Genomic DNA, 55,190 nt, shown 5'->3' on the forward strand with positions numbered 1-55,190 from the left:
GAACGGTCGGGGTATCCGAGAACATTATCGAGGCGACGTGGCAGGCGCTCGTTGATAGTATCGAATACAAACTTCTGGAACAAGAAGGCGGGTTTCGAAAGCCATAGGCAACTTTATTCTTGACAGGTCCCGTAACCTCACGTAACTTAAGCAAAACTCACCGCATCGTGAGAAGAGCATCGGAGCGAGAACGCGGCGGGTTGCAGTGGTCGCGTAGGGGGGTGGCATGAGAAAGGCGGATATCGCAGAGGAAATTTTCAAACAAGTCGGTATCTCAAAGAATGAAGCCTCGGATATCGTGGAATTTGTGCTGAATCTGTTGAAGTCCGTCTTGCAGAAGGGAGAATCGGTCAAGATCGCGGGGTTTGGAAATTTTGTGGTGCGCAGCAAAGGCGCGCGCAAGGGACGCAACCCTCGAACTGGAGAAGAAATTGGGATTACTCCCCGTCGAGTTGTTACATTTCGGCCAAGCCAGGTGTTCAAAAAGTACGTCAACTCGTAAGTCTGCTTCACTCACATCATCGACCGCACCGTGAGGCCGGTCATGGGAACTGAGCCCAGGCTGGGGAGCAAGGTATTCTATAAAATCGGTGAAGTGAGTCAATTGACGAAGCTTCCCGCCTATGTGCTCCGTTTCTGGGAATCTCAATTCACGTTTTTGAGACCCAAAAAGAGTCGAGGGAACCAACGCCTCTATGTGCAACGAGATGTCGAAACCGTGTTGCAAATCAAACGCATGCTCTATGAGGAGGGTCATACCCTCGAGGGTGTCAAGCGCTATTGGGTGCGCCGCGGGCGGGCCGCGTCCCGTCGGCTGCGCCCGAGGGAAGTTGCCAAGAAGTTGAGGGGGGATCTTCAAGTTATTTTGAAAATCATCGACTCACATTCAGCTTGAACGAAGGAACGTTTCAACCGAAGACTGTCACGTGCTCATCGACCGAGAGACGTATCTGGGAGACACAAATGTCGGGGCGTAGCGCAGCCCGGTAGCGCACTCGCTTGGGGTGCGAGTGGTCGTGGGTTCAAATCCCGCCGCCCCGACCAGTTTGCCTCGTCTCGGCCGAAGAGTGTTTGAAACGTGAGTATCACTAATCGCTTTAATTCCGACAGCGGAGCTGCCTTGCGCAGCTCTTTTTTATTGAACGCCGACTATGCGCATCCTCGTCACCAATGACGATGGGATTCACTCGCCGGGGATCACGGCGCTGGCGAAGGCGCTGGCGGCGATTGGTGAGGTCTGGATTGTGGCTCCCGATCGCGAGCGTACGGCTGTCGGGCATGGCGTGACATTACACAAGCCCCTGCGTATTCACCAGGTTGGTCCGCGGACGTATGCCGTGAACGGCACGCCGGTGGATTGCGTGAATCTTGCGCTGCTTAAAGTCATGCCCAAGCCACCTGCCATCGTCGTGTCCGGTATCAATAAAGGAGTGAATCTCGGTGATGATGTGATGTACTCGGGCACCGTATCCGCGGCGATGGAAGGAACCATTCTCGGCGTCCCCTCCGTAGCGGTCTCTCAAGAAGGATTGGACGCCTTTCGCTTTGACGTCGGGGCGGCCTATGCCGTCCGCGTAGTCAGGCTGGTTCTGGCCCAGGGGCTTCCTGAAGAGACGCTGTTGAACGTCAATATTCCGAACCGTTTTCGTCATGGAATCAAGGGGGTACGGGTCACTTGCCTGAGCCGAAGGCGGTTTCACAATCCGATCATCGAAAAGCTTGATCCGCACGGACGCAAATATTATTGGATCGCGGGCGAACGGATTTCATGGAGTCGCAGTAAGGATGCTGATCACGAGGCAATCGAAGAAGGCTTTGTCTCTATCACGCCGGTCCGCTTGGACAGCACGCACCACGGAGCGCTGGATCATTTCCGCGCCTGGGAGCCGATCATGAACCGGGGGATCAGGAAAGCTCAACCGCCCCGTCGCCGATCGAGCCGCACCGGACAGATAGAGGCGTGATGGGAGGATTGATCGAAGCCATCATCGGCGAGTTGAGCCGGTTTGTCATCGCCTGTATTTCCCGATTTGGCTATGGGGGCATCGTTTTTACGATGGCCGTCGAAAGTGCCTGCATTCCGCTTCCCAGTGAAATCATCATGCCGTTTTCCGGCTATCTGGTCATGACCGGTCAGTTCACCATGCTCGGAGTCACGCTGGCCGGCGCCGTGGGCAATGTGCTCGGGTCGATTGTTGCGTATTACGCGGGTGTTTGGGGGGGGCGGCCATTTGCGGAGCGTTATGGGCCGTATTTTCTGGTCTCGCACCATGATTTGGATATCGCCGACCGTTGGTTCGCCAAATATGGAGAAGCCGCGGTCTTTTTCAGCAGAATGCTCCCGGTGGTCCGGACATTCATCTCGCTTCCCGCCGGCATTGCGAAGATGAATTTCCCCCGGTTCGTCCTCTTCACCTTTGTGGGCGCGCTGCCCTGGTGCTATCTGCTGGCCTATATCGGCCTTCGCATGGGCGAACAGTGGGAGCATCTGCGGGATTATTTCCATCAATTTGACATCGTCATCGGCCTGGTTTTGGCCGCAGCCATCGGATACTTCCTCTGGTCGCACTGGCCCGCCAGACGTACGAGCCCAGGGTCATAAGCGCCATGCTCAAGCTGTTCAATACGCTGACCGGACGGCAAGAACTGTTCGCGCCGATTGAACCGAACAAAGTACGCATGTATGTCTGTGGCGTGACCGTCTATGACTATTGCCACATCGGCCATGCGCGGAGTGCATTGGTCTTTGACGTGCTTCGGCGTTACTTGGAATATAGCGGCTATGCCGTGACATTCGTGAAGAACTTCACGGACGTGGACGACAAGATCATTAAGCGGGCGAACGAACAGGGGGTGTCCTGCGAGGCGGTGACAGCCAAGTATATTCAGGCGTATCACGAGGACATGGGGAAGCTGGGTATTCGAGCCGCGACGGAAGAGCCGAAGGCCACGGAACATATTGACGACATCGTTCAACTCACGGAACGATTAGTGGCCAAGGGCTTAGCGTACGCCGTGGATGGGGACGTGTACTTTGAAGTGGCGAAATATCCGGATTACGGACGCCTCTCGAAACGACGGCTTGAGGAGTTGCAAGCCGGAGCGCGCGTGGATGTGGATGAACGGAAGCATCACCCGATGGACTTCGCCCTTTGGAAAAGCAGTAAGCCGGGCGAGCCGGCATGGGAGAGCCCATGGGGGGCGGGACGGCCGGGTTGGCATATCGAATGTTCCGCCATGTCGATTCGGCACTTGGGTGAAACCTTCGACATCCATGGCGGCGGGATGGACCTGATTTTTCCGCATCATGAGAACGAGATCGCGCAATCCTGCGGCGCCACGGGAAAGGAGTTCGCCCGCTATTGGGTGCACAACGGATTTGTACAGATCAATAAAGAAAAGATGTCGAAGTCGCTGGGGAACTTCTTCACGATCCGTGAGATCTTTGAGAAGTCGGAATGGTCGGAGGAGGTGACGGGTGAGATTCTCCGATATTTTCTCCTTTCGACTCATTATCACGGACCGCTCGATTTTTCCGATCAAGCATTGAAAGAGGCGAAGAACGCGTTGAATGGGTTCTATGACCTCTTTGGACGGTTAGCTGAGCCGGGTGGAAATGAGATGACGAATCCGAGCCTCGATGCGGCAATAAATCGCTGCAGGGCCGAGTTCAGCGCTGCCATGGATGACGACTTGAATACGCCTGTGGCGATTGCAGCCTTACAGCGATTGCGAAGCGATGCGAATAAATTGCTTGGCCAAAGCCTTTCCGCTGAAGGGCGCCGAAGAGTTAGAGAGGAATTTTGGTCGCTTGGCAGCAACCTAGGGCTGTTTCAGTTGGACCGGTGGCAATTCGGTAGTGCCGTATCAGAAGCTTTCCCGCTCAACATTGATGAAACTACGACCGACAGATCTGTTCTTAATGAGACGGACATCGACAGGATGTTAATAGAGCGCAGAGAGGCTCGGAGTCGAAAAGACTTTAGACGGGCAGATGAAATCCGTCAGTCGCTCGCAGCCCAAGGCATCATCATCGAGGACAAGCCCGATGGCACCAGCCGGTGGAAGCGCTGACGCACAGGATATGATCTACGGCATCCATGCCGTACGCGAAGCGCTGAAGGCTGGCAAACGACCCTTGCAACGCCTGCTGGTTCTTCGAACTGACAAACAGTTTGCCGATCTGGTGCAACTGGCGCGATCGCGCCGGGTTCCGATTCATGTGCAACCCTTGGCGTCCTTCGACCGACTGGTTCCCAACGGGAAGCACCAAGGTGTGGTGGCATTCATCTCGGCAAAGGCCTATCAGACAGAGGAATCGATTCTCGCACGCGCCATTCAGCGGCAGGAGGCGCCGCTGGTGGTCATCTTGGACGGCGTCGAGGATCCTCACAATCTCGGTGCCGTGCTGCGGACAGCGGAGGGTGCGGGTGCCCACGGTGTGTTTATTCCTGAACGACGAGCCGTCGGTCTTACGTCGGTGGTCGCCAAAGCTTCCGCCGGGGCCATCGATCATATTCCGGTGGCCCGCGTGACGAACACAAGCCGATTACTTGAATCGTTGAAAGCGGTCGGAGTCTGGATTTACGGGGTGACGCCCTCGGCGAACAAGCTCTTCACGGATGTCGACCTCCGTGGACCGATTGGATTAGTCTTGGGAAGTGAGGGAGCGGGAATCAGACCCGGTGTCCTGCAACATTGCGACGAATGTGTCCGTATTCCCCTTCGAGGACAAGTTCAATCGTTGAATGTCTCCGCTGCGGCGGCCATCGTCCTATTTGAGGCGGTGCGTCAACGCTGGCCTATTCAGAGGGCCGACGTTACCGGATCCTGAGCACACCGCCCTGAATGGCGGTTTTCAGCAATTGAGCCGTATTCGATACTCGCATTTTCTTCATCATATTGGCGCGGTGGGCCTCGACGGTTTTGACGCTGATTTTCAGCCGTTGACCGATTTCCTTGTTCTTAAAGCCCGCCCAGATCAATTCCAGAATTTCCTGTTCGCGTGAGGTCAGTGACTCGGGACGCTTCGTGCGCGGAGGCGGTTCAAGATCCGCCAGCGATTTTCGAGGTCGGGACTTTCCGGTTGTCTTCGCCATGGCAGTTAGCTCTCCATATTGATAGGTCTGTACATCAGGTATACTAATAAACACTCGCGAGACGTATCACGTTTAACACCCTCCACCTTAGTTATTATGGAATGGGCGTGTCAGAATGTAAAGAAAGGCACTTCGGCCCTAGTAGGGTTACCGGGTAGGGAAATAACTCTCAGCAATAATGCAATGAGGAGCACGCATTGTCGATGTTTCTGATCGCCGGGCTGTTCGGCGCCCTCATCGGGAGCTTTCTCAATGTGTGTATCTACCGCCTACCTCGGCAGGAATCAATCGCATGGCCGGGTTCTCATTGTCCGCGATGCGCGCACCCCATTGCCTGGTACGATAACATTCCTATTTTGAGCTTCCTCGCATTGGCCGGGCGCTGTCGGCATTGCGCCGTGGGTATTCCGTTCCGCTATCCATTGATCGAGATTCTCAACGCGTTAGGGTACGTGGGACTGCTCTGGGTTTTCGGTCCCAGCTGGACCGCAGCGGCGTACGGCCTGCTCTATTCAGCTCTCCTCGTGGTCGCCGGGACAGACCTGTCCCATAAAATCATCCCGAATGCCGTGACGTTTCCCGGCATCATTATCGGCTTCCTTTGTGCCGCCACCATCTTACCCGTTGGTGCTCCGGATAGTGTGCTGGGAATCCTCGTGGGCGGAGGCATTCTGTGGGTGCTTGCATGGGCGAGCCCCTACGTCTTCGGAAAAGAGGGAATGGGAGGAGGAGACATTAAGCTTTTGGGCATGATCGGGGCGTTCCTGGGATGGAAGCCAGCCGTGATGACCATCATGGTAGGCTCGTTCCTAGGGTCGGTGGTCGCGGTTGCTCTGATTGCGGCCAAGGTGATTAAAAGGGAAGATTACATTCCCTTCGGGCCATTTCTCGTGTGTGGTGCGCTGGTGGCGCTGTTCTTTGGGCAATCCATCCTCGACTGGTATCAAGGGCTGATAGCCGGATAATTGGCTCTCATGGCCGATTCCCACCCTTTCGTACTGTATCTCTTCAGCAAAGAACTGTATCTCTTGAGGTACTTCTATCCGGAGCCCTGTCTTTTCTTGTAGGCCGCCTCAGTTCCCGATCTCCAAGGCCTTTCTTATCCTCACGTCACTAATTCAACAGCTTAGGGGATTGCACCATCACGTATCAGACGGAGCACCATCCAGGAAAGCATCAATTATGAGTGGCACGAGTCTTGTCATAGCGTCGGACCATCCGCGTGATATTGACCCGGTGAGGAAGGTATGAAGCAAGACGGTAAGACCCTAACGGAACTCATGGTGGTTGTGGCGATCATCGGGCTGGTGGCCATGATGGCCGTTCCCAACTACTCAGTCTTCAACTCGCGTTCCCAAATCCGTTGCACAAGTGAGGAGATCGCGTCAGAACTGCGCCTTGCCCGGCAACTGGCGATGACCTATCGAGATAGAGTTCGCATCATCGTCGACCCTGAACAGCAGATCCTTGTAACTCAGTTCGTCAATAGGGCCGCCACGCGCCACGCGTATTACTATGGAGGAAAGGGAATCGTGATCGAAGAGCCTACCACCGGCCCAGAAATCCTCTTCCATCCAAGCGGACGTTCTGCCAGTGCCACGACGATTCACATTCATAGCTTTGACGGACAGACTCAGCAACTCACCGTGAGCATCACGGGGAGGGTATCGGTCTTATGAAACGGACAATGACAACCGATGGCTTCAGTCTCATTGAGGTGATGGTGGCCATGGTGATCACAGGTATCGCTCTGATGGGTGCCCTTGGCGCAGTTGAGATGTCGTCGAGGCACATCCAACAGGGCGGTCTGAACAGTAAGGCTGCCGAGTTCGCCCAGGCAAGATTGGAAGCGAAGCGTTCCATCCACTGGCGGTCCCTCCTTGAAGAGGACCATGATCGGAATGGTGTTCCGGAAACCTTCATGACCGATGATGGGCAAGGCGCGGACGGGACTGCGGGGGATGGAATCTATACTGCTATGTCGGAGCATGATGGAGTGACAGTCGTGTGGACGATAGAAGCAGACCCCCCAGGACCGGTCCACTCCGCGGCCATGGTGATGATCCGAGCGATCGCGTCTTATCCCGGCTACAATGGACACAGAAAAGAAGTGCAACTGGCGACTATTCGAGCCAATCCAAACTTTGTGGGGCCACGATGAAGCAAATACATCTGAACGGATCCGATCAGGAGGGGAGACATTCCATCGCCATGAGGTTTGGACAGCGTGGTGTGTGTTTGACCGAGTTGATGATCGGCCTGACGGCAGGAGCGATCGTGTTAGCGGCGGCGTTGAATGCATTCAATATCGTGCAGGCTCACGTCAGCAAACAGCAACACAACCTGAAACACCAGCAAGATTTCCGGTTGGGGTTAGAGGTATTCGAACAAGAAGTGCGATTGGCAGCAGCGGATTCGATTGAAACGGCCACTCCCGAGGAATTTCGGTTCCGCGCGAATATCAGTGCCCATCGAACCATCACGACCGCCGCGGTTCAGCCGGGTCAATCGGTCCTTGCGGTGCAGGATGGTAGCGGTTGGGGAGAGGGAAAGACGATCATCATGTGTAGCCGCCAGGTCTGTGAAACACATCGACTCTCCCGCGCAGGACAACAGCATCAGTTGACCTTGATGGAACCTGTCGCTTCGCCAATCCCTGCAGGTGCCTCCGTAGAGGTGAATAATCGGATAGCCTATTACGCGAAACGAGATGAATCCGGAACGGTACGGCTGATGCGAATGGTCGACGGAGGAGCGAATACTCTCATCGGAGATCTGGGAGAACTACGATTGTCGTATTGGGACGAGCATGGTCATGTGACGCAGCAGCTCTCGTTCATGAAGCGAGTCGTGCTCGAAATCAAGTCCAGTCAACCCCCGCAGAAGATGATGCGGGAGGTAAGTTTTCGATCATAGGAGGACAACATGTCGTGTGTGACTAAAAATGATCATCAGGAAGGAGTTGCACTCTTGGGGGCGATGGTGATCGCGATCATCCTCTCGCTGATGGGCATGACGCTTCTCAATCTTGCCGGACAAGAAGTTGTCAGTGCCGGGCTTGGAAACCAGGCGGCAGTTTCCCAGCAACTTGCGGACGCGGCTGGTGAATTAGTGATGGCTTGGTTTCACAGCCCTCGCGTCGCCGCAGGCAGACCTCAGTTTTCGTTCCTTCGTGAAAAAAGAAATCACGATCGGGATGGAGCGCCATCGTTTTTCGATGAATCCGGGCGGTCGCAATTCATCGGCACGGTGGATCACCCGGATGTTCGGTTACACGCCGACAATCCATCGGATAACAAACTCTTAAACGACGCAGAGATCGGGATGTTTCGCACAATGGCACACTTAGGACAGGTGGAAGAACTCAAGATCTATGCACCTTCCAAACCCGGCCTCTTGTGCACCGTCGATGCCACAGTGACAACGCATACCCATCCACCGGTGAAGCAATCGCTCCAAATGCAGTTGGCGGCATTGGACGTGCCGCCACTGAGAGCGGCCGTGCAAGTGGGCCGGCATCTTGGTCGTATCGAACGAGGGAGCGAATCGCCGGTCTCTGTGCATTGGGGTGAGTTAAAGGTGGGAGGTGATCTAGTTGTCGCACAGGCGGGCGCAATCCCAGTGAAGAGCGCGGTTGCAGCCGTAACAGGGCGCACCTATGAGGAAATGACTCAGCAAGAGGATCAGTGGATGGAAGCCTGGATAGGAGGAACTGTTCAAATCACTCAATCACCATCGGGGCAGGTCCCTATGTTGCCCCACAATCTTCACGTGGGTCAGAATCCGATTCCGGGAGTTCGCCTCGATCAGTGGACCTATGACCACCTGAAACGAGTGGCAAAACGATTCGGTCGCTATTTCGCGATTGATCGAGAGGGCCGTCTATATCCAAACGGCACGATAGAGTCGGGACGCGGTATCTCCCCAGACGAGGTCTTTCGGTCACAGGAAGAGGGCGATCAGCGTGGCCTGATATTCATCGATACACTCGATCAAACGGCTCCCCGCCCAGACAACCTCGGGGTGGTGAGATTGCAAGCTCCCTATTTTGAAGGCACGGCGGTCGTGCACGGTCACGTTGTGCTGGCTCCCAGTGGGTCAGGGCGGTCGATTCAGGCGTTGAGTCCTCCACAAGCCACTCAGGGGCACAATGGGTTTCGGACACCCATTCAACTCTCCGGCGTGCATTTCAATGGAGCGCTCTACGCAAGTGGTGACATTACGATAGCTGGAGGAGTCAGGCTCTATGGCGCAGTGACCGCACTCGGAACCATTGCTCCTGCCGGGTCCGGAAGCAGATTGGAGGTGTGGTATGACCACGATTTCAGCCACGGATTGTACCGCGGATTGCCCGTGGTCTATCGCGCTCCCGGCACATGGATGGCTCGATATTGAACGAACACCAGGATCAAAGATCTCGAAGTGTGACGAGACACATGAAAGCAAGTTCTTATTGTCGATGGAAAAGGATGGAACAGAATGATCACTCAAGACGTTGAAAAACATCACAAACGGCAGGTCCTTTCGGTTGTCAATCTGAAGAAGCCTTCGATGGCTAAACAATCACGCAAGATGACGATGGGGCGTAGTCTCTTGGACTGTATCGCCTATCGTGGGCTTATCAAGCAAACGGACCTCGATGCTGCCATAGAAGAGTCGCTATCGCGGGAAATGGATTTAGAAACCCTTCTGCTCGATAAGTATTGCGTGCCCAAGACGGCACTCGGGTCTGCGCTCAGCGAGTTCTATCAATGCCCACATGTCACCTATGATGAGCGAACCGTCATCGATCCGGATCTCTTGAAAGACCTGAGTTTGGACTATCTCCGAAAAAGCGTTTGGATTCCACTGAAGCGACAAGGGAATGTCATCGACATTGTCATCAATGACCCGCATGATCTGGAAAAAGGTCTCGATATTCGGCGCGCGTTCCCTGGTACGACAATACGCTTTTCCGTTGGGCTTCGGCGGGATATCGAACAATATCTCCTGGTCGCAACTGGCCGGGCCAACGGAGGATCCATCACGGAGATTCTCGGAGAGCTGGTTGATGAAGCGGGCGTCGAACGACACGGTGAGGCCGAGTCGGGAGAGATCGATGAAAATGATTCGGCCATTGTGCGCCTCGCAAACCAGGTGATCGCCGAAGCCTATAGATTGGGAGCTTCTGATGTTCATATTGAACCCTATTCGGATCGCAAGGAGACGGCGGTCCGGTTTCGCGTCGATGGCACATGTTTCACCTATATGCGGATTCCCGCGGTCTACCGGCGTGCGATCGTCTCGCGGCTAAAAATTATGGCCAACTTAGATATCGCGGAACGGCGTAAACCTCAAGATGGAAAGATACGGTACAAGTTGGCGAAGAACCGCGAGATCGAATTGCGTGTTGCTACTTTGCCGACTGCGGGAAACAATGAGGATGTGGTGTTACGGCTACTGACTGCCAAGGAAACGATGCCATTGGAGGCTATGGACTTTTCACCGGACGTTCTACAGATCGTTAAGGAGCTGTCCGAACGTCCGCATGGAATTGTTCTTTGTGTGGGACCGACCGGATCAGGGAAGACCACTACACTCCATGCTGTTATGAAACACATCAATACCGATGAGCGAAAAATCTGGACTGCGGAGGACCCAATCGAGATCACACAGGAAGGTTTGAGGCAGGTTCAGGTGCATCCTAAGATCGGATTTACCTTTGCCGCTGCGATGCGCGCATTCCTTCGTGCCGACCCGGACGTGATCATGATCGGGGAGATGCGGGACAAAGAAACGGCCGATATCGCTATAGAGGCGTCGCTCACCGGCCATTTGGTGATGAGCACGCTCCATACCAACAGTGCAGTCGAAACTATCACTCGATTGCTGGACATGGGTTGCGACTCGTTCAACTTTGCCGATGCGATGTTAGGAGTACTGGCCATGCGGCTCTGTAAGCGCATTTGTTCTAGCTGTAAAGAAGCATACCGTCCGACTCGGCAAGAGTATGATGAACTTGTCCAAGGCTATGGTGCGCGATACTGGGACAAGCTTGGAGTGGCTTACACGGAAGATTTAATCCTGTATCGTGGACGTGGGTGCGAGATCTGCAATCACAGCGGATTTAAAGGTCGAGTAGCGCTGCACGAACTCCTCGTTGGTTCAGAAGAAATAAAGAACTTGATCCAGGCGAGAGCCAGGACTGCTGAGATTCTCAGCGTGGCGATGCGGGATGGTATGGTCACCTTGCTGCAGAATGGTATCCAGAAGGTACTGTTGGGACTGACAACATATCGGCAAGTCCGAGCCGTTGCAATTAAGTAGCTTAGAACCTATCTCAAAATAGTTGACGACCTGAAGATTCATCCCTATAAGTCCGGTCATGCTTCGTCTGCGTGACGACCAATGGGAACGGATTCGAGAGCACTTCCCTGAAGAGCACCTCCCGGACAGCCGCCCCGGCCGGAAACCTGTGCCGACCCGAGCGGTCTTGGAAGCTGTGCTCTGGATTCTGAACACCGGCGCCCAATGGCACTTCCTGCCGCAGTGCTATCCCCACTACAAGACCGTCCATCGGCGGTTCCAACAGTGGTGTCAACGCGAGGTGCTGCGGGAGGTGCTCACGCAGTTGGCCAACACGTTGCGTGAGGAAGGCGCGCTCGACGAACGTGAGAGCTTCATCGATGCGACGTTTGCCGCCGCGAAAGGGGGCGGCGACGCGGTCGGCCTGACCAAACGTGGCAAGGGCGTGAAAATCCTGGCGATCGTGGATCGTCATGGATTGCCCCTCTCCGTCAGTACGCATGCGGCGAATCATCATGAAGTCACCTTGGTCCAACTCAGTTTCGACTTCTACATGCTGGAGGCGAAACCCGAGCATTTCATTGGTGATCGGGCGTATGACAGCGATGGGCTCGATGACGACCTCAAGCACCACGGCGTCCACATGATTGCGCCCCATCGCTCAACCCGGAAACTGAAGACCCAAGATGGCCGGCATCTACGCCGGTACGAACGGCGCTGGCTCGTCGAGCGCTTCTTTGCCTGGCTCCAGTGGAAACGGCGACTCCTCATCCGCTGGGAGTACTATGCCACCAATTTCCTCGGGTTCGTCCAGCTCGCCTGCATCACGATGCTCCTCAAGCAATTTTGAGATAAGTTCTAGTCAGAGAGTCAGCGACCGATAGAAACTGTCAGGAAATCAGGTCAACACCCGGGTGAAAGCTCGTAGGTTCATCAGCATACCGGGTTGAATGCGGATAAATTCCAATCCGCATCGACGCTCGTAAACCCCACGAACTGCAGCCAGTTCAATGTGAATCGACGCCTCGCCGCTTAAGAGGTCTACTTCCAGTGAAACGTAGGTCGAAATCGACGGAAGGTTCTCCGCAGTGACGGCACATCCTTGGGCCGAAAGATTCAAAACAGTTCCCTGCGACATACCTTCATCGTTTGACAATCGGCAGGGAAGCTGAACGGCAAACCGCTGGATCTTGCGAGACTCTTTTTTCATCGCCCACTTTTATTTGGTCACTACCCACGCTTTGTACTGCAGGTACCCTAGTGGCGACAGTTCATTCTGTCAACACGGGATCGCTGCACCAAACAGTGCAACGTCTCTAACGAAAATTGTCGTGCACGAGTGCGAAAACCGGCTGCGTCGCTTCTAAATTAAAGAAACAAGAATGTAATTAAATCAATCAGTTAAACTAATTCCAGGCTTTCTTTTGAACGGCATGCCCCTTGCTCGATCAGAGGGTGCCATGGTGCAACCAACAATAAACCGAGGATGGTTAGAGCAGAGCGGATATTCGCTTCTGGAACTCATGATCGTTGTCGCGATCATCGGAGTCATTGCAGGCCTAGGAGGGATTAATTTCGGTGTGTGGAAATCTCGCGCAGATTTGAAGGAAGCCGTTCAGCTTATCAGGAATGAATTAGCAGTGGCTCGCATGACGTCGATGAGCCGCAACGTGTCCGTCACCACGACTATCACGGTCGTTCCCACGATGGTTACTGCGGTGACCACCAATACGAATACAGGCGCTCAACTTTCTTCCGTATCAAGCACTATTACCCGCATAAATGGCATCACGAATCAAACTGGAGGTGGTCCTGGTCTGCCTCCTGTCTTTACAGCAGCTCCGAATGCCACGGTTCAATTCAACTCTATGGGATACCGAGTAGGAGGCGCCGTGCCAGGATCGCAAAACCAAGTGATAGGTCTTGTCAACGACTTGGGAACGACGTATGCCATCCGAATCAACCCGCGTGGTGTTGTGGACTGGTGTCCCAGTCAATTCTGTATCGGGACTCGTTAGCAGGAAATGATGAAGAAGATATCGCAAGCAGAATCCGGGTTTACCTTGCTGGAAGGCATGATCGCCACTGCTATATTGGCTGCTGGCGTGATTGCTATGACGGCGATGCAAGGAATTGCCATTACACGCAACGTCGATTCGACCGAACTTACGATAGCGACGAATCTGGCCTCGGAAATACTGGAACGGATTCAATACAACCGCCGTAACGTCACAGCCTATGCCAATATGGACACTGCCAATCCTTGTGTCCTTCCTGCTTTACAGGTCATGGCTCAGGGCGATTGTGTCCAGTGGCGGGCAATGATGATAAACCAAGGGGCCTCTGGGATCAGTCAGGCGTCAGTACTAACTGGTGTGCGAGGCGTGGTGACAGTCAATCCTATCGTAACGAATCCACCTCTGAATCAGAGCAGAGTGAATGTCGTCATAACGTGGACTGGGCGAAATATGGGCACGACTGCAGCGGCTCCACGGAGAGTCATGTTGGATACCACTATAGCACCGGAGTGAAGGGATAGTTGGCGGAGAATGAAAACATCTGCGCTTCATAGAAGTAACCAGTACGGACTCACGCTCGTCGAATTGATGTTTGCCGCTACTATCGCGGTGGGTGTCGTCGCTGCCGGACTTGCAGTAGTAAGTTCATTTGAAAAATCCAACGCCACCACGGGGCAAACGGGGGAAACTCAGCAAAATGTTCGGAACGCCATGGAAATGATTGCCAGAGATATCAGACAAGCGGGATTTGGGTCGATCGGGGCAGTCGGTAACTGCCCAACCGCAATAGTTCCTCAGGATAACAATGTTGCCGGACCTGACGCAGGACCGGATCGTATCAGCCTGATCGTGCCCTTGGGAAACCCGGTGGGAACTGTGACAAGGCCACCGTGGTTACTACAGGGCGCGGTCGGCCCAGGTTTTAATGCGGTGACACTTGCTTCTGTTCAGGCCGTAACAGACATGACGACTGAGTGGGGTAACGGCGGTTTACTTGGAGCCACGATTAGCGTTGCTGGGAGCGCCACAGCCTCAGTAACCGGAGTAGGCGGATCTACGATAGCCATCACGCCGATTCCGGCTCCAGTGGCCTTTGGTGCGAACACGCCGGTATACCTGCTGCAGTGCATCACCTATCAGATCATTCCGCCGCCAGATATCAATAACCTATGTGACGGTCGCTTTCCCTGTTTGGTTCGAGGAGTGGGGACAGGTGGACTAAATTGCGATACCCCCAATAGTCGCTGCATCTCCATTGCAGACGAAATCGAAGATATCCAATTTGCCTATGCCTGCGACGGATGCAACTTGGGGCTTAATGGCGGGATTCCGGACGGGATCATTGACGATCAGGCGGGGAGCCAAGCAGGGTTCGATCAAATGGACTTCATCAGCAATAATGGTTGGGCTCTTGGCCAGATGACGCCGGACAAGATCAGTTTGGTTCAAGTGAACATCGTCGGACGTGAACGATTCGTCGATCAAGGATTTGGAGAAGGAATCGTGGCCAATCGAATAGTTCAGGCTCAGCCATTACAAATTTCTGACCACAACCATGTCGCTGGGCTGTTTGCCGCCGGCGATCTTGCAGGACTCAATCCGCCATATGCTTCGACCAGACGACGCATGTTCACCCGAACGATAGAGGTGCGAAATCCTGGGCGATAGCCATGTGAAGGAGAATTAGCGTGGGCACAACAAGCTCGAAAATACAACGGCGCAAACTTCTGGGGAATGAACAGGGGTTTGCCCTTTTTGGTGTCTTCCTCACCATCCTCATGATGACTGCCCTTGGAGTCGCGGCTATGACGATGACAGGTCTCGAGAATCGGATGGCGGGATCGGCCAATACCACCGACTCAGCAGCGGCGGCAGCGGAGTCCTGCATTGGAACTGGGACCAACGTGATTCTTCAAACCTTACAGGAGCGGCAAGTTCCAGCGGCTTATGTCGGGGCTACCGCTGTGATTCCCTCAAATGCGGAAAACCCCGGTATGCCACCCACTCTCACACAAGAGATCATGGGACAAGCAGATAATAATCCTGACTTCTCCATGGGAACTGGTGCATCCCCCGATATTCAGATGACCGCTGGACCATTTGCGATCGTCGGTGACATTGATCGGCTCTATATCAAACAGAAATCCGGCGGCTCATTGCAGTTTGCTGCAGGATATGAGGGGGCCTCACAGGGGGCCTCCGGCGGTGGTGCAGAGGCCTTTTATCAAATCGAATGTACGGCAACGCTCATGGCCACTGGGGCCACAAGTCGGATTCGAGCGATCTATGCCTGTGTCAGTGCAGCTGGGGAAAGTTGCCAGCGGAAGATTTAACGGAGGCGTCGATGTTGTACGATTGGTCACATAGAAGCTTCCAAGTAATGAAACGGTACGTATGGATAAGTTGGCTTCCAATGCTATTTTTCATCGGCACGGCAGGAGCTGCTCATTTTGTGACCGTCCCACAGGTCCTGGCTGACGAAGACAAGAATCCCTATCCCAACTTTAAAGCCGGCCAGATGACGGGCATCCAAGGGGCTGAGATTCAAATCGACAACACGAGTTATCCCATGATCCCATCCATGGCTATCACGGATCAGTACGACAATCCTGTGAGCTTGAAAGATATCTCCCAAGGGGCGAGGGTGCTTTTCCATCTCGATCATAAGGGACGTGTTGATCGGCTCGTTGTGTGGATTCCGAGCTAAGCGGGCGAACCGAGCCAGTTCTACGAAGCTTGAGTGTAAGGAGGGTATCATCATGAATGGTCGTACCATTGCCACCTCTATGCACGTCGCCCTTATTGCAGGGATCCTCTGGTGGAGCGGATCTTCTGTATCCGCTCAGACCTTGTCACAATATACAAGCGAACCACCGTTCCTGACGGAAGCCGTCGCGCCGAACATCCTGCTATTGATGGATAACTCTGGAAGTATGGATAATTCGGCTTACCACAATGCGAATGAAGCTTACAATCCAGCCAAAACATACTACGGTTATTTTGATCCCATGCTGTGCTACAAATTTGCGTCAAATCGATTTCAAATCGGGACTCCAAGGGCAGCGACGGCTCCAACCTGTGGCGCTACCTATCCCTGGGACGGGAACTTTCTCAACTATATGACAATGTCCCGCATGGAGGTTGCGAAGTGGGTGATGATGGGCGGTAAGTGTGCCCCCCGAGCTATCAATGGTACTTGTTATCCCGGTGGGAAGCTTAATTTTGAATCGAGCGATCGGTTCACGGCTTTGACTGCCAGTGCGGATGGTGTCACGTCCTACACAGGGACAAGATGTTTCGATCGGGCCGGCAACGACCTCATCGTGTATGGTGGAGCGGCTTGTAGCGGAGGCAGTACGTCTCATTCACTTACTGTCGACATTGCCTCAGAACCTGCCGGTGTTATCCAGCAAGTAGGGGATAAGGCGCGATTCGGATTGATGCAGTTCAAAGGAGCAGGCGACGGGGGGAAGGTTCTCGCTGATGTCGGTGCCGGTTTGACGAGCATGGTGAATGCTATCGAAAATACCTCGGCCTCTACATGGACGCCCTTGGGGGAATCGCTCTATGAAGCGACGCGATACTTCGCCCAGATCCCTCCAGCCTATAACAACTCAGATTATTCCTATAATGTTCAAAATAAAGACCCGTACTACTACACCTCTCCATGGTCAGACACGCCTCAATATGTCAAATGCTGTAAAAGCTTCGTGATGATTTTTACAGACGGGCAACCGACTCAGGACTTAAACATCCCTTCAACCATCATGGATAAAGCGCATACAGCAGCTGCCCATGCGCCAGTCGGGTTCATTGGACATTGTACAGGTGCTGCTGGTTGTACTGTAGATCATAACTCCCCTCCCCATAGCGGTCATGGCGGAGGGATGACCAACCATTCGGCGAACGGCCAAGTTGATCATCACGACAATTGTTCAGCGTACTACGGTGGAGTTGCCATATCCAATGATGTCTGTTGGAGCAATGGGTCCCATTATCTTGATGATGTGGCTTACTATGCCCACACGACTGACCTTCGGAACGGCAGCCTTCCTGGCATCAATCTCAATGGATCAGATGCAACGGGAAAAGACCTCCCAGGTGTTCAGAACCTGACGGTCTATACGTTTTATGCATTCGGTAACGGGTCGAGGCTTCTTCAGGACGCCGCCAAGATGGGAGGCTTTGAAGATCGCAACAACAATCTGGCATTTGACGCTGGCGATGTGTGGGATCAGTACAACAACTATTCCGGAGGATTAGGAGCCGATGGTATTCCGGATACCTATTTTGAATCGTCGAACGCCGATGACATGCGAGACCGATTTGTCGCTGCCATCAATAGTATTCTCCGTCGGAGCCAGTCAGGTACATCGATATCGGTATTGGCCACGTCTGGGACAGGAGAAGGAGCGCTCTATCAATCCTTTTTTTACCCCAGCACGGCTGAGTCAACGACCAATATCGATGTTCGATGGACCGGATTTACTCAGGGCTTGTGGGTCGATAAGTTCGGAAATATCCGAGAAGATACACAGGAAGATAATCGGTTAACGTTAGCGGATGACTACATCATCAATACAATCATTGATCCGACGACCGGAGATGTCGGCGTCCAACGGTTTGTTGACAGTGATGCTGATGGAAAAGCCGACGATCCGACCGCACCGCTTCCAACCATTCCCTTAAGAGAGGTGAAGGGGATTTGGGAGGCAGGGAAACAACTGGCAAAAATGGACCATGCCAATCGCCGAATCTTGACATGGGTCGATGTGAACAATGACGGAGTGGTTGACACGGGGAAGGATACGAAAGGCCAGACAGACGGGACTCACACCGCGGCCTCAGGGGAAGTGATCCCATTCACGACCGCCAGCGCGGCTCTGTTAAAAGAGTACTTGAGGGCTGATTCCGATTCACCGGCGGCTAATCCCTTTAAGTCTGTCGATATCATTCAGTTCATTCGAGGCTGTTACGACACCAACCCTGGTGGGCCTTGTCCGAAGTCGGCTCAGCTGCGGGATCGTCGTTTAACAGTGTCCGGGGTGGGACTATCCGTATGGAAATTGGGAGACCCTGTCCATTCCACTCCCACCATCGTGTCGCAGCCACGGGAATCCTATGATTTCATCTATGGTGATCCAGGCTACTTGAACTTCTTTAAACGGTGGAAGAACCGACGACACGTCGCTTATGTGGGTGCGAATGATGGCATGCTCCATGCTTTTAACGGAGGATTCTATAACCGAGGTGACGATCCTAGTACGCCATTAAAGGAACATGGGTGGTTTTCCAATGCAACAACGAGTGATGGTCGAGGGCAAGAGCTCGGAGATGAACTTTGGGGCTTTATCCCCTATCAACTCTTGCCCCATCTCCGCTGGTTAGCACAGGCGGACTATACCCATGTGTACTATGTGGATCTCAAACCGAAAGTGACGGATGTTCGTATCTTTACTCCCGAACCGGCATGCGCCGCTGATCCCTTGGCGCCCACCTGTATCCATCCGAACGGATGGGGCACCATCCTCATCGGAGGATTCCGCATGGGTGGAAGCTGTGGAATGTGCGGTGCCGGTGGTGCTCCACCTATGACGGTGAACATCGGAGGAACCAACCGAACGTTCTACACGGCTTATTTTGCTCTCGATATTACTGACCCGGATGCGGAGCCCAAGCTGCTCTGGTCGTTCAGTGATTCCAGCATGGGCCTTTCCACCAGTTATCCTACGGTCGTGAGGATGAATCCGCCTGGTCAGAAAACCTGTCCGCTGACTGGTCTCTGCAATGATGTGTGGATGGCTGTATTCGGATCCGGCATGACAGGGTATGATGGCCGAATTAACCAGACAGGAAAATTCTATGCGGTCGATATTAAGACGGGCCCTAAGACCGGCACGGGAGTCAGCGCGACCAATGTATTCCAGACGTTTCCGATCAAGAGTTCATCGGGAGGTGACCTGGACACCTTCCTCGGTGATTTGGTCAGTGTTGATCGTGACTTGGACTACCGTGCTGATGCTGTCTATGGCGGGTCAGTCATCAACGATGGAAGCCTCCCCTGGAGGGGGCGGATGTACCGCTTGACCACCGGTGGATGTCTCGCCGGGCCTTGTTCTGCTTCGACATGGGGATACAATCAGTCGGGGAGCCACGTGCCCACTGAGGTCCTGGATGACTTTTCACCCTATCCGTCTGGGACCGTGATACAAGCAGGGCCAATGGTTGCGGCTCCAGGTCTTACGGTTGATGACGCAAACAACTTGTGGGTATTTTTTGGTACAGGGCGGTTCTTTGGCAATGCTGATAAGAGCAATTCCGATGCACAGCGGTTGTACGGTGTTAAAGATTCTGTGCTGAGTTATCTTTGTGTAGAATCAGGCATATCGGGTTGTAAGGCGGCGCAACTCGTGAACGTTTCCGATGTCCAGGTGTGTGTAGTTTGTGCAACGGGGACGAATCAAGTCACATCAACGGCACTCTCTGGTGTCGCTAAGGTTCAAGGAACTAGTCCAACCACGACCTTGCAAGGTTTGGTGCAAAGTAAAGATGGTTGGTTTACAGACCTCGTGACGACTCGAGAGAGGTCTCTAACATCACCGACCGTACTCGGCGGAATTGTGTTCTACCCGACCTATGTGCCGCAAGACGATCTCTGTACATCGGCCGGTGATGGGTACCTCTATGGACTGTTCTATCAAACCGGCAGTGCCATGAGCGCTCCAGTTCTGGGGACTTCTGCATCGGGGAGCAGTACGATGGCGAATACAAAAGTGGCCATCGGTCAAGGTACTGGGCTGCTTTCTCAAATGGCAGTTCACATTGGCGCTCAGGGATCTGGGGCTGGCGGTTCACAGGGAATTGGGGGCGGTGGAGCTGGCGGAGGTGGCGGTGGGTGCCAGACAGGTATTACGGGAATCATGCAATCAAGTGCGGGACTAACCAACAAGATTTGCACGAATCCCGGAAGTGTCACTAGCCGGTATGTCGCTTGGATTAACCTACGTGAGTGAACGAGTGCAAGATAGAGGGACACTAGTCTTCTGTAACCATTGCGGCCGCTCTCCTCAAAAACGTTTGAGGAGAGCGGCTGCATGGGCGCGTTCTTGGGAATACTCTCGGAGATGGCTAGAGTCGGCCTGGGTTCTCTTGGTGATTCTGGGGTCTTTAGCCTCCGGATGCACAGCGAGATCCAGTGAAGCTCCAAAGGTTAATCAACCTCCCGTAATTCATTCGATTAGCCTGGGTCCGACACCTTTCGAACGGCGATCAGATCTTATCGCACAGGTAAATACTCATGACCCTGATAATGATATGGTCCAGGTTTGGTATAACTGGTATCTCAACGATCGGCTAGTGGAAAGTGAAAAGCGTCCCACTTTTCCCGCCGCATTACTGAAGAGAGGTGACCGAGTCCTTTTGGAGGCGGTGCCGTATGATGGAAAGCTGGCTGGGGTTACGCTAAGGTCTGAAACCGTTACAGTGGATAATACCCCCCCATCCATTACTCGAGTCGGTGTTGATCTGAAATCGGACGAACGAGGGGATCGACTTCAAGCTTTTGTGGAGGCTTCAGATCTTGATCATGACATCCCACAATTTCTGTATCGCTGGACCAAGAATGGATATGTCATCAAGGAAAGTGAAGAAGATTTTCTGGAGCTGACCGAGGTAAAACCGCGTGATCTCGTTGTAGCTGAGGTAAGGCCGCGAGACAAACAGAGCGCTGGTAAGATTGTACGGTCCGATCCATACACGGTTGGGAACAGCGCCCCCAAAATTGTCTCGTCTCCCCCAACGTCATTGGGTCAAAATGGATACGAATATGCGGTGAAAGTTCTCGACCCGGAATCGGATTCGGTGAACTTCCGACTCGCGGTGGCCCCTACTGGTATGGCTATCGATCAAACGACGGGCAATATTGCTTGGGATATCGCACATGTGAAACCAGGAGTCCACCGAGTGAAGATTCTCGCCACGGATGAACAGGGAGGATTTTCTTTTCAGGAGTTCGAGCTTACCGTCGCAGCTTCTGAATCTTCTAAACCGGATCCTTGATCTGCGATGTGTTCGGTATTTCTTGTGCTTGTCTCGGCTTTTCCGACTCTGTTACAATCCAACCATAAGAGATTAGGAGGGAGACTCCACCAAACTCGTGCGTAAACTCAAACTACGAGAAGGCACCAATACTGCCGTCCTGTTCGGTCACCATGACCGCCATCTCAAGTTGATTGAAGACGAGTTGGGTGTCCGACTCTCCGCCCGAGGGGAAGAGCTTACACTCGATGGGTTTCCCGAGGCCGTTCGTCAAGCGGAACGCATCCTCATCGAACTCGCCTCCCTGACCAACCAAGGGATATCGCTCCAAGCCGAAGATGTCACGCATGCACTCAGTGCATTGCGTCGAACTCCCGAGGCCTCGCTCAAGGACGTGCTCGGTGAATCGGCCATGATCGTTACAAAGAAGCGGTTTGTCGGTCCCAAGTCGCCTACACAGAAGGCGTACATTGAAGCAATTCAACAGCACGATATCGTCATCGCCATCGGACCAGCTGGGACGGGAAAGACCTATCTCGCTATGGCGATGGCCGTCAGTGCGTTGATGAACAAAGAGGTGAGCCGTATCATTCTTGCTCGGCCGGCAGTGGAGGCAGGAGAGAAACTCGGTTTCCTTCCGGGCGATATCTACGAAAAGGTGAATCCCTATCTGCGGCCCCTCTATGATGCATTATTTGACATGATGGATATGGAACGGGCAAATCGCTTGATTGAGCGGGGAGATATTGAGATCGCACCGTTGGCCTTCATGCGTGGGAGAACGCTGAACGATTCCTTTGTCATCTTAGATGAAGCCCAAAATGCCACGGCAGAGCAGATGAAGATGTTTCTCACCCGCTTGGGGTTCCACTCGAAAGTTGTCGTGACCGGCGACATCACGCAAGTCGATTTACCGAGCGATCGAATGTCCGGCCTCATTCAGGTGAAAGAGATCCTTCGTAATATTGATGGGATTGGATTCGTATATTTTGATGAAAAGGATGTGGTCCGACATCGACTGGTTCAAGAAATCATCAAGGCTTATGATCGTCATCAGCCGGCAAACACCACCGATTCGCGGCGCGCTCAAGGACAGACTACATCTCACCAACGCCCGTCATCCAATCATCGCAAGTCACCTGCTGCAGGCTCGTCGCCGAATGATCTAACCAGCAGTTCTCATTGATGGCGGTCTACCTTCGCGTGCGTCTCACGCGACATGTTGTTCAGCAAACCATACTGGTCCATCTAGCCGAGCAGGTTCTCTCAGCAGTGGAAGAGTCTGGATCCGAATTGAGTCTAGAACTGACGGGCGACAGGCGTATGCGACGACTGAACCGTGAGTATCGTAAGAAAGACCGACCTACTGATGTGCTGGCTTTCCCTATTCGTGAGGCCGTTATGCCTCCAGGGGTACGTCCTGTAACTCGGATGCTCGGGGATGTCGTGATTTCGTTGCCAACCGCCTCACGCCAAGCAAAGGAAGCAGGACGATCAATCGACGAAGAGCTGGCGACGCTGTTGGTGCATGGCGTGCTCCACCTCTGCGGATACGATCATGAGCGTTCCCCCCGAGAAGCAGCGCGAATGAAGCGTCGGGAACGGGCTCTGCTTGATCTGATTTCTCCCGTGCCTCGCCTGGTCACTTTTCGAAAAAGACGGCAAACAAAAGGGCATTGACCATGGGATGGTTTCAGCGACTGAGCGATGGTCTCGGCAAAACGCGCCATATCGTGCAACAGTCTTTGGATCAATTTCTCGGGCGTACACCGAACGAAGAACTTCTGGAAGATTTGGAGGCGGCGCTGCTCACGGCCGATCTGGGGGCCCGCGTCGTCGATCGCTTAATACAGCGGGTCAAAGAAGAGACGCGTGGAGCGGAAGCAAAAACCACGGAAGGGCTTCAAGTTGTCCTCAGTCGGACACTCTATGGCATTTTAAAAACCGTATCGGGTCCGACAATCGATGAGCTGGTCAGCGAAAGCCCAAAACCCTGTGTCGCTCTCGTTGTCGGAGTCAATGGCGTAGGAAAGACGACCACCATCGCCAAGATCGCGCAGCGGATGACGCAGGCCGGGCGCCGACCGCTTCTTGTCGCGGGAGATACCTTTCGCGCGGCCGCTATTGATCAGCTCCAAGTTTGGGGGGATCGGGTCGGAGCGGAGGTCATTTGCCACCGACATGGTGCCGATCCCGCTGCAGTGGCCTTCGACGGTATCGTTGCCGCCAAAGCCAGAGCGGTGGACATGGTGCTCGTGGATACAGCCGGCCGCTTACACACCAAGTCCAATCTGATGGAGGAGCTGCGAAAAATCAAACGCGTAATCGCGCAAGAGTTGGCTGGTGCACCTCATGAAGTGTTGTTGGTCTTGGATGCCACAGTCGGACAGAATGCCCTGACGCAGGCTCGTCAATTTCATGAAGCCGTTGGCGTTACAGGACTTGCCCTGACAAAGCTTGATGGCACTGCGAGAGGGGGAATCGTGGTAGCAATTGCCGAAGAACTGAAACTCCCTGTGCGCCTCATCGGTGTGGGAGAAGGAGCCGATGATCTCCAGGACTTCAATGCCGAGGCGTTTGTCGCGGCTTTGTTTGGACAAGCGACTTCCCGTTCATAAACCACGCATTGTCTTCTCATCGCGCACGCATCGTGCTAGTCTCTACCAAGTTAGGCGTCTCAGAATTGAGGGGCGGCATCGATGATCAAGGTCTTGATTGTGGACGACGATCAGATGAATTGTGATCTGTTGCAGAGTGTGTTGACCCGCCATGGGTATCACGTCATCTCCACGACTAGTGGGCGGGAAGGTCTGGATTTATTCCGAACGCACAATCCACGAGTCACCCTATTGGACCTCCGGATGTCGGAGATGGACGGGTTGACGGTCTTAAAAGAAATCAGAGCCCTCGACCCTCATGCGCCTGTAATTGTCCTAGGCGGCGGAGCAACCGAAATGGAGGAGAATCAAGCACGCGCTTTGCGAGCGACGGATTTTATCCGAAAAGGATTGTCGTTGGATGTTTTGGTTGAAGCCGTGAGCCGAGTCTCACAGCAACCCGTACCGTCAATGACCGCGCAACCTTCGCTCGGCAACGGGAATGTCATCGAGCAGATCGATGAATCGGTCTTGGTGGTCGACGACGAGCCGCTCCTGTGCGATCTCCTTGTCCGATTTCTGAGTCTGCGGGGATATCGCGCATCTGGCGTCCTAGAAGGCCGCGAGGCTTTGCGAATAGTCGAAGAGAAACCTCCCGATGCGATTGTGCTCGACTTGATTATGGCCGGAATGCCGGGGCTCGAAGTCCTGCGTTCCCTACGTGACAAGGGGTATCCAGGGGGCATCATCATTATGACCGGAAGTCACAATGAAGAGTTGCTTCAGAAAGCTTGGGACCTAGACCCTCAGGAGATCCTGATAAAGCCCGTCGATCTTGAGCGTCTCTTGACGGCAATCCAGCTTGTACTCGTCTGCCGCGAGTGTTAAAACGCTTCCTGATGTCTATCAGGAACCGGCTGCTTCCCTTTTGCTTCATCGGCCTACTGTCGACAGCCGTCGCACAAGCGTGGACTGTGTCAGTCCTGCCTGCTCAAGAGCAGATCTCTAACCTTCACCACATCCTCTCAGTGGAGTTGATCCCCGCCACGCATGAGCTAAAGGCAACCGATCAGATCGAACTGGAGGTTGAGCCCCAAGTTACGTCGGTCATATTTACGCTCGCTCATACGTTGCACGTCGAGTCCATCACGATGCGAGGGCATTCTGTCCCAAGTGGCCAGAGAACCTCGGAGAAAGACGTTCTGTTCACGAGCGTGCGCCCATCTGAGCGCGAGGGCCAGCGTGTCATCGTCTTCCTTCCAAAGGAGCATGAACGAAGGGTGACATTGGTCATGAGTTATCGCGGCCAAATCAATGATCCCCCTCGGGAGCCGCGCCACTTGAGGTTCGTCACTCCCAGTGAGACCGCAGGGCATATCGGTTTGGAAGGCGTGTACTTGAGCGGGGAAAGCCAATGGTATCCCGATGTCATTGGTTCCTTCAGTACCTATCGCGTGATCGCACACGTTCCACAGGACTGGACGGTCGTGACGTCAGGACGTAAGGAAAGCGAGACCGTGGGCGAGGGAAAGATGACCTCAACCTGGGTCGTGCAAGACCAGTCTGAAGCGTTCACACTCGTTGCCAACAAGTTTGTGACGGCTTCACGGGCATGGAAAAGCTCGACAGGACAACGGGTCGAGCTCCAGACTCATTTCTTGCCCGAGAATGCCGGTTTGGCAAATGAGTATCTCGATGCGACCGCACGGTATCTCGACACGTACGTCGGGATTCTCGGTGACTATCCCTTCGACAAATTTGCGGTAGTGGAGAATTTTTTCCCGAGCGGTCTCGGCTTGCCGTCGTTCACTCTACTCGGCAGCGGCAGCATCAAACGGCATTACATCCAACCCTATGCTTTGGGCCACGAGATCGTTCATTCATGGATCGGCAACTCGGTCTTCAACCGCGACGACTCCGGTAATTGGGTCGAAGGGATGACGACCTACTTGGCGAACTACTACTGGCATGAGGTGGTGCAGGATGCTGCGCAAGCCGGCGAGCAACGGCGTATGATGCTCGACGGCTATAATCTCTATGTGAGGCCTGAAACGGACTACGCGGTTTCACAGTTCCGGAGGAAGCATGACGAGAAGGATAACGCCATCGGATACCACAAATCGGCTTTCGTGTTTCATCTTCTTCGGCAAGAACTCGGAGATGAGCTGTTCTGGCGCGGCTTGAAGACTTTCGTCGAGGGCTATCGCAATCGTCCCGCGGACTGGAGATCTATCGAGGAAGTCTTTTCTCGTGAAAGCGGTCGGGACTTGCGGTGGTTTTTCGCGCAATGGGTCGAACAGCCCGGGGCTCCAATTTTGTCCTTGCGCGGGGCTCACGCTCGTCGCATGAGAGGAGAAGACGGCCGAGAGGCGTGGCGGCTGACCGTGCAGATTGAACAGGGTGAAAAACCGTTTCGGATGACGGTCCCTATCCGTATCACGACGGAGGGGTCCACGGACATCAAGTCGATCGTCCTCTCCTCCGCGCAAACGACCGTTGCCCAAATTACCCTGTCCAATCAACCATTGCGCGTGGAGATCGATCCTCACCTCATGGCTTTTCGCCGGCTGACAAGGCGCCAGCTACCGCCGATGCTGAACGGCTATGTAACAGATCCACACAAGACAGTGGTCCGAGCGTTCTCTGATCCAGCTTCACCGTTGCAACAGATTGTGTCTCGTATCGCCGACCATGAATTAGCGGGATCACATAGAACGACGGTCACGTCCCTTAAAGAGAATGCACTCCCCCGGAATGGATCGATCTTGATATTGGCGGAAGCAGACCAATGGCAAGCAGTTCACGCAATGGTGCGCGAGTCATGCGGTGACCGCGTTGTTCTTGGAGACGGACAAGTCCAGATCGATGGTCAAGCCTATGAGGGACCCAAGATGGCGGTGCTTTTTTCCTGCCATCGGGTGAATGTGCCGGGCAGCGTCATCACGGTTTTGTACGGGGTGACTCCCGGCGCAGTCGAGAAAGTGTCCCACTTCCTCTTTTATTATGGGTGGCATAGCTACGTCATTTTTCACGATGGAGCAGTCATGAAACGTGAAGTATGGCCAGGTTCCCACGATGATGTGATGGAGGTCCAGATTGATGCAACCTCGTAAGACCGGCAATGTCTTTCTATGGGGAATCTGTGCACTGATGAGTCTGCCACCGGTTGCTCTGGCGGGTGATCAGCCGAAGGAGTCCGTGGCTTCGTCTCGTTCATCGGAACGGCATCTGGCCAATATCCGCCAGTTGACCTTTGGGCGCCAGAACGCGGAGGCTTATTTTTCGTTCAACGGCACCAAGCTGATTTTTCAATCGACGAACGACTGGTTGAAGGGTCAGCCGGGCTCTCTGCGAAAACCAGCCGAGTCAGGACTGGGATGTTATCAAATGTACGTGATGGATGTAGAGAGCGAGACCGTGCAGTTGGTCAGTACCGGAAAGGGCGCGACGACATGCGGGTATTTTTTCCCCGGTGACAGGCGAGTGTTGTATTCATCCACGCACGCCGCCGGGCGAGATTGTCCGCCAAAGCCGAAACGAGACGGGGCTTATCGATGGGCACTCGATGATTACGATGTCTACGCCGTGAATCTCGATGGAGAGGACCTCCAGAGGTTGACGACGTCATCAGGGTATGATGCTGAGGCCACCATTTCACCCGATGGGAAGACCATCGTCTGGACTTCGGTGAAAGATGGAGATCTTGACCTTTATGCCATGGACCTGGACGGCTCGAACGTCCGTCGCCTGACGGACGAGGTTGGGTACGACGGAGGGGCGTTTTTTTCTCCGGACAGCAAGAGAATAGTCTATCGAGCGGCCCATCCGACGGACCCCTCCGAAGTGATCAAATACAAGGATCTGTTGGCCCAGCGGCTGGTCGAACCAGGCCAGCTTGAGATTTTTGTGATGAATTCGGACGGGTCGGACAAGAAACAGGTGACGACGACCGGCGCATCGAATTTTTCTCCTTATTTTCATCCTGACGGAAAACGTATCATCTTTTCGTCCAATATCGAAACGAGAGGAGAAGGGGGGCGTCCCAGTTTCCATCTGTACTTGGTTCGCGACGATGGGACGGGGTTAGAGCGTCTCACCATGGAAGGACACTTCAATAGTTTCCCGATGTTTTCTCCGGACGGCAAACGGCTCGTCTGGGTTTCGGATCGCAATGCCAAAGAGCCGGGCGAATTCAACGTGTTCCTCGCCGACTGGGTCCCCTAGGCACGGCAATCAGCAATGAGCGATTGGTGAGCAGGCCCGGACATCCAATTAGCCTCGTTACTGATTTGAAGAGCGCTTCTTCACAAGCATCCCGGAACACGGCTTCGTCAATTGCCGCGGTCGGTTGTTCCTGCGCGGCCTTGGCCATCAGCTTTTGCGGTGTGGCCGAGTACGACCTGCCGATCACTAAGTATGTGCGGTCGGTGACGATTCACCTGCCCTGGGACCAACTCACTGTTCCGTGGATGGCGTTCGTCAGCAACACGGGAGACTGGATCGGCCAGGGATGGCGGCTTGCGATCGTAAGCATCCTCCTGCTCGTGGCGGCCTGGGCCTTTGAAAAGCCGACTATCAAGATAGTGGCCATTCAGTCGCTGATCGCCCATGGCATCGCCGCGTTACTCGCCAATGGGTTGAAACACCTCATCGGAAGGCCTCGGCCGAAGTTCGTTCATTCCGGTGATTGGCAGATCACCTTTTCCTTGGCATCGGGATTGGATTCTTTTCCGTCGGGGCATAGCACGGCGAGCTTTGCCGTCGCGACGGTGCTGGCGAAACGATTTCCCCTCTTCGCGCCGCTCTGTATCGCGCTGGCACTGTTCGTCGCACTCGGCCGTGTCCTGCGAGGTTCACATTTTCCAACCGATGTGCTTGGAGGGGCCGTGATCGGTACCCTGAGCGGTTTCGTCGCGATGGCTCCCTTAAAACATTGGCGCACGTCATTGGAGGACGGACTACGGTATGCAGCGATGGGAGCGTCGGCGCTCTTTGCCTTGCTCTGGGTGCTGTCCCGCCAAATGGAGGATGGGATGGTGGGCTTCCTGTACCTGGCATTAGGAACCAGTGCGGTAGCCGGCGGTTTGTGGATCAGGAGAACTCGCTGGATGCACAGAGAAGGGACTCGATGGGGCAGGGACTCCAATGTCTCGGCATTGTTGATTGTCTATGGCCTCGCGGCCATGACCACCTCGCCGCTTGTGCTCTCAGCGGTGGGATTCGCCTGCATGGCATTCTGGCTCAACGCGATAGGCCGAAACGATGATGTCGCTGAACAATTGCCTGCTTGGTCCGTGATACGGGAAAGTGCCCTGATCGGAGTTTTGGCCTTTGCCATGCTGATTCTTGTCGAGGCAAGGGCCGTGCTGCCCTTTCCGTGATCATCAATACACTCATCACCGCATGGAATTTCTCTCCAAAGTCGTTTGTCAGCCGAGATAACTTCCCAAAGACCGCCTAAAAGTACAGTCGACTGACGGTCAGTGGCCAAGAATCTTGGGCTGGATTGGGGCATCACCCTTTGCTCCCAGGGACGGGGTGATCATCGGTTCATTGCTTAATAAGATGTAGCCATAACGTTTGAGAATCGGGTGAAATTCAGCCGCTTCTTTCGGCAAGTCATTCTGAAAGTACTCCGGGAGGAGGATCAGGGATCTGCCTTCTTTGCCGAGAGCCGTACGCAACCGGTCGATTTCCCCAGCCGGGATAAACGTGACGGTTCGCCTGGCGTAGAATGCGATGGATGGTCTGGTCGAACCGAATGCGATCAGTTGATCGGTCGGATTCAGGTTTAGCCCGGCTGCATAGGCCAGTTCCTGCGGCGGCGCTATCGCATATCGGTTGAGTCCTGGAACGACCGCCAGGATGGCGACAAGAAAGACACTTGCCAGCGCGCCTCCGGCCACTCCGAAGGCGATGCCCCGCCGGTTGTCGTTCAATCCGAAATAGCCGATCAGTCCCATAGCAACTATGACGATCGTCGCACCGACATAGGGACCGATACCCAGATCGAATTGAGTGGCGAGCGGAAACTCTTTGACCATCTTCCCGGAAAACTTGATGAACAGAGAAGGTGCGCTCGCAAACGCGACCGCCAAGAGATAGCCGAGCCCCATCATCAAATGAATCGACCCGCGCAGACCAGGTGTCGAAGAATCTTTTAGGCCTTGGGACCAAAACGAAGCGGTCAGAATGGCACAGGCAGGAAACAGCGGGCCGATATAGTGAGGCAGTCGGGTTGAGGACAGGCTAAAGAATATGAATACCCCGACGACGCAGAACCCCGCGAACCACTCCAACTCTTTACCGGACCCTAACGGAGTTCCTGATTCAGGTGGTTCGAGAGGGTTGCGCATTGCGCGGCATTCCCGCCAGCTCCGATAAGCACGATAGAGCCCCGCCGGCAGAAATGCGCTCCAAGGGTAAAAGCCAAGCAACAGAACTGGAAAATAAAACCACCAGCCTACTCCGTGTCCCTCCATCGGGGCCAGGAATCGTCCCACCGTATGGATCTTTGCCTCGGATGAATAGGCATCCCCGTGAATGAAGAACATGGCGGCATACCAGGGACCTGCGAGGGTCAGGAAAAGCACTAGACCGGCGATCGGTGCGCCGCGCTGCCGAAAAACCGGCCATTGACGCGTGGCAGCGAGGTACAAGAAAGCTGTGATCAACGGAACGGCGAACCCAACCGGTCCTTTCGTTAAGGTCGCCAAGGCCATGCCGGCATAAAACCCCCACATCCAATGGCGCCCTCGTCCTGGTTCGTGAAGGCCGAGCCAAAATCCGTAGAGGGACAGAGTGGTGAAGAAAATCAAGACACTATCGGTAATCGCCATGCGCCCGAGCGCGAGGATCTCGATATTCAACAGCAACATCAGCGCCGCATACAGACCGACGGTCGGGCCGCGCAGCCGGGTGAGAAACAGATAGTGCATGACGATTAACCCGACCCCGAAGAAGGCCGACGGCGCCCGGGCCGCAAACTCATTGACTCCAAACACGTGGTACGACATCGTCATCAGCCAATAGAGGAAGACCGGCTTGGCGACGCGCAGCTCTCCGTTGAAGGTCGGGGTGACCAAATCGCCGGAGGCAAACATTTCTCGACCGGCTTCGGCATTGCGGCCTTCGTCGCGATCGGTCAGACCCATACTGCCGAGCCCAGTGAAAAACAGCAGACCGGAGAGGAGCAGAAGGAGCAGCAACTGTATCGGTCGAGGAGACATGTGATCCATGATGGATGTAGCGGTCACCGGCAGGTGATCGAAAGCGCCGAACGGCGGTTGGTGTCTCCGTCTCTCATGCTTGCGGCCGAGGCTGGTTCTTGGTGTGATCGGCGCGGTGAATGAGGACTAGGTTGCGCAAATACACGACCGCGCCGAGTCCTTGCCCAGAGATAAACACCGGGTCCATGCGGTAAATCGCGTAAGCAAGCGTAATCAACCCTCCGATGAGACTCATGTACCAGAAGGAGATAGGGACGCGGCTCTCGGCGCTCCGCTCGGAAGCGATCCATTGAACCAGCCAACGGCCAAAAAAAAGTCCTTGGCCAAGAAAGCCGATGCCAAGCCAGATGGTCTCAGTAGACATGAAGTATCGGGGAGGAAGCCGCCGTCATACGTATGGATTGTGAGGTGGACCGTCTGGATCGCATCGTCTCACATCACTTGTCACGGAATTTGTAGCGCAACACACGATTCTGCATCCATCGAACCGCGATCAGATCGTACAGCGACTTGAACAGACGGTTCCCCATGCCGTATTTGGACACGCCATGAATGCGGGGATAGTGTCGGACCGGCACCTCGGTCACCGTAAATCCATGCATCAAGGCCAGCGCCGGGAAAAACCGATGCATGCCCTCAAAGAGCCGGATGCGTTCCAGCACGGCGCGCCGGAAAACCTTGAGCGGGCATCCCGTATCATGGACACCGTCATGAGTGAAAAAGTTTCGCACGGGGTTCGCGATCCGGGAGGAGATCATCTTTACGAATCCGTCCTGTCGTTGTTGCCTCCATCCGCAGACCAGGTCGTGAGACGCGGTATAAGGCAGCAGCTTCAAGATATCTTCGCTGTCTTGCTGAAGATCGCCGTCAATCTGGATGATGATCTCGCCCAAAGATTGCCGAAAGCCCGCATCAAGCGCGCAGGTCTTGCCGTAATTGCGGTCGAAGTGAAATACCCGCACCTGCGCATGCTCGCGAGCCAAGCGATCGAGCTCGTCGCTGCTGCCGTCGCTGCTCCCATCGTCAACGAAGAGAATTTCATATGGGCGCGAGCGCGACAGCTCGTGGGAATCCATGACTTTCAAGAGACTTGCAATGAGAGGAGACAAGTTCTCCCGTTCATCCTTGATGGGGATGATGACCGAGGCCCAAGGATTGGAATCGGGACTGGATGGCGGTGTCATGATACGTAAAAGACTCGAGCAGCGGCCGGAGCTTATGTTGAAAACTGGCGCATTCTAACGGAAGGCGGGGAGAGGGTCAAACGCGTGTCGGAGGCTTGGGCTGTCGTCAATCGGACTATTGCGGACTATTGGCCGGAAGCCACGATCGTGAATCGCATCGTGCCCATGAGGCTCATCTCGTTGATTTGCTCCCCCGCGTGGATCTCGACTTTGTATCGGCCCGGTTTCCATCCTCCCGGCGGCGCTGAGAGTGTGAGATATCCGCTGTCATCTTCCAGCGCGATGTACATGGCATCCTCGCTGACGACCGTCCCCGGTGTGACATCGGCCACCTGTTCGGGCGTGCAGCGGCCGAACACGGTGAAGGCTTGATAATGTTGGTGCAGTGAGAACACGATGAAAATGGCGGGTACATCCGCGCGAAATCGCTCCATCGGTTTGATCGGCACGATTTCGTGACTCCGCCGAAAACCGAGTTGTTCTTCAAAATATTCAGCCACGGTAATCGACCGGAACATCCCTTTCGGCGGAGCATCGAAATCATAGGCATTCACGTCCTCCGTGCGATTTTGAAATTCAGAGATCGGCACGTTCTCGGCGAGAGGGAGCTCTTCGCCGGCCGCCGCTGTGCAGAACAGGAGAGCGGTCGCCATCACAAGGCCGGTCAGATGGGAGGCGCCGACCATCATTGCTGTCTGCTACACCCGTTGTGGGAAGGCTGTCAAGAACACGATGCATAAGCAGCCCATTGCGGGATTTTCCGGCCATCTGTTAGGATTTCAGCCGCGGTCCAGTCCGATTCATTCAGATTGATCGGGGACAGAACGATATGGTTCCAGATGCCGACGCCCTTCCCCAGCTCATCGGGGAGTATAGGCCACTCGATCAGTGGCAGGTCCATCTCAACCGGCTCTTCTATGGGTTGCGAGGGGACAAGCTCCGATCGTATTATCAAACGTTCGCCTCGGCCGACTTTCGGCTCGCCCATGCGTTGGCGGCCGATTATTTCGAGCGTGTCACCACACGCGAGAAGGCCGGAAGTCGTCAATCGACTGACTCCCCACGCGTGACCCCTCCCACCTCTCCCCTTACCGTGCTCGAGTTGGGGTCCGGCAACGGCAACCTTGCGGCTTGTTTCCTCAGTCATCTCAAGGTGCTCGACCAAGAGGGCGCGGTCTATCCGCGTGTGCGGTATGTCATGGTTGATTGGGAGGAGTCGATCTTGGCCGGGGCTCTGACCCATCCAAACTTGGCTGTGCATCGGGATCATGTGGACACCCATTGTGGATCGATCGAGCAGGTGAAAGGAGTCGACGATGGGACGGTCGATCGGATCATCTGTAACGAGCTGTGGAACGATCTGCCGACGAAATTGTTGGCGAAACATGGCGGCGAGGTCGAGGAGGAGTATCTTCGTCCCAACCTGAGCGAGTCGCTCCATGTCACAATTCAAGATTGGTCGGGATTCGTTCGGTCCTTCCAGGCCCAGGATCTGGACGTGCTCAAGACGTTTCCACCGTTTCTCGATGAGCTGGTTTGGGAAAAAGAGTATCGCAAGGTCGAATGGAAGGACCTGCCGTACCGTAAGACCATCGTTGACTTCCTCCAGGCCATCGACCAGGAAGTCTTGGTGCCAGTCAACGTCGGTGCCTTCGCGACCCTGAAAGAGGCCAAGCGGCTTCTCGCTCCGGACGCGATCGGCTTCAGTGCCTTCGATGCCGGGACCGCCGACATGAACGTCTTGAACGATCCCGAGAAGCCCTGCTACGGCCAGTTCGGCGGGCAATATAGTTTCATGATCAACTTCGCGCTGGTGGAAGCTGTGGCCAAACATCTGGGACTGAAACAGACGATGCTTGAATCTCAGCGGGAATTCATGGGTCGGTCGTTGAATACCAACGTCATGACGCTCATGGATCTGTTGGCGACGCATCCGTCTGCCGGGCCCAAACTGCAAACGTGGGAGCAAGATCGGCTTGTGCTCCAAACCATACGAGCACTCAACGAAACGTTCGAGAGTCCCTATCGCCGCCGGCTCGAATTTCCGCTCGCCGCCGCTATTCCGCCGCAAGAGCGAGATAACTTGGGGACAATCCTGCGCTCGCTGAAAGAGAACGGCATTCCAGACACTGTGGCGTATCTCACCGAGGAAGAGCTCATGAGTGCGCAACAGAATTTGGCCACCATCGGTTACGATGGGGATACCGTAAAAATGGCGTTGAGCGCTCCCCCCAGCCCCATCGAATACTGTCACTTCACCTGTCGCTAGGAGGATGCAATCCTAGGCTGCTCGCCGATCGACATGCCTATAGATCCACACGTTTCCACGTCTGATTTCCAGCCGGTCTGCAGCCAATTCATCCTTGGCGAGAGGCGGGGTTTCGGTCTCCGAGGGTTTCAATTCGGGCTTAGCCTCCGTCGCTTTCCAACTTGCGATCTGCCATTCCGCCGCCTTGGTATCGACATCCACTGCGCCGCATCGATTCAAAATGTCGGCGATTTCCCCCATGCGACTCTCATCGACTCTCACGCTTACAACCGTCCCGCCCCGCTGCACCCCTTCCTGATACATGGCCTGGTTCGATGGGCCAAAGCCAAGAGTCTGGGAAAAGCTTTCCCAAAAGCCTTTTGTCGACGTGTCTGTTCCTCCGGTGAGCTGAAAGCCCGCTTTGTCATAGACCTGCACATCAACGGAAGGAATGTTGAGAGCCATGATGTCGGTTCTTGCCTGTTCCGCTTGAGCCGGACTGTCGAATAACCCCATGATTGTACAAGTCATTGTTCATCTCCTTTCTTGTTGATGCCATCCCATGATGCATCATGATGCATTATGGGATCGACACTCATGCCTGAAACGGGTTGCTGTCATGTGGCACGCGACTCGATGGTGTCGCCTTTGCTTTCACACTGATGTTTGATCGATTGCAATGCGTGCTCCAACCCTTCCTGGATAGTGCGATGGCGATCTCCGCTCTGCTGATCGTACTTGTCCGCGATATCCGGCCGAGGATCGAACGAGAGGTGCACGGTGACCGCCGCCGTCGTGTCATCCCCGTCGCCTTTCACCTCTAACCACCCATGGTACCGGTTTTCACCGTCGGAGCCCCACTCGATGCGTCGACGAGCGGTGGCGACACGATAATAGCCGTCTGAATCGTAGGGACGTCCGGCGGTCTCACCTTGTACGCGGACCCGCCCGCTCCCTTGCGGCATGGCATTCGTCACCGTGGGGAGATATCGGGGTAAGTTGTCGACGTGCGAGACAAAACTGAAGACCTGTTGCGGGGGTGAATTGACAGTGATCGTATGCTCATACTGGCTCATGGAAACCTCCCTTAAGCCGGTTCGTATATAAAAACATACCGGACTCATGAGAATCGGATCACTCGGGAGAGCCCTTATCAAAAGTCACCCCAGGGAACAGTCAGCTCGCCGGTTGCTGAAAAGGCTCAATCAGATTCTTGATGTTGCAGACGCCTTCCGCCGGATCCTCGTTCCGAATTTTGTGGTGCTGTTCTTCCTCTATGCATGGTTCCTCTCGCGTTCACGCTCCATGTCGAGCTCACACCGCCGTGAAAGCCAGGGAACTCGCTGGTAGTCCGCACAAGAAAAGTATGGTCTAACTAATGGCTCATCGGATCGGGAAGATTCATGATGAGATTGCGCGGGCGCACAGTCGTCATTACCGGAGCATCGAGCGGAATCGGCCGGGCGACGGCGCTTGCCTTCGCCCATTGCGGGTGCCGTCTGGCCTTGTCCGCCCGGAGAGAAGATGTGTTGAAAGAGGTGGCCGAACGGTGTGCCCAAGCCGGAGGCAAAGCCATTGCCGTGCCGACGGATGTGATCGATTCAGAAGCCGTTCACGATTTGGCTCGGAGGGCAGAGCATGCCTTCGGCGGCATCGATGTATGGGTCAATAATGCAGGAACCGGGGTGTTCGGTCCCTACACCGAGGTCCCATTCGCGTTTCATCGGAGAACCATCGAGGTCGATCTCTTGGGAGCCATGCACGGAGCCTATGCAGTGTTGCCGCTGTTCATGCGTCAGGGATACGGGACTCTGATCAACAACATCTCAATCGGTGCCTGGTGTCCAACACCGTACACGGCGGCCTATACCGCGAGTAAGTTCGGACTGCGCGGATTTACCGCGAGCCTGCGCCAAGAACTGATGGAATGGCCCGATATTCACGTCTGCAGCGTCTTCCCTTCCATGATCGATACACCGGGCTTCGACCATGGAGCCAATTTCTCCGGTCACCGCATCGGCACGGGACCATTCATCTATGCCCCGGAGGAGGTGGCGGACGTGATCGTCGGTCTTGCCGTCAACCCGCAGGATGAAGTGGCAGTCGGGTGGCCCGCACGCGCCGCCCAGATCGCCTATACCGTCGCGCGTCGCCCGACCGAGTGGGTGGTAGCGACTGCGATGCGACTGTTGCTACGCCGCACAGGGCCGGCCCATCCCTCTGAGGGCGCATTGATGCATCCTCTTCCTAAGGGGACGACGGCAAGCGGAGGCTGGCGCAGGCGATATGCCGTACCGTCCGCGACCATCATGACCCGCATCGGCCTAGCTGCCATAGTCGGGACCGCACTGCTGCTCGGTGTGGGATCGGCAAACAGGAGATCGTGAACAGCCAATGACGATCATGGCGGAACCAGCGAACTCGTCCGGATCTACTGGTCATCATCGGAGGTGTCATGTCTGATAGCACGGTCAAAAAAATCGATTCCCATCATTCCCCGAACGGAAAAATGGGGCAAAAGTATCTGGCCTCCGGGAAAGCCGTCTCCATGCGACTCTGGGAGGAGCTGCAACCGGGAAGTCCGAAGGAGCCGCGGGCGCGGGACTACGAGACCGTCGGCTATGCCATCAAAGGACGCGCCGAACTCGATATCGAAGGCCAGACGGTCTTGCTGGAACCGGGCGATTCGTGGGTCGTGCCGAAAGGAAGTCGCCATTCCTTCACGATCGTCGAACCATTCACCGCTGTGGAAGCGACCGCTCCTCCGGCTGAGGTACACGGAAGAGACGAATAGCGCCGAGTCGCCCTCTATTGATGGCCAGCGGTCATTAGCCCGTCGGAGTCAGCGGAGCGAGCAACAGGGAACTCAGGGGACTGGCGAGAAGGGGAGCAAGCATGAGTCCGAATTGAGGAAAATGGTCTTGTAGCGACAGGAAGAGCCCGTGTTCCTTGAGCCATTCTTCCGGCTTGGCCACGACCGGCTGGGAAGAATTTCCGCACAACAGAGCCTGAGCTCGCTTCGCCAGGATGAGGGCCGCCGGCAGGTAGGTGGAGACGAGCATCAGCGTAAAGGTCACGCCCCAAAAGAGCGTAATGGCCAGGGCGGCTCCGAGCACGGATTCATGTGCAGCCGGATCGGCAATCAGCGCGGCAGGCCATCGCAGCCAGGCCCCCATATGCAAGACCCCCGAAACCAGAATCGCCGAGGCTGCAGCCAGCACTTCCTTTAATCGCGTCAACTGCATCGCATAAAACTCGGGATCCGGCCGCCTCCCCGTCGGTGGCGGGGCCAGCGTGCTGCAAGCAGCCAGCAGCGCCACCACCGGCACCACCATCGCCTGCACATTCACGATGGACACGACAATCATGGCATAGCGCAAGAGGTCCGGGCTGATCCGCTGCGGTCCGGCCTGGCGCAGATTATCGTAGCTGAAGCTGAAGACGGCTCGATAGAGCGCATGGGTTTCATCGAGAGCCCAGATAAAAGTCAGTCCGATGGAAGCAAACACGATCCCCACTGCCGTGACGACCATGAGTCGCGCTCGCGGATGAGATTGATAAATGATCATCCCGCACACGATGACGGCATAGAGTCCGGCCACCAGCGCCACCACGACGGTGGTGAGCCAGATGTACCGGGATTTGACCTCCACGAGAAAGTGAGTGGGATCGAAGGATTCCTTCGATGCTTCTGACGCTCGGTGCATCAGCCGGCTCGTGAGATTGTGAAAATTGTCGACCGTGATATTGGAACTGAACTCGAACAGACCGGCGGCGAGTAACAGAATGATCAGCGCGGGCAGGATGAGCAGCAAAAAGCGATAGTCGGAAGCGGGTGAGGCAATCGGGGACGTCATGATTCAGGTTGAAGCCATGCGGACGTAATCAAGTGGCAAAACGAGGTTGGAATCCTAGCATAATTATTCCATGGGGACGAGACAGGAAAGATGGCGGGGCGCCGAATGTGCTCGAGTCTCCCCGCAAGGGAATAGGCGTTCTCCACGAGGATTCGTCAATCGCCCCCGGCACAGCACATCGCCGCGGAGTGTCCTATGAGCACGATGACGTGAACTTGAAAGGGGTCTGAAGCGATGTGCCTTGGGGAGCCGGCTCAACTAGCAATGTTGAAAGCGGGTTCGTCGCGACTTGACTTCGGTATGGTAAGCCAATAGGATGCTTGTACAAATCGTTCCAAGAGGAAAACTAGGGTTCCGGCTTCCTTCCTGCAAGAAGGAGCGACTGGTCCAAGAGTTTTCGGCCTCGCATAACGAGGCTCCACGGAGGGATAAAAACCCGGGAGATCATGTACGCAGGTACATGGCCTCTTGGGAACTCAACCTTCCGGCAGGAGGTTTCGTTATGCATCTCCATCCCACGGTTCTTCCCGTACCGGATCAACCGGACCTCCTGCCGAGTCAGAGAGGTCTGGCATGTTGAATCAAGAAGGTCGGGATACGGTTCTTTCCGTCAGCTCTACGAATACTACCGGGACACTCCGCCGCAGCCTCAGTCTCTGGAACAGCTTGACCATCGGGTTCGCCACGGTTTCACCGGTGGCGGGGCTCTACGCCATCATCGGCGTACAGACGGTGGTCACGGGCGGCGGTTGGTTCGCGGCGCTGGCGCTTTGTTTGGTGATGCAGTTGCTGGTGGCAACCGTGTATGCGGAGCTCTCTTCGCAGATTCCGATCGCGGGGGGCGCGTACAAATGGGCCAGGCAGCTCGGAGGCGCCACCACCGGCACGTATGCCGGCGCCATCTACGTCAGTTCCACGATCGCGATGCTCACCACGACCGCCTACACGGGAGGGGTCTGGTTGGCGATTTTTTTCGGATCTGCAAGTGAGACTGGAGTCGCCCTCGTGATCTGGGGCGCGGTATTCATGCTGGTCTGCACCGTTCTCAATCTTATTCACGTCTCGGTCTTCAAATTTCTCATCTCTCTGGGAGTCTATGCGGAAATCGTCGGCTCGTTCGGAGTCGCGCTGCTGCTGTTCTTCTTTTTCCGGCAGCACGGATTCTCCGAACTGTTCGCCCATCTGGGGACCGGAACCGCCCCCAGCCAGACTGCCGCCTTTTTAGCCGCGCTCGCGATTTCCGGATGGGCGTTCATCGGCTTCGACGCCTGCTCCACCATCGCCGAAGAAACGCACGATCCCAAACGGATGGTGCCCCGTGCGATTTTTTTCTCTCTCTGCATGGTGGGGAGCGTGGTGCTCTTCAACTCCGCGGCGCTGACTCTGAGCTTTAACCGCGATACGTTGCAACAGACAAGCGCCGCGTCCGACCCGGTCACGCCGGTGATCGTCCAAAACTTGGGAGCTTGGGCGGAAACGCCGTTTTTGGCCATCGTCATGGTCGCATTCCTGGCGTGCGGATCATCCATGGTCCAGTACACCTCCCGTATCGTGTTTTCCATGGCCCGCGAAGGCAGTATGCCGACCGTCCTCAGTCGGGTCACCGCGGCCGGCGCGCCACGGAACGCCGTACTCTTCACGGTGCTGCTGGCGACGCTTGGCCTACTCTTCGGGCTCAACGATGAAGCGGTCGCCACGGTCCTGGCGTTCGGCACGGGCGGGCTGTACGCCATGTTTGCGATGACCACGGGGGTCGGACTCTATACGCGTCTCACCGGTCGGTGGGATCCCTCGTTAGGACAACTAAAGCTGGGGGCCTTGGGATTACTGATCAATACGGCGGCGTTTCTATGGTCGGTGTTCGAATTCATCAATATCGCGTGGCCACGTCCCTATGCCACCTCGCCCAATGCCCCCTGGTGGCAACTCTGGGCCGTGCCACTGGTTCTCGGAAGCATCCTCGGGATCACCACGCTCTATCTCCTGGTCGTGAGCTCGACAAGGAGCGACGTCTCATTGAGTCCGGGAGAGTCCGCCCCAACTCGAGAATGAACGCCAGGCCGTTCGGTAGTCTCGTACCGCAAGAAGGGTGTCACAGGAGTCAGGAATCCATTCATCGATTAGAAAGGAGCCATCATGGCGAAAAAGAGAACGTACCAAGGTAAGGTTCCCTTGCATGACAAATATGGGCCGGAAGCGAAATATGCGGTCGAAGCTGAAGCGCTCCTGCCGACCACGAAATATGAAGAAGAAATCGCCCGCGGGCTTGAATTGGGTCTGCCTGGGGCCGACTCCATCAAGGATCGTCGCATTCCCACGTTCAGCCGGGGAGAACTGCCGCACTTCGCCGGCATCAACACCTTTATCAAAGCGCCCTATGTCGAGGACGTCCGCAAGTGCGGCGAGTACGACGTCGCCATCCTCGGGGCGCCCTTCGACGGTGGGACCACCTATCGAGCGGGCACCCGGTTCGGCCCCCAAGGCATCCGCAAGATCTCAGCGCTCTATGGGACCTACAGTTTCGAGCTTGGCGTGGATCTCCGGGAATCCGTGTCCATCTGCGATCTGGGCGATGTATTTACGATTCCCGGCAACATCGAGAAGACCTTCGACCAAGTCAGCAAAGGGGTCGGCCATGTCTACGCGAACGGGGCCTTCCCCGTGGTACTGGGCGGGGACCATTCCCTAGGATTTGCCACCGTGCGGGGCGTGGCCCAAAATATGAACGGTAAGAAGCTTGGCATCATTCACTTCGACCGGCATGTGGACACGCAGGAGACCGATCTCGATGAACGCATGCACACCACGCCCTGGTTTCACGCGACGAATATCCCCAACGTACCGGCGAAAAATCTCGTGCAGATCGGCATCGGCGGTTGGCAAGCGCCCCGACCTGGGGTGAAGTCCGGCCGTGAACGTCAAACCACGATCATGACCGTGACCGACTGCGTGGAAATGGGCATCGAGAATGCCGCGAAGCAGGCGCTCGAAGTGGCGTTTGATGGGGTGGATGCGGTGTGGTTGAGCTTTGATGTGGACTGCTTGGACGCCGCCTTCGTGCCGGGCACCGGATGGCCGGAACCGGGCGGATTTCTGCCACGCGAAGTGCTGAAGTTTCTCCAGATCATCGCCGATACGAAACCGCTGGCAGGCATGGAAATCGTCGAATGTTCGCCGCCCTACGACGCGGCGGAGATCACCAGTCTCATGGCCACGCGGGTCATCTGCGACGTCTTGGCCTGCCAGGTACGATCCGGCAACCTGGCCAACCGGAAGAAACGGTGAGCAGCACTGATCGTGAGATGACGAAACAGCTACGTGGGGTCGTGCCTATCTGCAAGCCCCTTTAGCGTTTCTCGGTGAATAGCTTTTGTTGAGATAGTGATTGAATAACCAGCTTGTCATGCCGTGGAGATTTCAGCTCGGCCAGAGATCCAGGTGGCGACTCAGATGCGTTTCAAATCTGACGAGTGAGGGACGTTTCCGTCGAGTCAAGGATATCCGGCTCATCCATGAACCGCAGCATGTTGGCGCGTGCCGCACGGCGGAGGGCCAGCGCCGCCTGGAAATCTCGGCCCCCGGGCTCAAGCGGCGGACAGATTGTGATCGAAAGCCGGCCGTACCGTGGCAGCCAGTTGCGGTCCGGCAGTACTGAGCGAGTGCCACGGAGGACCAGCGGGAGGAGAGGTGTTTGGTTACGAACTGCGATGGAGAAGGCGCCTAACCGAAACGGCAAGAGACCGGGAGGACGGCGAAACGTCCCTTCCGGAAAGAACACGAGGCTTTCTCCTGTCCGTAGCAGACGCGCGAGCCGTTCGGCGTCCTCGACGCTCTTTTCGAATGCGAAGCGTTCGACGAATTCCGCGCCGATTTTCTCGAGAAACGTGCGCAAGACCCACACTCGCGTGAGTTCGCCCTTGACGATGAATCGTGGGCGGCCGGGCAACCACGCGAACAGAAGCAGGCCGTCAAGGTAGCTGGCGTGATTGGACACCAGAATCTGGGGCGAGTCCGGTCTCATGTACTCCAAACCGTCGACGCGCGGGCGGAGACCGCAGGCGCGAAACAGCGCTCTCGCCGCCGCTTGTGCCACTCCGTGCGCCGCTCGTCCCGCCGGCAGCGCCGCCACGAGCAGCCAGGTGATCGTGCCCCAGATCGCAAAGACACCGACCGCGTAGAGGCCGAACAACCATCTGGCGAACGAACGCAACGTGTGCCGCGTTCGGATGCCGAGACCAGGGCCTCGGAACTGCGCCAGCTGCCCCCAACCGCTGCGCGGCTCGATCCCGATGACGCCCCGTTCATATCGGTCGCGCATGGCGGCGCGGCGGATCTTTCCACTGGAAGTTTTCAGCACCTCATGGGGCGACGCCAGCACGATGTCATCCGGCGGTGAGCCCACCACTTCGGTCGCCAACGCCGTGATCTGGTCTCTCAGTCGGTCGCGTATCGCAGGATCACGCTCCTTGGTTTCCGCGACCACGATCAAACGCTCTCCGACGCCGTGCGTCTCACGGCTGCCGAACACCGCCACACAGCCGCAGCGCATACCGGGTAGATTGCCGACCGCTAACTCCAAATCGTATGGGTACAGATTGCGGCCGCCGCGGATGATGAGATCCTTGGCACGACCCGTAATAAACACCTCTCCGTTCGCGACATAGGCCAGATCGAAGGAATCCAGCCACTCTCCCTTCCTGATCTGTGCCGTCTCTTCAGGATTGCGGTGATAGCCTGCCGTTGCGGAGGGGCCTGTAAACTGAAGATGCCCTTGCCTGCGATCCGGCAGCGCCTTCCCCTCTTCGTCCACAATGCGGATCCGGTGACCCGGAAGAGGAAATCCGCAAGACACATAACGCAAGACGTCGTGCTCGTCGGTCGAGGCGGGAACGGCCAGCCCTTCCGAGCGGAAGGGGTCAGGCTTGATACGGTCGATCACCGGCTCTCGGCTGGGCGGCGGAAACGTCAATCCGACCGTGGATTCGGCCAGGCCATACGCCGGAAACATTGCGTCCTTGCGGAAGCCATAGCGCGAGAATCGAGAGGTGAATCGCTCGATTGTCTCCGGACTGACCGGCTCGGCTCCGTTGAGGGCCACGCGCCACGAACTCAGATCCAGCCCTTCGATCTCCTGGTCGCTGATCCGTGTGGCGCACAATTCGTAGGCGAAGTTTGGAGCGGCCGACAGCGTGCCGCCATGGCGGTGGATGGCCTTCAGCCAGCGCGACGGTTTGCTGAGGAATCTCAAGGGCGACATGATCGCCAACGTGTACCCGCAGCACAGCGCCCCCAGCCAGGCCCCGATCAGTCCCATGTCGTGATACAGCGGCAGCCAACTCACGAAGACGTCGTCGGGCGTCACGTGAAGCGCGGAGCTCATCGCCCGGATGTTGGCCAGCAGATTGGCATGGGTCAGCACCACGCCTTTGGGATTCCCCGTGCTGCCCGAGGTGTATTGGAGAAACGCCGTGTCTTGCGTCGCGACGTACGGGCTGGAGAAGGTGTCGGGATCGCCATGCAGATCCAAGGTCGTGGCCACGCGTTGAATGGAAGGCACCTTCGCCTGGAGCACATGTGCCACGCGCTTCGCATCGGGGATGGTGATCAAGGCCACCACTTCGGCATTAGTCAGGATACCCTGCTGCCGGAGCAAGTGGTCGCTGAGCTGGTTTAGCCTCGTCGGTGGATAGATCGGCACAGGAATGCCGCCGGCCAGTTGGATTCCGGCAAAGGCGCAGAAAAACTCTCGGCCGGTCGGGAGCATCAGCGCTGCGGTATGACCAGGTTTGAAACCTGAGCGGCGCAGGCCTACCGCAAGAGCCCGGGCATCTCTATACAATGTTCGGTAGGAAATCGGCTCGATCGTCTCGCTTTCCGCATGCAAGTGGATATGGATGCGATCTCCGTGATGGGCGGCTTGCCAGGCGAGCGCGTCGGGGAGGGTCTGTATCCCCGCAGGAATCGCAGCGCCGGCTTCCAGGGCTTGGCGGAGGCTGGGTTCAACAGCCGGCGCGGCCCTGGTGCCCGCGCCCTTGAGAATCATGCTCAGAAAATCGCCAGGGGTCTGTGCCTCGGCGAGCAACGACTCGGGAAGATCGATGTGGAACTCCCGTTCCACACGGGCAAACAATTCGACGCGCGACAAACTGTCGAGTCCCAACTCCCGGTCGAGAATGCTGTCCAAGCTGACCGCATGTGCAGCGGTGCTGCCGGGATGGACTTCCATCACCAGCTTGCGCACGACGTCCAGTAGACGCTGGATATGGTCCTGATCGGCTGGTGTGGCGATGTCCGCGATGTTGGCCACGGGATCCCTTTTGATACCGCTCCCTACGATAAGCCTCTAGAGAGTCGGACTCAAGTGCGCAGGAGATGGTAGAGCGCGGTCGTTTGCGGTGACATGCGAGGCGCATCGAACCGGCAGCACGCTAGAGACGCCAGAGACGAAACGCTGGCGGGGAAGGAAATCGTCGAGTGCTCGCCGCACTACGACACGGCGGAAATCACCAGCCTCATGTCCACGCGCGTCATCTGCGACGTCCTGGCATGCCAAGTGCGGTCCGGCAACCTGGCCAACAGGAAGAAACGTTGGGATGCATTGATTTCGGGATGACGAAACTGCCAATCGAAGGGCTTGCATCCGTGCAAGCCCTTTCAGGCGCCTGCTTCTACGAACAGCATCGCTATGTGTGTTAACGGACAAACGGATTGTCATGCTGCGTATCTTTATCCCAGAAGACGGAGGTGCTGCCGCTTCGGGATGAGATTTCTAGGAGGGCACGTCATTCCTACGATTTCGTAAAACCATGAAATGGTAAGAATAGCGGAGGCACTTTGTCACGGAAAGCTGAGGTAGGAGCTATACTGGTGTGTCTAAGCATGTCGTATCGAGCCTCAACTCGCCGAGAGTGATATCGACCTCCGGAAGTTTTGCTAGATCTGCATATCTATCCAAGAAGTAATACCACTTGTTCGCGTGGGTTTTATTCTCGAACCACGCTGAAGGTGCAGCGAGTAAAACCGCCCGACGGATATCCTGTTTCTTGGGCAAAGGAGACTGTCTTGTTGTACAGAGAAGATGAAGAAAGTATCGAACGATCTGCGATAGCGGCCTGTCATAGTTAAGATCCTCAGTGTATTTCACCTCGATGTATATTCGATTTTCATTAGAGGCGATGGACCGCAGCACCAGATCCGGAACCATCCCACCGGCTACATCGATCATTAATGTGGGAACGGGATTCCAGTCGCTTCTATCCTGAAAGATCTTATAGTCTCGTTCACTCACAAGATCGTAGAGACAACTGGCGTCACTGGTTCCCGAAATAATGCGAATATCTCGCAATAAGCTGCGATCAAGTAAAGCTCTTTCGAGTTTGGCAGCGAGGGCATCTTCAAGATTCTTTTCGACCAAAGTGAATCTCACTTTCGCATCTAGAGCGTAGCAATAACTTAGGTAGTTTACAGTGCAGAGCCGGGCGAGTCTATAACTCGGTGCTTCATGCATTCCACTTCACACCTATTGGCGATCAGAGAAGCCAAATCGATGATGTGTGCTTTCCGATGAGCGTGGCATCGTAGGGTAATTCGTCCGCGCATTCTTTACCCCGATCTTCCCAAAGCATTCGCGACCCTCAAATCCCACAGTCCACGGCCCGGTAACAAGCGACGACGCTGTCGTCAAATGGCATGCCAAATGACGACTCTCCCGACACCTGCCTGCGCGCCGGGATCTCCTTCTCTTTCACGGCACTTACTATGAATTCACGCTTTACCAAGCCCAGATAGAGTGATACGATGGATCTACATTGTATCACCAACGGGGAGACGGAGATGATTAAGAAATTGACCAAGCACGGCAACAGTCTGGCTCTTGTCATTGATCGAGGCGTGCTCGATCTGTTGGACATCGACGAGGAGACGCCGCTCAACATTAAAACAGATGGGAAGTGCCTCATCGTAGCGCCCGCGCAGGACACTGTTCGCCAAAAGAAGTTCCGTGCAGCGCTGAGCGAGGGAAATCGACGGTACGGAAAGATGTTGAAACGGCTAGCATAGCTCATGGCTGAGCCGCGATTTCTCTCAGTGGAGGACGTCATCGATATCCATGCCGACCAGATTGAACGATATGGAGGAAGCCTGGGCGTTCGGGATGTTGAGCTGCTGCGGTCTGCGATCGGAATGCTGGAGGCGGGTTTCGGAACCAATATCTGCATGCCGACCCCTGTGAAATGGCCGCTGCTTATCTGTACCACATCGTTCAGAATCATCCATTCATCAATGGTAACAAGCGAACGGGAGCCATGGCCGCGTTCGTGTTCTTGAAGCTCAACGGAGCTACGTTAGACGCAGATGAATCTGCCTTCGAATTACTCGTCTTGAAGGCGGCTCAGGGACAAACCAACAAATCAGCCATCGCGGAGTTCTTCCGCAAACATTTCCATCAGTAATTTCGGTGTCATAACTTGGTGAAGATAATCTAGCCGCGGCCCAGTTCACGGCGTTGCTGGTTTGACTCATCCAGCCTCCATTTATATACTTACGTTTCACCTGGAGGACGATCGAGATGAAAATTCTGATAGGTCTGCTCGCCGTAGTCGTCTTGATCGTTGGGATTCTGCTCTCCCTGCCGTTCCTGATCGACCTCAATAAGTATCAGGACCAGTACAAGCCGCATATCGAAGACGCGTTGAATCGCAAAGTTCAGCTGCAAGACATTCGGTTAACCGTCTGGCCGAGAATCGGCGCCCGTGTGGCGGGGTTCGCAGTGTTGGATGATCCGGCTTTTAGTTCCGGTCCATTTGCGTCGCTTGCGTCCTTGGATGTGGGTGTGAAACTCATGCCCCTGTTGAGCGGCAAGGTGGAGGTTGAGGAGATCACGCTTCACCAGCCGGTCATCACCGTCATCAAGAACCAGAAGGGTGTCCTCAATGTGGCAACCATCGGCCGTACCGGTGTACCGGCGCCTGAGAAGCCTTCACGTGCTCCGATCCCCTCGACAGAAGGACCGCTCAAAATCCTCGCGATGTTAGCCGTGGACCGCGTGTCGGTTGACGGCGGGAAGTTGACCTATCGCGACCTGTCGGCCGCCACTCCCACTGAATACACACTGCAAGACCTGGAGTTGCTCCTGCGAGACGTGCGACTGGGGCAAACCCCCAACCTCCATTTCGCTTCGCTGGTGCAGCCCTTCAACATGCCGGTGAAACTCGACGGTTCGTTTGGTCCGCTGAAAGAGACGATGGACATCGATGCCGTCAATTTCCAACTCGGCGTGGGAAAGACCGACTTCACCATTACAGGCAATGCCGCCGGAAACGACGCTGACCTCAACATCACTTCACCGGTGATCAATACGGCGAACCTTCCGGTTACGCTGCCATTGAAGAAGCCGGTCGATATCAAGGATGTTCAGATCGCTGCCGAGGTGAGGGGGCAGGAAGCCAAGTTGAGTTCGTTGTCATTTCAGCTGTTCGACGGCCACGTCAAGGGCCAGGGCAAAATGATCGCTGGATCCGATGCACCGCCTTTTAAAGGGGGTGTCACGGTTCAAGGACTGCAGCTCGGTCCGGCGTTGAATGCGGTCGCCGAAACACCCGTCTCCGTCAGCGGCACGGCCGGGGCCGATCTTTCGCTGCTCGGCAGGGGCTTCTTGATGCCGGACCTGACGAAGGCATTGGAGGGCACCGGTCATGTGGCGGTGAAGGATGGGAAGATCGAAGGGGTGAATCTTCTTCAAGAAGTGGCCTCAGCCCTCAAGGTGGCCGGCATTTCCCTTGGCGACGCGAAGGCCACGGCCTTTTCGACGATCGAGACCGATCTCGCCATCAATCAAGGGGTGATCAACGTGCAACGGCTCTTAATGGATAGCCATGATTTCCAGGCGACCGGCGGCGGTACCATCGGATTCGGATTCGATCAAAGACTGAACCTGATCGTAAATCTCAACCTGTCGCAGGATGTGAGCCAAAAGATTGCCGCTGCATCGCCGGTCGTGAAAATTGCCGTGAAAGACGGCCGATTGAGCCTGCCGCTCACGATCACAGGAACAGCGCAAGCCCCATCGTACGGAGTGGATGTGAAGGGCCTTACCGGCAAAGTGCAAGAGCAGGTCAAGAAGAAGGTCGAAGAAGCCGTGGGTGGACTCCTCAAGGGCACGACCAAGCCGGAGGACCTCGAGAAACAAGGGAAAGAGCTGCTCAAAGGATTGTTCGGTCGATAGGGGATGGCGCAGCCGATCGCGGAGTCAGTTCTCATCAGGAGACGGTTCCTATGAACGTCGTGGACACGCTCACGCAATATGCCGTGCAGTACGGGCTGCAAGCGGCGGTCGCTCTGGGTATTTTGGTGGCCGGGATGATGGCATCCCGGGGGGCCGGGAATTTCGCCCAACAGGCGCTCGAAAAGCAGACGCTTGAGCCACCGGTCCGGTTGCTCCTGGTCCGCATCGTCAAAATCGTGGTGATGCTCTTCACCGCGATGATCGCGCTTCAGACGCTGGGTGTTCCCATTGCTCCGCTCATTGCAGGAGTCGGCGTCGCAGGCGTAGGCATCGGACTCGCCTTGCAGGGTGTCTTAAGCAATGTCATGGCCGGCCTATCGATCATCTTCAGCAAACCCTACAAGGTCGGCGAACATATCTCGCTCCTCGGCGTGCACGGGGACGTCGTGGTTATCGATATCTTTACGACGACGCTGATGCATGCGGATCGGTCCCGCGTCATCATTCCCAATCGCAAAATCGTCGGAGAGATTCTGCATAACTTCGGCACCATCCGCCAGATGCGTTTGACCATTCCCGTATCACCGAATGCGGATCTCGATGACGCCCTTGCGCAAGTCCGGGACGTTCTCGATCGGCATCCATCGGTCATGAAAGAGCCCGTTCCTTCAATCGGAGTGGCCTCACTTGGAGAGTCGTCCTTGGCGGTGGCTCTTGCAATACAGCCGTGGACGGCTGTGGCGGATTACAGCGCGACTCAGGGAGAATTGAACAAATTAATTCTTCAACGATTTCAAGAGCGAGGGATCGAGCTGCCCTCGGCGAGTCTTACCGTCCGCATGGTGAACGATCGCTAGCCGTCGTATTCGTCTATGTCGTCTCTCCCAACTTGTACCTAGCCGTACATGGCACGGCCGTATTGCACCGTTACTCCAAACACAGCCTAGGTTCCAATACTACTTGCCGAAGGAGAACACATGAGACGATTTGTGCTGTCGGTCGCGCTCCTTGGTCTGATCATGACGAACCAGACCTTTGCCGAGGAGGGATCGCCTGCGACACTCTCGACACCGGTTCGTGATGTGGTGACCTTGAAAGACGGCAGTGTGATTTATGGCGAAGTGATAGAGATGACCGGCGGCCTCCTTCATCTTAAAAACTCCATGGTGAGCGACATTATCAAGATCAAGTGGGAAGAGATCAGTAAACTGACCGTTTCGCATCCCATTCCCTTTCATTTGAAGGACGGCTCCGTTCTGATGGGGACGGTGGAAGAGAGCGATCCGGACATGATCAAGCTGAAGGCCGGTCCGACCGGAAGCATCATGACCGTGCCGATGAACGTGGTCACGCAAGTAAACCCCGTCGTCCAACCTCCGGTCGTGTATACAGGCAGTATCAATGCGGGGTATTCGCAGACAGCGGGAAACGCGTCTCTCAAAAACGTCAGTGTGATCGGAGACTTTGTGGCACGCAGTGAGCAGTTGCGGCTGAGCATGCTGGGCCGCTACGTCTATGGAGACAATAACGGCTCTCTCATCACTCGGAATGCCCGAGGAACCATCAAGTTGGACTTCTTCATGACGAAACGGCTGTTCTGGTTCGCATCGTCCTACTTCGAGAACGATTTTTTCCAAGACCTGAAACTGCGTACGGCAATCTCGAGCGGGCCCGGCTACCAATGGATCGAGCGGGGAGATCACGGCGGAATCTTCAAGGACATGACGCTCTATGTCGAAGCCGGGCCTGCCTATTTCAACGAAGATTTTCGTGTTGCGGCGGACAGATCGAGTTTCCGCGGACGCGTATCGACCAAATGGAACTGGCCGCTGTTCGACGATCGGCTCACGATCTATCATTACCACGAAATCTTCCCGTCCTTGCAAAACTTCTCGGACTTTTTCTTCACGATGGATAACGGGATTCGGCTCAAAATCTTCGAGGGGCTGGCGAGCGGATTCCAAGTGACGACGCGCTACCTCAATCAACCGCCGCCGGGCGTCGTCAATACCGACAATCTGTACTTGCTGACGCTGGGCTATGCGTTTGATACCACCCGCAAGCGATAGCTTGTGGTATCGGACTGAGCCGCGTTCTCAGAGGAGGGGGACTATGCTGAAAGAATTCAAAGAGTTCGCCATGAAGGGGAATGTCCTCGACATGGCGATCGGCGTCATTATCGGCGGGGCGTTCGGCAAAATCGTGTCGTCACTCGTCAGTGACGTGCTGATGCCGCCGCTCGGATTGCTGATGGGTAAAGTGGATTTTTCCAGCCTGTTCATCGATCTGTCCAAGACTTCACCGCCGTCGCTCGCCGCGGCGAAAGCCGCGGGGGCTCCGACGCTCAACTATGGAGTCTTCTTGCAAAGCGTGTTCGATTTTATCATCATCGCATTCGTGATTTTTATGCTGGTGAAGCAAGTCAATCGATTCAAGAAGGAAGCTCCTCCACCGGCGCCGCCGGCGCCGCCGGAACCAACCAACGAGGAGAAATTGTTGAGGGAGATCCGCGATCTACTCAAGAATCGTCAATAAGATCGGCATCACAACCAGACCGGAGCGTTGCGGGGCGATGCCGCGCAACTGAGAGGGAAGGGGATATCATGCGAACGCTCAAAACCACTATGGCCCTGATGGGGCTGGTTGCCCTAGTAGGGTGTTCTTCGTCCGCCAAGCACCCTGGTTCATATATCAAGCAGCCGGAAGTGTGCATCGACAAGAAATGGTACGGCTATCACCTGGGAAGCGGGTGCCCTTCAACCGCGAAGGCAGTGGCATCCGACCCAACGGCTGACCGCCTTGCAGCGCTGGAACGAGAGCGGCAACGGCTGGCGGAGGAATTAGAAGCGGCGCGGAGGCAAAACGGAGCATTGAGCGACCGTGTGAGCGAGTTGGAGCGACAGCTGGCCGATCGCGATCGTGAGATTGCCGCACTTCGTTCCGGAGCCGGTGATACGGCAGCCCTTTCGAGTCAGCTTTCGGCGGCACAAAACACCCTCAGTGAGTCACAAGGAGACAAGGATCGGCTCGCCGCTGAGCTGGCCGCCGCAAGGCAACACATCGAGGACCATGACCGGCTGGCGGCGGAATCGGAGGCGCAACTCGCGGCGGCCAGGCAACGGATCGCGGATCTGGAAGGACAGCTGGATCAGAACAAGGGTAGCTTGGCAAAGGCCGAACGGGACCTCCTCAAGGCACTACGGCCTGAAATCTCGAAAGGAACGGTGTCGGTCAATCAAGCCGGCGATGCGCTCACGATCAATCTGGCGTCGAGTCTCTTGTTTGACTCGGGGCAAGACCAGTTAAAGGCAGGCGGATCGGATGCCTTGAAGCGAGTAGGCGGTGTTCTCAAAGACTTCACCGAAAAACAGGTGCATGTCGCCGGGTATACCGACAATGTCGCGATCAAAGGGGCGTTGAAAAAGAAGTTCCCGTCCAATAAAGAACTCTCGGATGCGCGGGCCGAGAGCGCGGCGCAGGCGTTGCGGGACGGGGGAGTGAGCGGCAATTTGTCGGCTGCCGGTCATGGGGAGACGAACCCTGTCGCGAGCAACAACACGGCGGAAGGGCGAGCTAAGAATCGCCGCGTGGAAGTCATCGTCCGGTAGCAGCAAGAAACGTATCCCTTGTCCTGAAAATCGAAGGGGGCTCTTCTCCGAACGAGAAGAGCCCCTTCGCATCAGACCCGCACCGGTGCACCTCATAATCCAAGTTCAGTGAGTGAGGGATGGGTGCGCGGGCGCCTGCCTAGCGGCCAGTGGTACTTCCGCTCAGATTCTTCGATGGGAAGATCGTTGATGCTGGCGATGCGCCGACGCATGAGGCCATTGTCGTCGAATTCCCAATTCTCGTTCCCGTATGACCGAAACCAGTTGGCCGAGTCATCGTGCCACTCATACGCAAATCGAACGGCGATGCGGTTACCGTGGAACGCCCACAGTTCTTTGATGAGGCGATAGTCCAGCTCCTTGTTCCACTTGCGCGTTAAGAACTGAACAATGGCCTCCCGACCGGTCAGAAATTCTGAACGATTTCTCCAGACACTGTCATGCCTGTAGGCCAACGATACTTTTTCGGGGTCGCGCGTATTCCAAGCATCCTCTGCCATGCGTACTTTCTGGGTCGCGGACTCGGCATCGAATGGAGGAAATGGACGCCTAGGCTGTTCGAGACCGTTCATGATGTTGACCTCCGTACGTTGGTCCTTCCCCCATGCCGGCAGACCGGCAAGGGGGCATTTGTAGCGCTGTCACCCTTGGCCGCCAGACTGAAGATTGCGGCCAAGGAACTCGCGAATCAGCTTCGCGATCTCGTGGCCGTGCGTCTCCAAGGCAAAGTGGCCGGTATCGAAGAGATGTACCTGTGTATTTGGAATGTCGCGCTGGTAGGGCGAGGCACCAGCCGCGACAAAAATGGCGTCATTCTTACCCCATAGGACCAGCGTCGCCGGCTTGTGTTCACGGAAATAGGCCTGCCACTGGGGATACAGCGGGATATTCGTGCGATAGTCGTAGAACAGGTCGAGCTGGATCTCCGAGTTGCCGGGACGGTCGAGCAGCGCTTGATCCATCGTCCAGGTGTCGGGACTGACTAGTGAGGCATCCTTCACGCCGTTCGTGTACTGCCACTTCGTGGCCGCCAGTGAGGTCAGCCATCGGATCGCTTCACGCTCGGTTGATCCCCCTGTGCCCCAATAGGCCCTGATGGGGTCCCAGAACTTTTCGAGTCCTTCGTCGTAAGCATTGCCGTTCTGCACGATAAGCGCGAGCACGCGTTCCGGATTTTTCGCCGCCAGCCGGAAGCCAACCGGCGCCCCATAATCCATCACATACAAGGCATAACGATTCACGCCAAGTTGATGGATCAGCTTGTCCACCACCTGCGCGTAGTTCTCGAAGGTGTAGGCGAACTTTGATCGGTCGGGAGTTCCGCTCTGGCCGAAACCAGGGTAGTCGGGCGCGATGACACGATACTTGTCGGCCAATTGAGGGATGAGATTCCGGAACATGTGCGACGATGTCGGGAAGCCGTGAAGCAGCAACAGAACGGGAGCGTCTTTCGGCCCAGCCTCTCGATAGAACATGTCCACGCCATCAACCTTGACGGCCTGGTACGTCACGCGGGTCGGACTTGCTTTGTCAGTCGTCTGCGCCGATACAGCGACCTCCGTTGTCAGCAGCATCAGACTCAACAACACAAACGGCATGATTCGTCGGCGCAGAGTCGTCTGCGGATAAGGATGTAACCGCCCTTCGATATTCATGATGTTCTCCTCCCTGTAATCGATCATTGTTGCTGCCGATGTAAAAATCATTGTGAGAGCGAATGGCCGCGGCCATCCGCTCCCGCGCGACATCACCGGTGATCAGCTATGGTAGTAACGCTCCTTGACGATCTTGCCGCCCTCCCAGTCAGTCTTGACGGCTTGTTCGAGGCTGATGGTTTCCCCATTCTTCAATTTCAAGGTCAGCACTGCATCATAGAAACTGGTGTTTCCCGCAACGGCCACGGCACCGATGGCATAGCTGACAAATGCCGCCACTCCAATCGTCTCTCTGAACTTGTTCAGTCTTTCGATGGAGGCTTGTTTGCCCACGATGGGGGGCTGATTGCCTTCCTGTGTAACGACCGAATCCGCAAAGTAGATCTTCTGACCTTCGGTCATTTGACCCTGCTTCAAAATGCCCAACATTTCTTGCAATGTTTCGCTCACCTGCTTGCTCATGATGATTTCTCCCTCTATGCCTTGCGGCGTGAAATAATGCTGTGACTCATTGGCGGAAGCCCTCACGATTTCTTCCTAGATAGTTGGGTCTCGAGTTCGGCAATTCTGGCCTTCAATGGGCCAACCAGTTCCTCTACCTCTTCGAGCGAGTACCGTGGTGTGATGTACTTCGGGCAGTTCCAGTCGAAGGACACCACGTCGATGAAGACAATTCGCTCGACTCGTGCTTTCATGTTGGGATTTGCGAGTTGTGCCGCAAGGTCTGGATGCGAACGAGCATCCTCGACTCTGGCATGGCCCAGGATTTTCAGTCTGACCCGATTCGGGTAGTCCATCAAAAACAGGGACACACGATCGTCTATGGACAGATTGCCTGTGCTCAAGAGTTGCCGGTTCCCTTGATAGTCCGCAAACACCAAGGTCGAGGGATTGAGCAAGCGCAGAAATCCCTTGGGCCCTCCGCGATGCTGAACATAGGGTCAGCCGGTTTCGCCCACGGTTCCCATGTAGAAGCTCTCTCTGGCGACTATAAACTCTGCCTCCCCATCACCCAGGAGATCACGTTCAGGAGCATCCGTGATGTTTGCCGCATGCCCATAGTATTGTTGCTGCGCGCGACGTACCGACTCGGTCATCATCGTTTCGAGATATTTCATCGCCATCGGCTTGTCCTCCGTCGAATCGGCCTG

Annotated in this window: 52 protein-coding genes, 1 tRNA gene and 4 pseudogenes (1 of these 57 only partly in view); 42 read left to right on the top strand and 15 right to left on the bottom strand. The window is 55.6% G+C overall.

The genetic code is table 11. From position 1 onward, the window contains the following. The 8 genes from A4E19_02615 to A4E19_02650 form a co-directional block, all read left to right on the top strand. Positions 1–107 carry the final stretch of a citramalate synthase gene (locus A4E19_02615; GenBank protein OQW33762.1) on the top strand. The gene continues 1,474 nt to the left of window position 1, outside the view, so the window shows 107 of its 1,581 coding nt (coding positions 1,475–1,581); its start codon lies beyond the left edge, outside the window; the stop codon is at positions 105–107. A gap of 119 nt (positions 108–226) precedes the next feature. Then, entirely contained in the window at positions 227–502 is a 276-nt protein-coding gene (ihfA, locus tag A4E19_02620; GenBank protein ID OQW33763.1) for an integration host factor subunit alpha, read from the top strand. Between the two features lie 42 nt (positions 503–544). Beyond that, positions 545–895 carry a MerR family transcriptional regulator gene (locus tag A4E19_02625; GenBank protein OQW33764.1) on the top strand — a complete coding sequence of 117 codons (351 nt, stop codon included), beginning with the start codon at positions 545–547 and terminating at the stop codon, positions 893–895. Between the two features lie 72 nt (positions 896–967). Further along, positions 968–1,044: transfer RNA gene (locus tag A4E19_02630), tRNA-Pro, on the top strand. Positions 1,045–1,151: 107 nt separating this feature from the next. Next, positions 1,152–1,964: a 5'/3'-nucleotidase SurE gene (locus tag A4E19_02635; protein OQW33765.1), complete on the top strand. Its 813-nt coding sequence runs from the start codon at positions 1,152–1,154 to the stop codon at positions 1,962–1,964. 8 nt (positions 1,965–1,972) lie between these two features. After that, positions 1,973–2,602 carry an alkaline phosphatase gene (locus A4E19_02640; protein OQW33809.1) on the top strand — a complete coding sequence of 210 codons (630 nt, stop codon included), beginning with the start codon at positions 1,973–1,975 and terminating at the stop codon, positions 2,600–2,602. 5 nt (positions 2,603–2,607) lie between these two features. Next, entirely contained in the window at positions 2,608–4,074 is a 1,467-nt protein-coding gene (gene cysS / locus A4E19_02645) for a cysteine--tRNA ligase (protein OQW33766.1), read from the top strand. A 10-nt stretch (positions 4,075–4,084) separates the two neighbouring features. Beyond that, positions 4,085–4,834, top strand: a complete 750-nt coding sequence (locus tag A4E19_02650; protein ID OQW33810.1) for a 23S rRNA (guanosine(2251)-2'-O)-methyltransferase RlmB — start codon at positions 4,085–4,087, stop codon at positions 4,832–4,834. On the opposite strand, the gene A4E19_02655 is transcribed toward A4E19_02650, so the two are convergent. Further along, the gene (locus tag A4E19_02655; GenBank protein ID OQW33767.1) at positions 4,821–5,099 is read right to left on the bottom strand and encodes a hypothetical protein; all 279 of its coding nucleotides are present in this window, start codon (positions 5,097–5,099) and stop codon (positions 4,821–4,823) included. The two genes, A4E19_02650 and A4E19_02655, sit on opposite strands and share 14 nt — an antisense overlap. Before the next feature lie 203 nt (positions 5,100–5,302). Here A4E19_02655 and A4E19_02660 point away from each other — a divergent pair, with 203 nt between their 5' ends. The 7 genes from A4E19_02660 to A4E19_02690 all read left to right on the top strand — a co-directional run bounded on the left by A4E19_02660 (position 5,303) and on the right by A4E19_02690 (position 12,234). Next, the gene (locus tag A4E19_02660) at positions 5,303–6,064 is read left to right on the top strand and encodes a hypothetical protein (GenBank protein OQW33768.1); all 762 of its coding nucleotides are present in this window, start codon (positions 5,303–5,305) and stop codon (positions 6,062–6,064) included. Between the two features lie 282 nt (positions 6,065–6,346). Continuing rightward, complete coding sequence (locus A4E19_02665; protein ID OQW33769.1) at positions 6,347–6,778, top strand: hypothetical protein; 432 nt, start codon at positions 6,347–6,349, stop codon at positions 6,776–6,778. Next, the gene (locus tag A4E19_02670; protein OQW33770.1) at positions 6,775–7,260 is read left to right on the top strand and encodes a hypothetical protein; all 486 of its coding nucleotides are present in this window, start codon (positions 6,775–6,777) and stop codon (positions 7,258–7,260) included. Before A4E19_02665 ends, A4E19_02670 begins: the two co-directional genes overlap by 4 nt. After that, a complete protein-coding gene (locus A4E19_02675; protein OQW33771.1) occupies positions 7,257–8,015 on the top strand; it encodes a hypothetical protein in 759 nt (252 codons plus the stop codon). The genes A4E19_02670 and A4E19_02675 overlap by 4 nt, the downstream gene beginning before the upstream one ends. Positions 8,016–8,024: 9 nt before the next feature. Then, on the top strand, positions 8,025–9,494 hold the full coding sequence (locus tag A4E19_02680) for a hypothetical protein (GenBank protein ID OQW33772.1): 1,470 nt from the start codon (positions 8,025–8,027) through the stop codon (positions 9,492–9,494). Between the two features lie 84 nt (positions 9,495–9,578). After that, complete coding sequence (locus A4E19_02685) at positions 9,579–11,405, top strand: hypothetical protein (protein ID OQW33773.1); 1,827 nt, start codon at positions 9,579–9,581, stop codon at positions 11,403–11,405. A 433-nt stretch (positions 11,406–11,838) separates the two neighbouring features. Next, positions 11,839–12,234 (top strand): transposase, encoded by a 396-nt coding sequence (locus A4E19_02690; GenBank protein OQW33811.1) that lies wholly within the window; start codon positions 11,839–11,841, stop codon positions 12,232–12,234. A 48-nt stretch (positions 12,235–12,282) separates the two neighbouring features. On the opposite strand, the gene A4E19_02695 is transcribed toward A4E19_02690, so the two are convergent. Beyond that, positions 12,283–12,594 (bottom strand): hypothetical protein, encoded by a 312-nt coding sequence (locus A4E19_02695; protein ID OQW33774.1) that lies wholly within the window; start codon positions 12,592–12,594, stop codon positions 12,283–12,285. A 250-nt stretch (positions 12,595–12,844) separates the two neighbouring features. Here A4E19_02695 and A4E19_02700 point away from each other — a divergent pair, with 250 nt between their 5' ends. The 14 genes and pseudogenes from A4E19_02700 to A4E19_02765 all read left to right on the top strand — a co-directional run bounded on the left by A4E19_02700 (position 12,845) and on the right by A4E19_02765 (position 29,417). Continuing rightward, positions 12,845–13,402: a hypothetical protein gene (locus A4E19_02700; GenBank protein OQW33775.1), complete on the top strand. Its 558-nt coding sequence runs from the start codon at positions 12,845–12,847 to the stop codon at positions 13,400–13,402. Positions 13,403–13,408: 6 nt separating this feature from the next. Then, positions 13,409–13,915 (top strand): hypothetical protein, encoded by a 507-nt coding sequence (locus tag A4E19_02705; GenBank protein OQW33776.1) that lies wholly within the window; start codon positions 13,409–13,411, stop codon positions 13,913–13,915. A gap of 573 nt (positions 13,916–14,488) precedes the next feature. Next, a complete protein-coding gene (locus A4E19_02710) occupies positions 14,489–15,070 on the top strand; it encodes a hypothetical protein (protein OQW33777.1) in 582 nt (193 codons plus the stop codon). A gap of 20 nt (positions 15,071–15,090) precedes the next feature. After that, positions 15,091–15,735, top strand: a complete 645-nt coding sequence (locus tag A4E19_02715; GenBank protein ID OQW33778.1) for a hypothetical protein — start codon at positions 15,091–15,093, stop codon at positions 15,733–15,735. 80 nt (positions 15,736–15,815) lie between these two features. After that, positions 15,816–16,109 carry a hypothetical protein gene (locus A4E19_02720; protein OQW33779.1) on the top strand — a complete coding sequence of 98 codons (294 nt, stop codon included), beginning with the start codon at positions 15,816–15,818 and terminating at the stop codon, positions 16,107–16,109. Positions 16,110–16,161: 52 nt separating this feature from the next. Continuing rightward, complete coding sequence (locus A4E19_02725; GenBank protein ID OQW33780.1) at positions 16,162–20,415, top strand: hypothetical protein; 4,254 nt, start codon at positions 16,162–16,164, stop codon at positions 20,413–20,415. Positions 20,416–20,716: 301 nt separating this feature from the next. Further along, the gene (locus A4E19_02730; GenBank protein OQW33781.1) at positions 20,717–21,460 is read left to right on the top strand and encodes a hypothetical protein; all 744 of its coding nucleotides are present in this window, start codon (positions 20,717–20,719) and stop codon (positions 21,458–21,460) included. 97 nt (positions 21,461–21,557) lie between these two features. Then, positions 21,558–22,493, top strand: a pseudogene (locus A4E19_02735) (phosphate starvation-inducible protein PhoH). 131 nt (positions 22,494–22,624) lie between these two features. Next, on the top strand, positions 22,625–23,119 hold the full coding sequence (locus A4E19_02740; protein ID OQW33782.1) for a hypothetical protein: 495 nt from the start codon (positions 22,625–22,627) through the stop codon (positions 23,117–23,119). A gap of 2 nt (positions 23,120–23,121) precedes the next feature. Next, a complete protein-coding gene (locus A4E19_02745; GenBank protein OQW33783.1) occupies positions 23,122–24,057 on the top strand; it encodes a signal recognition particle-docking protein FtsY in 936 nt (311 codons plus the stop codon). Positions 24,058–24,138: 81 nt separating this feature from the next. Next, positions 24,139–24,924 carry a hypothetical protein gene (locus A4E19_02750; protein OQW33784.1) on the top strand — a complete coding sequence of 262 codons (786 nt, stop codon included), beginning with the start codon at positions 24,139–24,141 and terminating at the stop codon, positions 24,922–24,924. Between the two features lie 140 nt (positions 24,925–25,064). Beyond that, positions 25,065–27,149, top strand: coding sequence for a hypothetical protein (locus A4E19_02755; protein OQW33785.1), 2,085 nt, complete (start codon positions 25,065–25,067; stop codon positions 27,147–27,149). Then, positions 27,136–28,260, top strand: a complete 1,125-nt coding sequence (locus A4E19_02760; GenBank protein OQW33786.1) for a hypothetical protein — start codon at positions 27,136–27,138, stop codon at positions 28,258–28,260. Before A4E19_02755 ends, A4E19_02760 begins: the two co-directional genes overlap by 14 nt. 26 nt (positions 28,261–28,286) lie before the next feature. Then, positions 28,287–29,417, top strand: a complete 1,131-nt coding sequence (locus A4E19_02765; GenBank protein ID OQW33787.1) for a hypothetical protein — start codon at positions 28,287–28,289, stop codon at positions 29,415–29,417. Between the two features lie 99 nt (positions 29,418–29,516). Here A4E19_02765 and A4E19_02770 read toward each other — a convergent pair whose 3' ends face one another. The 4 genes from A4E19_02770 to A4E19_02785 form a co-directional block, all read right to left on the bottom strand. Then, complete coding sequence (locus A4E19_02770; protein OQW33788.1) at positions 29,517–31,265, bottom strand: hypothetical protein; 1,749 nt, start codon at positions 31,263–31,265, stop codon at positions 29,517–29,519. 73 nt (positions 31,266–31,338) lie between these two features. Further along, the gene (locus A4E19_02775; GenBank protein OQW33789.1) at positions 31,339–31,629 is read right to left on the bottom strand and encodes a Lipid A biosynthesis, N-terminal; all 291 of its coding nucleotides are present in this window, start codon (positions 31,627–31,629) and stop codon (positions 31,339–31,341) included. 73 nt (positions 31,630–31,702) lie between these two features. After that, entirely contained in the window at positions 31,703–32,449 is a 747-nt protein-coding gene (locus tag A4E19_02780; protein ID OQW33790.1) for a glycosyl transferase, read from the bottom strand. A gap of 125 nt (positions 32,450–32,574) precedes the next feature. After that, positions 32,575–33,138 carry a hypothetical protein gene (locus tag A4E19_02785; protein OQW33791.1) on the bottom strand — a complete coding sequence of 188 codons (564 nt, stop codon included), beginning with the start codon at positions 33,136–33,138 and terminating at the stop codon, positions 32,575–32,577. 140 nt (positions 33,139–33,278) lie between these two features. Between A4E19_02785 and A4E19_02790 the strand changes: the two genes are divergently transcribed. After that, positions 33,279–34,718, top strand: a complete 1,440-nt coding sequence (locus A4E19_02790; protein ID OQW33792.1) for a hypothetical protein — start codon at positions 33,279–33,281, stop codon at positions 34,716–34,718. 12 nt (positions 34,719–34,730) lie between these two features. Here the strand turns inward: A4E19_02790 and A4E19_02795 are convergent, their stop codons facing one another. After that, the gene (locus A4E19_02795) at positions 34,731–35,213 is read right to left on the bottom strand and encodes a hypothetical protein (GenBank protein ID OQW33793.1); all 483 of its coding nucleotides are present in this window, start codon (positions 35,211–35,213) and stop codon (positions 34,731–34,733) included. Between the two features lie 101 nt (positions 35,214–35,314). Then, positions 35,315–35,773 (bottom strand): hypothetical protein, encoded by a 459-nt coding sequence (locus tag A4E19_02800; GenBank protein ID OQW33794.1) that lies wholly within the window; start codon positions 35,771–35,773, stop codon positions 35,315–35,317. Between the two features lie 327 nt (positions 35,774–36,100). Here A4E19_02800 and A4E19_02805 point away from each other — a divergent pair, with 327 nt between their 5' ends. Then, positions 36,101–37,084, top strand: coding sequence for a short-chain dehydrogenase (locus tag A4E19_02805; GenBank protein OQW33795.1), 984 nt, complete (start codon positions 36,101–36,103; stop codon positions 37,082–37,084). A 68-nt stretch (positions 37,085–37,152) separates the two neighbouring features. Then, positions 37,153–37,491 carry a cupin gene (locus A4E19_02810; protein ID OQW33796.1) on the top strand — a complete coding sequence of 113 codons (339 nt, stop codon included), beginning with the start codon at positions 37,153–37,155 and terminating at the stop codon, positions 37,489–37,491. 34 nt (positions 37,492–37,525) lie between these two features. Here the strand turns inward: A4E19_02810 and A4E19_02815 are convergent, their stop codons facing one another. Continuing rightward, entirely contained in the window at positions 37,526–38,554 is a 1,029-nt protein-coding gene (locus A4E19_02815; protein OQW33797.1) for a hypothetical protein, read from the bottom strand. A gap of 576 nt (positions 38,555–39,130) precedes the next feature. Here A4E19_02815 and A4E19_02820 point away from each other — a divergent pair. Both A4E19_02820 and A4E19_02825 read left to right on the top strand, forming a co-directional pair. After that, a pseudogene (locus A4E19_02820) lies at positions 39,131–40,543 on the top strand (amino acid permease). Positions 40,544–40,690: 147 nt separating this feature from the next. Beyond that, the gene (locus tag A4E19_02825; protein OQW33798.1) at positions 40,691–41,839 is read left to right on the top strand and encodes an agmatinase; all 1,149 of its coding nucleotides are present in this window, start codon (positions 40,691–40,693) and stop codon (positions 41,837–41,839) included. 172 nt (positions 41,840–42,011) lie between these two features. Here the strand turns inward: A4E19_02825 and A4E19_02830 are convergent, their stop codons facing one another. Further along, entirely contained in the window at positions 42,012–44,852 is a 2,841-nt protein-coding gene (locus tag A4E19_02830) for a hypothetical protein (GenBank protein ID OQW33812.1), read from the bottom strand. Positions 44,853–44,954: 102 nt separating this feature from the next. Here A4E19_02830 and A4E19_02835 point away from each other — a divergent pair, with 102 nt between their 5' ends. Continuing rightward, a complete protein-coding gene (locus A4E19_02835; protein OQW33799.1) occupies positions 44,955–45,167 on the top strand; it encodes a hypothetical protein in 213 nt (70 codons plus the stop codon). Between the two features lie 246 nt (positions 45,168–45,413). Here the strand turns inward: A4E19_02835 and A4E19_02840 are convergent, their stop codons facing one another. Then, positions 45,414–45,968: a hypothetical protein gene (locus tag A4E19_02840; protein ID OQW33800.1), complete on the bottom strand. Its 555-nt coding sequence runs from the start codon at positions 45,966–45,968 to the stop codon at positions 45,414–45,416. Positions 45,969–46,387: 419 nt separating this feature from the next. Between A4E19_02840 and A4E19_02845 the strand changes: the two genes are divergently transcribed. From A4E19_02845 to A4E19_02875, 7 genes and pseudogenes are all read left to right on the top strand, one after another. Further along, on the top strand, positions 46,388–46,612 hold the full coding sequence (locus tag A4E19_02845; GenBank protein ID OQW33813.1) for an AbrB family transcriptional regulator: 225 nt from the start codon (positions 46,388–46,390) through the stop codon (positions 46,610–46,612). A 45-nt stretch (positions 46,613–46,657) separates the two neighbouring features. Further along, a pseudogene (locus tag A4E19_02850) lies at positions 46,658–47,004 on the top strand (hypothetical protein). A 116-nt stretch (positions 47,005–47,120) separates the two neighbouring features. Further along, positions 47,121–48,776 (top strand): hypothetical protein, encoded by a 1,656-nt coding sequence (locus A4E19_02855; protein ID OQW33801.1) that lies wholly within the window; start codon positions 47,121–47,123, stop codon positions 48,774–48,776. A 50-nt stretch (positions 48,777–48,826) separates the two neighbouring features. Continuing rightward, positions 48,827–49,633 carry a mechanosensitive ion channel protein MscS gene (locus tag A4E19_02860; protein OQW33802.1) on the top strand — a complete coding sequence of 269 codons (807 nt, stop codon included), beginning with the start codon at positions 48,827–48,829 and terminating at the stop codon, positions 49,631–49,633. A gap of 120 nt (positions 49,634–49,753) precedes the next feature. Continuing rightward, the gene (locus A4E19_02865; protein ID OQW33803.1) at positions 49,754–50,845 is read left to right on the top strand and encodes a hypothetical protein; all 1,092 of its coding nucleotides are present in this window, start codon (positions 49,754–49,756) and stop codon (positions 50,843–50,845) included. Between the two features lie 43 nt (positions 50,846–50,888). Continuing rightward, positions 50,889–51,311: a mechanosensitive ion channel protein MscL gene (locus tag A4E19_02870; protein OQW33804.1), complete on the top strand. Its 423-nt coding sequence runs from the start codon at positions 50,889–50,891 to the stop codon at positions 51,309–51,311. 68 nt (positions 51,312–51,379) lie between these two features. Next, positions 51,380–52,384, top strand: a complete 1,005-nt coding sequence (locus A4E19_02875) for a hypothetical protein (protein OQW33805.1) — start codon at positions 51,380–51,382, stop codon at positions 52,382–52,384. A gap of 92 nt (positions 52,385–52,476) precedes the next feature. Here A4E19_02875 and A4E19_02880 read toward each other — a convergent pair whose 3' ends face one another. The 4 genes and pseudogenes from A4E19_02880 to A4E19_02895 all read right to left on the bottom strand — a co-directional run bounded on the left by A4E19_02880 (position 52,477) and on the right by A4E19_02895 (position 55,163). Then, the gene (locus A4E19_02880) at positions 52,477–52,956 is read right to left on the bottom strand and encodes a hypothetical protein (GenBank protein OQW33806.1); all 480 of its coding nucleotides are present in this window, start codon (positions 52,954–52,956) and stop codon (positions 52,477–52,479) included. 69 nt (positions 52,957–53,025) lie between these two features. Next, positions 53,026–53,982: an alpha/beta hydrolase gene (locus A4E19_02885; protein OQW33814.1), complete on the bottom strand. Its 957-nt coding sequence runs from the start codon at positions 53,980–53,982 to the stop codon at positions 53,026–53,028. Positions 53,983–54,141: 159 nt separating this feature from the next. Beyond that, positions 54,142–54,567, bottom strand: coding sequence for a hypothetical protein (locus A4E19_02890; protein OQW33807.1), 426 nt, complete (start codon positions 54,565–54,567; stop codon positions 54,142–54,144). Further along, positions 54,564–55,163: pseudogene (locus A4E19_02895) on the bottom strand (pyridoxamine 5'-phosphate oxidase). Before A4E19_02895 ends, A4E19_02890 begins: the two are co-directional and overlap by 4 nt. Positions 55,164–55,190 lie beyond the last annotated feature (27 nt).

Source organism: Nitrospira sp. SG-bin1, from assembly GCA_002083365.1.
Classification (GTDB): Bacteria; Nitrospirota; Nitrospiria; order Nitrospirales; family Nitrospiraceae; genus Nitrospira_D.

Excerpts from the sequence above, each read along its gene's own strand:
- ihfA (OQW33763.1), top strand. The coding sequence starts at position 227 with ATGAGAAAGGCGGATATCGCAGAGGAAATTTTCAAACAAGTCGGTATC.
- A4E19_02625 (OQW33764.1), top strand. The coding sequence starts at position 545 with ATGGGAACTGAGCCCAGGCTGGGGAGCAAGGTATTCTATAAAATCGGT.
- A4E19_02635 (OQW33765.1), top strand. The coding sequence starts at position 1,152 with ATGCGCATCCTCGTCACCAATGACGATGGGATTCACTCGCCGGGGATC.
- cysS (OQW33766.1), top strand. The coding sequence starts at position 2,608 with ATGCTCAAGCTGTTCAATACGCTGACCGGACGGCAAGAACTGTTCGCG.
- A4E19_02650 (OQW33810.1), top strand. The coding sequence starts at position 4,085 with ATGATCTACGGCATCCATGCCGTACGCGAAGCGCTGAAGGCTGGCAAA.
- A4E19_02655 (OQW33767.1), bottom strand. The coding sequence starts at position 5,099 with ATGGCGAAGACAACCGGAAAGTCCCGACCTCGAAAATCGCTGGCGGAT.
- A4E19_02660 (OQW33768.1), top strand. The coding sequence starts at position 5,303 with ATGTTTCTGATCGCCGGGCTGTTCGGCGCCCTCATCGGGAGCTTTCTC.
- A4E19_02665 (OQW33769.1), top strand. The coding sequence starts at position 6,347 with ATGAAGCAAGACGGTAAGACCCTAACGGAACTCATGGTGGTTGTGGCG.
- A4E19_02670 (OQW33770.1), top strand. The coding sequence starts at position 6,775 with ATGAAACGGACAATGACAACCGATGGCTTCAGTCTCATTGAGGTGATG.
- A4E19_02675 (OQW33771.1), top strand. The coding sequence starts at position 7,257 with ATGAAGCAAATACATCTGAACGGATCCGATCAGGAGGGGAGACATTCC.
- A4E19_02680 (OQW33772.1), top strand. The coding sequence starts at position 8,025 with ATGTCGTGTGTGACTAAAAATGATCATCAGGAAGGAGTTGCACTCTTG.
- A4E19_02685 (OQW33773.1), top strand. The coding sequence starts at position 9,579 with ATGATCACTCAAGACGTTGAAAAACATCACAAACGGCAGGTCCTTTCG.
- A4E19_02695 (OQW33774.1), bottom strand. The coding sequence starts at position 12,594 with ATGAAAAAAGAGTCTCGCAAGATCCAGCGGTTTGCCGTTCAGCTTCCC.
- A4E19_02700 (OQW33775.1), top strand. The coding sequence starts at position 12,845 with ATGGTGCAACCAACAATAAACCGAGGATGGTTAGAGCAGAGCGGATAT.
- A4E19_02705 (OQW33776.1), top strand. The coding sequence starts at position 13,409 with ATGATGAAGAAGATATCGCAAGCAGAATCCGGGTTTACCTTGCTGGAA.
- A4E19_02720 (OQW33779.1), top strand. The coding sequence starts at position 15,816 with ATGCTATTTTTCATCGGCACGGCAGGAGCTGCTCATTTTGTGACCGTC.
- A4E19_02725 (OQW33780.1), top strand. The coding sequence starts at position 16,162 with ATGAATGGTCGTACCATTGCCACCTCTATGCACGTCGCCCTTATTGCA.
- A4E19_02730 (OQW33781.1), top strand. The coding sequence starts at position 20,717 with ATGGTCCAGGTTTGGTATAACTGGTATCTCAACGATCGGCTAGTGGAA.
- A4E19_02740 (OQW33782.1), top strand. The coding sequence starts at position 22,625 with ATGGCGGTCTACCTTCGCGTGCGTCTCACGCGACATGTTGTTCAGCAA.
- A4E19_02745 (OQW33783.1), top strand. The coding sequence starts at position 23,122 with ATGGGATGGTTTCAGCGACTGAGCGATGGTCTCGGCAAAACGCGCCAT.
- A4E19_02750 (OQW33784.1), top strand. The coding sequence starts at position 24,139 with ATGATCAAGGTCTTGATTGTGGACGACGATCAGATGAATTGTGATCTG.
- A4E19_02760 (OQW33786.1), top strand. The coding sequence starts at position 27,136 with ATGCAACCTCGTAAGACCGGCAATGTCTTTCTATGGGGAATCTGTGCA.
- A4E19_02770 (OQW33788.1), bottom strand. The coding sequence starts at position 31,265 with ATGTCTCCTCGACCGATACAGTTGCTGCTCCTTCTGCTCCTCTCCGGT.
- A4E19_02775 (OQW33789.1), bottom strand. The coding sequence starts at position 31,629 with ATGTCTACTGAGACCATCTGGCTTGGCATCGGCTTTCTTGGCCAAGGA.
- A4E19_02780 (OQW33790.1), bottom strand. The coding sequence starts at position 32,449 with ATGACACCGCCATCCAGTCCCGATTCCAATCCTTGGGCCTCGGTCATC.
- A4E19_02785 (OQW33791.1), bottom strand. The coding sequence starts at position 33,138 with ATGATGGTCGGCGCCTCCCATCTGACCGGCCTTGTGATGGCGACCGCT.
- A4E19_02790 (OQW33792.1), top strand. The coding sequence starts at position 33,279 with ATGGTTCCAGATGCCGACGCCCTTCCCCAGCTCATCGGGGAGTATAGG.
- A4E19_02795 (OQW33793.1), bottom strand. The coding sequence starts at position 35,213 with ATGGGGTTATTCGACAGTCCGGCTCAAGCGGAACAGGCAAGAACCGAC.
- A4E19_02800 (OQW33794.1), bottom strand. The coding sequence starts at position 35,773 with ATGAGCCAGTATGAGCATACGATCACTGTCAATTCACCCCCGCAACAG.
- A4E19_02805 (OQW33795.1), top strand. The coding sequence starts at position 36,101 with ATGATGAGATTGCGCGGGCGCACAGTCGTCATTACCGGAGCATCGAGC.
- A4E19_02810 (OQW33796.1), top strand. The coding sequence starts at position 37,153 with ATGTCTGATAGCACGGTCAAAAAAATCGATTCCCATCATTCCCCGAAC.
- A4E19_02815 (OQW33797.1), bottom strand. The coding sequence starts at position 38,554 with ATGACGTCCCCGATTGCCTCACCCGCTTCCGACTATCGCTTTTTGCTG.
- A4E19_02825 (OQW33798.1), top strand. The coding sequence starts at position 40,691 with ATGGCGAAAAAGAGAACGTACCAAGGTAAGGTTCCCTTGCATGACAAA.
- A4E19_02835 (OQW33799.1), top strand. The coding sequence starts at position 44,955 with ATGCGAGGCGCATCGAACCGGCAGCACGCTAGAGACGCCAGAGACGAA.
- A4E19_02845 (OQW33813.1), top strand. The coding sequence starts at position 46,388 with ATGATTAAGAAATTGACCAAGCACGGCAACAGTCTGGCTCTTGTCATT.
- A4E19_02855 (OQW33801.1), top strand. The coding sequence starts at position 47,121 with ATGAAAATTCTGATAGGTCTGCTCGCCGTAGTCGTCTTGATCGTTGGG.
- A4E19_02860 (OQW33802.1), top strand. The coding sequence starts at position 48,827 with ATGAACGTCGTGGACACGCTCACGCAATATGCCGTGCAGTACGGGCTG.
- A4E19_02865 (OQW33803.1), top strand. The coding sequence starts at position 49,754 with ATGAGACGATTTGTGCTGTCGGTCGCGCTCCTTGGTCTGATCATGACG.
- A4E19_02870 (OQW33804.1), top strand. The coding sequence starts at position 50,889 with ATGCTGAAAGAATTCAAAGAGTTCGCCATGAAGGGGAATGTCCTCGAC.
- A4E19_02875 (OQW33805.1), top strand. The coding sequence starts at position 51,380 with ATGCGAACGCTCAAAACCACTATGGCCCTGATGGGGCTGGTTGCCCTA.
- A4E19_02880 (OQW33806.1), bottom strand. The coding sequence starts at position 52,956 with ATGAACGGTCTCGAACAGCCTAGGCGTCCATTTCCTCCATTCGATGCC.
- A4E19_02885 (OQW33814.1), bottom strand. The coding sequence starts at position 53,982 with ATGCCGTTTGTGTTGTTGAGTCTGATGCTGCTGACAACGGAGGTCGCT.